This window comes from Telmatobacter bradus, assembly GCF_048629425.1.
In the GTDB taxonomy this organism is placed as follows: Bacteria; Acidobacteriota; Terriglobia; order Terriglobales; family Acidobacteriaceae; genus Telmatobacter; species Telmatobacter bradus.
On record NZ_CP184532.1, the window covers coordinates 4604673 to 4662343 of the forward strand.

The following is a 57671-nucleotide window of genomic DNA, read 5'->3' on the forward strand; positions in this document are numbered from 1 at the left end:
AATCCGCTCACCCCTCCGGCTAATGCATCGATCCCGGTGGCCTTTCTTATCTCCGAGGGCGCAGTGGTCATTGATTTTTGCGGTCCGTGGGAAGTCTTTCAACGGGTCAGCATTCCCGGTCGTAAATTTGATGCCTTCAGCCTCTATACCGTGGCGGAATCCGCCGCTCCCATTCACACGAGCGGCGGAATGGAGATCACGCCCAAATATACGATTGCCAATGCTCCCCCGCCGAAGGTCATCGTCATCCCCGCACAGAGTCCGGCCAGCGAGGCAACAAAGGCCTGGATTCGCAACGCCACCACAAGCACCGATGTCACGATGTCTGTCTGCACCGGCGCCTTTGTTCTGGCGAGCACCGGCCTGCTGAACGGCAAGCCTGCCACTACGCATCACGGCGCCTACGTCGACTTTGCGATGCAGTATCCGGAGGTTCATGTTGAGCGTGGAGCGCGCTTTGTTGAAGTGGGTAATTTGGCTACAGCGGGCGGCCTCACTTCGGGAATGGATCTCGCCTTCAGGGTCGTCGAGCGCTATTTCGGCCGGGATATCGCAAACCAAACTGCCTCAATGCTCGAATATCAGGGCCAGGGCTGGCTCAACCCGTCTTCCAACGCCGCGTTTGCCAGACCCATCAAGCAAAGTCCGAATCATCCTGTCTGCGCCATCTGCGGCATGGAGATTGATCGCTCTCTCTCGTCAACCTACAAGGGGAAGACCTACTACTTCTGCGTGCGCGAACATAAGCAGATCTTCGATGCTTCACCGGAAAAGTTCGCCTCTGAATGAAGTTCAGCGGTTCTCACAAGTACGTAATGTCGAACGTCACGCAATTCATTGCCGCCCGCGCTCAACTCTGAAGGAGTTTCGCCTTGTTTTCCCGACGCCACGTCGCTTGCGCTGCAGTCTTATCTTGTGTCGCTCTTTCTGTTCAAATTGGTTGCCGCAAATCCGCCGATAGCGAGCCGGGCGTGGCGCTTCATCCTGCGAACACAGCGGTCGATCGATATCACCTTCGCGGCCTAGTCCTGGCAACGAGCCCGGCAACCGGTCAAATTACGGTTCAGCATGGCGATATACCCGGCTTCATGCCAGCAATGACCATGGCATACAAGCTGAAAGACCCGAAAGGAATCCAAAACTTAAAGCCGGGCGACGAAATAACCGCGGACGTTCTCGTGCACTCGGACAGAGACGACTACCTGCTGGATTCGATAACGATCACAAGCGAGGCGCGACGTGGATTGCTGCCGGCTATGCTACCACCGCATCAATTGATGGTTGGCGAAACGGTCCCGGATCTTCCACTGGTAAACGAGGATGGCAAGACGATCCATCTGAACGACTATCGCGGCAAAGCGTTGCTCGTCACGTTTATCTACACGCGATGCCCGATGCCTACCGCGTGCCCGCTGATCTCAAGCAAATTCGCCAGAGTGAACAACGCTCTTGAAACTGATCCCAAGGCGTATGCTGCGAGTCATCTCATCAGCATCAGTCTCGATCCCGCGTATGACACGCCTCCAGTATTGCGTCAATACGGGCTTGCTTACCTTGACGACAATCCATCGGAATTCACTCATTGGGAATTCGCGGATACGACGCCCGATGATCTCAAGAAGCTGGCTCAAGCATTCGGTCTCGAATACAGCGAAGAAAACAATCAGATCACTCACACTATGGCGACAACCCTGATAAGCCCAGACAGCAAAGTAGAGCAAACATGGGCAGGCAGCGACTGGAAGCCCGACGACGTCGCAGACGCGGTCAAAGCTGCGGCATTGAGAACGAGAAGGTAGCCGCGGGATGAGGGCTGCTTCACAATTCGAGCTGTCTTGCCTGACGATTGTATTGAGCATGCTTCTCCTTGGGTCACTCTCAACCCTGCCAGGCTGCTCCAAGGCGCTGAATGCGTCCGAGCAGAGGGGAAAGGCTCTCTATTCTTTCAACTGCTACGAGTGTCACGAAGAGAATCAGCTCGGTTTACTCAAGACGCCTCCCAAGCTGCACAGACTTTTTTCCCATCACTACCTGCCCGATGGGACCACACTGGCAACCGATGAATCTGTGCGTCAAATCATCATCTATGGCAGGCGCACGATGCCTGCATTCAATGGGCGTTTAAGCAACGACCAAGTTGACGACATCATCGCGTACTTGCATCGCAAATAGATTCTCAGGTGCGAGAACAGCTGCGGTTTTGAAAGGACCGACCACATGGCTCACCTCATCGCAACACTACTCCTCGCCAGCATACTCACTCCGACTGCGGATCAGGCGAGGACAATTGTGAAATTGGAAGATAAGCTGATGGCGCCTTGCTGCTATTCGCAGACAATTCGCGTTCACATGAGCATGGAAGCCGAGCAAATGCGAGAGGAGGTCACGGACATGGTGCTCGCCGGCAAGAGCGCGCAGGACATCATCAAGTACTACAAAGCAAAGTACGGGGAGACAATCCTCGTTGTACCCGATGGAAAAGCGGGCCAGATTGCCTATGGTGTTCCAATCGTCGTCGCACTGTCAGCTTTCGGTCTGCTCACATTCGGCATTGGTCGAGCATTGGACAGACGGCCGCTCCGGGCATCAACGTCACAGGCAAATCTTGCGGGGTCGGCCTCGCCCGAAGTTCTTGAGAGAATCCGCCAGGATATAAACGAGGGGTTCCAGTGATCAACGGTTCCCTCTGATTCCTTTTGCTCTCCCCTCGCAGTGCTTGGGGAAAAATTTGCCGGTAGGCAACAATTGAAATCTCGACGCCTCGAAACGGTGCCGCCGGTTTTCGAAGATCAGCCATATCATTGAGTGCTTGCAGGAGCGACAACGTAAACGTACTGTAGTGGCACCTCACCAGTGTTCTTAACATTGTGGCGCGTCGCCGGTGGAATATAGACCACAGCTGGGGCGCTGAATTGCCGGCTTGCCTCTCCCTCAATGATCGCTTCACCCTTCCCTTTAAGGATAAGCAGGGACTCTTCATTCTTTCCTGTTGTGTGCCATCCGACGGTCGTGCCTGCTAACAGGCGTACGAAGCCGCTTCGCATTCCCGCAGTCACAGGAACGCCCGTCAGCAAAGGGCAATCCCCAACTGCACAGTGGAGCGGAATGACGAGTGATCGTGGCCTTGCTTTTTGCGGCGTGGCCGGTAAGACCATCAGCATTGCGCCGACGACAGCACCGAATTGATATAAACAATGTCCAGGTTTTATTCCGAATCCTTGAAACAACTCTCACTCTCCACGTGGCTGGCGGTAGTTGCTCAGCGCGGCCCGATTGCTTCAGCGGCCGAAGCTGTAACGCAAAGTGAATCGCGCCTGAACCGGCTCGACGGGGTGCATCACCCGGGTGAATGCCGCGTTCGCATTTATAGCCGCCCCAACGGCTTCCTGTCCTGCCAATGATGTAGGTGGAGTGGCCGGCAGCCCAAGCGTGGAAGCCGGCGCGATCTGCGAGACATAGGCGTAGTCCACGTCGTGGTCGCGGCGATTGAACACATTCAGCACTTCACCCACCAGGCTCCAGTTCCTGTTGAACTTGTACGTGGCTCCCACGTTGACCAGCGCAGTCGAGGGCGAGGTATAGAGGGCATCGGAGGTCAACGGGCGAGGTCCGAAGTAGCGCAGGCGCAGGCTCGCGGAAAAGCCCTTGTAATCCTGGGCCGTGGCGCCTGCGGCAACCACCCACCGAACGGCTTCCGGGACCTCCTTGCCATACTGATTTTGCTGATATGGGTTTGGCCCTAGCCCCACCCCATAGCAGTTCGAGTTCTTCTGACAAAGCTGGTATGAGCTCGTCGTTGAGTTGTAGGAGTAAAACGTCGAATCGTCTGGGTCTTGTTCGGTAAAAAGGGCGCGGGAGTCCGCAAAGTCCGCATCGAAAACCCAATGTTCCGACGGCGTGTAGAAGTTGCCCACCTCAATGCCATAGCGGTTGCTCGGCTGCTGCGATGGACTTGTGCCCCCGGTATCGCCGTCTTGCAGAAGTTCGGAATTCGAGTGCAGATACCAGACCTCAACGGTGCTTTGCAGATGCGGGACGGCTGCAGTGCGTACGCCCACTTCCGCGCCCTTGGTCGGCACCAGGAAGGGTATCTTGTTAGACGTCAGCGAATCGTAAACAGGCGTGTTGTAGTAGGGACTATCGGGCGATACCGGCTCATACAGTTGTGTTGCGCCGCGCACGTCGTTGGTGTGGTAGCTGAATCCGCCCTGCACGTAGATCTCAGTATTCGCCCATGGACCGAAGATCAAACTTGCTTTGGGACTCGGCAGAAACTTGGCCGTAGACTGGCCCGAATTGGGGTTGACATCGGCAGGATAGGGATCGCTGGGAAAATTGGGATTCGTGGGGTTCGAAAAGCTGGTCAGAATTCCCTTGCCGTAGTCGCCGCGCACAGCCAGCACGGAGCGGAGTTTTTTCGCCCACTGGATCTTGCTGGAGACCCAAGGGCTTCCAATCGTTTCTGTGAATTTGTTCAGGTCCGTCGCCGCAGGCAGAACCGCAATCTGATCGAGGCTAGACCAGCCGTTGTCCGAGTAGTTGACCGTATAGTATGTCTTGTCCGTGCGCACGCGATCCGAGCTCCGAAAGAGGCCGTTGTGAATCCAGTCGTTGCGGAGTTGCAGGCCAAACGTTGTTTCCACCTTGCGGCCGTACCACTCGCCGAAGATCGTGTGCCGTATGTCGAAGCCGGCCACCCAGCGGCGGTCCTGCTGCTCGAACTGGTCGCCCTTATAAGGATCGACCAGGTAGTAGGTGAAGTCGGAGAACAGATTCAGGTCGTAATAGAACCCGTAGGCCATGATTCTCGTCTCGGAATTTGCGGTCCTGTGGTGCCACTCACCCTGCAGGCTATAACGATGCGAATGGCCACCGTCGGTCGAGTCCAGGGTGCCGAAGAAGCCGGTATAGTTACCCATTTGGCCGGCCGGTGCGGTGGTAGCGAGAGCCGTATACGGCAGTTGATCGCTTGAATTCCAGCGCGTTCCAGCGTAGCCGCGGGCTGTGATGCTGAAACCGCTCGTGTCGTCGCCTTGGCTGTAGGTCGCAAGGCCGTTGAACTTGTAGAAATTGTCGGGATGCACCCATGGGCCGCCATCGTGATAGGCTTCTCCACCATAGAGCAGATTCCCCGCGCCCAGTTTGCGCGAGACGCCGAAAACGAAGCGCGCAAATTGATACATGCCGCCGTCAACCTGAACAAAGTTCTGAGGCAGCGTCTTGTACATCACCACCTGCGCATTGCCAGCCGAGCCGAAATCGCCAACTTCGGCGTAATAGGGGCCCTTCTGGGCATCCACCCGCTCGACGAACTCAGGAATGACGGTGTTCATGTCCGAGTAGCCCTCGCCGTGCGCGTGCGATGGCAGATTTAGAGGCATCCCGTCGATGAAGATTGCGAAATCCGTGCCGTGGTCCAGATTGAAGCCGCGCATAAAATATTGGTTCGCTTTACCGCCGCCGGCGTGCTGCGTGATGATGAGCCCCGGAAGCGTCTCTAAAATTTCTCCCGAGCGAAGCAGAGGACGGTTCTTGAGTTCCTCTGCGCCCACCGTTACCTGGCCAGCGGAAGAGGCGATTCCAATCAGATCGTCGGCACGGCCTTGGACATTGACGGTAGTGCTCACCTGGGCTACGGCCAGAGTGATGCGCAGTGGGGCCTGCGTCTCGGTGGTCCCGATGGTGATGGGGACTTCTTTCGTTTCAAACCCCGGATTCATAACGACGATCCGGTAATCGCCTGCCGCGAGTCCAGAAAAAACGAAAGAGCCGTCCATGCCTGAATGCACAGTTCTTTGCACAGTGCCGTCTCCGCCCAGAACGTGCACGTCTGCCCCGGCAATCACCGCGCCGGAGGCGTCCACAACACTCCCTGACAGTTGAGGCGAAGTTTGCGCGGAAACGGCTGTCGCTACGAACAAGATTGTCACCAGGAAAAGACGTGTTACACTTTTGATTTTCGTGTTACCTGTACACATGTTTGGTCTCCGTAGAATTTTGTCTGTCCAGTCTCTGTTTCAGTTGTCTGGGCGAGGGATTACCAGCGTTTCAGAGCAGACGACAACAGGTTCGGAATCTGAAGCTGCGCTTCGTCAACCGATCTATGCGTGAACGCGTGTCAATTTCAGGAAGGGCTCCTCGAATGGAGGAGAGACATTGCTTTGCATGATTGCTCGGTGCCGGATTTGCAGCTGCACAGCAGACCCGGAGTCGAAACACAGAACGGTTCCTGTTCGGTGTTTTCCGGATTTCTCTGCAATCACCCACGCGGACTCCTGACCGAGCAATCGGTTCTCACGGGGAAGGACCATGGTAACATGATTCTCAAAACCATGCTACCGCCATGTGAATGATGAAGTTGCTAGAGCGATCGGCTGCAAAGCGGAAAGACTCAAGACTCGCTGTTCAAGGGTGCGTCCTTCAACTCGAAGAGCGCAAGTGTCGAGCCATCTTGGAATGCGAAGCTCAGAGCGGACTCGAACCGAAAGCGAAACGGGAACACGGCATCGGCCCGCATCGACTGTTCGTCCCCGAACTTGCGCGCCACAGCCATGGACAACTCGAATGACAGAGCGGTCCCATTCTTCTCAGTTTCCGAGGTGATTGCCCACAGTCGATCGTCAACTCGGGATCGCAAGTACCCCAAGATTGCCGAGCTGATACCTTCCGGCGAGAAGGCGATCGCTTGCACCTTGAGATGCTCGCTCCGCAGGCGACTGAGCAGGTCCACTGCCTCTTGCTCTGAAATCGATTGACCTAATCCATCCAACGCGTTCGCTTCCTTGAAGTATTCGCGTCCTGCGCGGGGCGTTTTTGCTGATTCGGTCTGGTTCCTCGGCACGTGAAGCACGGAAGTTTCTCCCTTCTAACCATCACGCTTATCAGTCATTCGTATTACGTTTCCTGGAAAAGTAATATGATAGAAATCACAGCGTTGCTCCTTCGAACTGTTGCCTAAGCCTTCATCGAGCATCGCGCGCCAGAGGCGTCTCCGGAGCATTTCATGCGCAGCCTGTTTAACGATGCCGCAATCAACGTCAAAAGGAAGATCGCCGGCATCTACGGTCTGCTGCTGGTGTTCAATGTGGGCGCCTGGTCCTGGGCCATTCTGGCGTTTCGGCACTATCCTCTGCTACTCGGAACCGCCTTCCTCTCCTACAGTTTTGGTTTGCGCCATGCCGTGGACGCCGATCACATTGCGGCAATCGACAACGTGACCCGCAAATTGATGCAGGAAGGCAAACGGCCTGTCGCCGTTGGATTTCTCTTTTCGCTAGGCCATTCGACGATTGTTGTGATTGGCTCTGCGGTAATTGCCACAACGGCGTTCTTCCTCCAGCATCGGCTTGAAACTTTCCGCAACATCGGCGGAATCGTTGGCACACTCGTTTCCACTGCGTTCCTGTTTGGCATCGCCATCGCCAACCTGATTGTGCTTCGGTCGATCTACCAGACATTCATGCGCGTGCGTCAAGGGGCTGCTTACGTTGAGGAGGACCTGAATCTTCTTCTGGCGGGCCGGGGATTTCTTGCCCGGCTTTTCCGTCCCATGTTCGCGATGATCCGGCGCAGCTGGCACATGTACCCGCTCGGCGTCCTATTTGGCCTGGGATTCGATACTGCTACGGAAATCGGCCTGCTCGGCATCTCGGCGGCCGAAGCGTCGAAGGGGCTCCCGATCTGGTCGATCATGGTCTTTCCGGCTCTCTTCGCCGCAGGTATGTGCCTGATCGACACCACAGACAACATCCTCATGCTGGGCGCCTATGGCTGGGCGTTCGTCAAACCGGTTCGCAAGCTCTACTACAACATGACGATCACATTTGTGTCGGTCGTGGTTGCGTTTGTCGTCGGTGGAATCGAGGCGCTGGGCCTACTGGCCGACCAGTTCAATCTGGGCGGCGCATTTTGGTCCACGATGCACAGGCTCAACGAGAACTTCGGCACAGTCGGCTTTTTCATCATCGGACTGTTCGTGCTGAGCTGGATCGTCTCAATCGCGATCTATAAATGGCAACGGTTCGACGAGATGGAATTTGGCGACTGAATCCGGATTCGCCGTCCAGGATATGTCCGCTTAACAAGCGACCGCGAAAGCTGGTATATATTGACCAGTTTTAAGCGTCTGCCGAAATTCGCAGGCAGATTTGCGAATCAGGCAGTTCCCATGCTTGTCTTCCGTTTGAAGCGGCAAAGGAGGTTCGAATGACCACCCACTGTCATACACATACGCATGGTTCTGTCACACACGTCCACGAGCATTCCCATGCCGACGGGCATCATAACGGCCATACCCACGAGGTGCTGCCTCCTCCAGGCACAACGCACTCCCACGAACATACGCATGGCGAAGTCACGCACTCGCACACGCATGATCACGATCATGAACATTGATCTGCCCGAAGAATGATGCCTTGAGCGCCTGTCAGTGTTTGTGAGTGTGCAGAGCCGCGCCTGAATTGGTCAAGACCAGCTTTCCTAACTCCACGCCCCGGATCGCAAGCATCTTGTCCGCCATCTCCCGGATTTCCTTGCTGGGGCCCTTCATGATGACAACCTCCAGGCAATAGTGGTGGTCAAGGTGCACGTGCGTGGCAGCCAACACCAAAGTTCCGCCATGGTGTTGCATCTCCGTCAGTTTCTGAGAGAGGTTCGGTACATGGTGGTCATACACCAGTGTTAACGTGCCGACCACAGGCTTGTTTGAATCGATAACGTCGGAGAGGAGCGCGTCGCGAATCATGTCCCGCAGTGCTTCCGAGCGGTTCTGGTAGCCCCGCTTTGCGATGAGCTTGTCAAAGCCCGCCAACAGATCCTGTTCTAGAGAAATCCCTGTTCTGCTCAGTTCTGCCATCGATGTACTCCTCGATACAGATTCTAAAGGGGGCGGTGCGGATGGGATTTTCACTTGACAGGAAATCGCCGGGTATCAAATCAACACCCGGTTCAGGAGACGAGTGGCAGGTGAGTGTATGCGCGCCGGTGCAAAACTAGGCCACAGTGCGCCGCGTGAGCGGTGCTCTGCGGCGGAGTAAAAGCAAGCCACCGCCGGATCTTGTTTTCGTGAGCTATTGCGTTGCTGGCGTGGTTCATGGAACACCGGAGGGATGTTCCAGGTGGAGATATATGGGCGTGTGCGGCGTGCGGTTCGAGTCGAGGGCCGGAGTCAGCGGGCGGTAGCCAGGGAGTTTGGGCTTTCGCGGGAGACGGTACGGAAGATGCTGCAGTACGCGGTGCCGCCGGGCTACCAGCGACAGCAGCCGATCAAGCGGCCCAAGTTGGGGCCGTGGCTGGGTGTGATCGACGCCATTCGGGACGACGACAAGCAGAGACCGGCGAAGCAGCGGCACACCGCCAAGCGGATCTTCGAGCGACTGAAGGAAGAGCACGGTTTCACGGGCGGCTACACGATCGTGAAGGACTACGTGCGGTCGGCGGAGTTGCACAGCCGGGAGATGTTCATTCCGCTGATTCACGCGCCGGGCGAGGCACAGGCGGACTTCGGCGAAGCGCTGGTGGTGGTTGCCGGCGTGGAGCAGAAGGCGCACTACCTGGCGATGGACCTGCCGCACTCCGACGATTGCTTCGTAGCAGCGTTTCCGGCCGAGACCACCGAGGCGTTTCTCGAAGGCCATGTGCGAGCCTTTGCGTACTTCGGCGCTGTTCCGACACGGATACTCTACGACAACTCGAAGATCGCTGTGGCCCGGATACTCGGCGGTGAGGAGCGGCAGAAGACACGGGCGTTCTCCGAGTTACAGAGCTATTATCTGTTCGCCGACAAGTTCGGCCGTCCAGCCAAGGGCAACGACAAGGGCAAGGTCGAGGGTCTTGTGGGCTATGCCAGGCGGAACTTCATGGTTCCTATTCCACGCGTGTCGAGCTGGGAAGAGCTGAACAAGCGTCTGGAAGCAGAGTGCCGGAAGCGGCGGCTTCGACGGTTGCGCGGGCATACGGAGACCATCGGCGAACGCTTCGAGCGCGATCATGCCGCCATGCTGCCGCTGCCGGCGACGCCTTACGAAGCCTGCGAGAAGATCGCCGGCCGCGTCAGTTCACTGTCGCTGGTTCGCTATCGGTCGAACGATTACTCCGTGCCCACCCAGTACGGGCATCGCCAGGTATGGGTGAAGGGCTACGTGCATCAGTTGGTGATCGCCTGTGGCAGCGAGGTGATCGCCCGGCACGAACGCAGCTATGAACGCGAGACGGTAGTCTTTGATCCGATGCACTATCTGGCTCTGCTGGAACAGAAGACCAGAGCGCTGGACCAGGCCGCGCCACTGGCCGGCTGGCAGTTGCCGGATTGCTTTGCGCAGTTGCGGCGGTTGCTCGAAGCCAGGCTCAGGAAGCACGGCAGCCGGGAGTATGTGCAGGTGCTTCGTCTGATGGAGAGCTTCGACCTCAACGAAGTGACCCATGCCATCGAAGACGCCTTGAAGCTGGGTACGATCAGCTTCGACGCGGTGCGTCATCTGCTGCTGTGCCGCATCGAACGACGACCCCCGCGATTGGACATGGAGAACTATCCCCACCTGCCCATGGCGCAGGTGAGGACTACGCAGGCCGCCGACTACATGACACTGCTCGCCGAGGTGTGCGCATGAGCGGCACCGATGCTTCAGCAACCAACACCTCGGCTCATACGGCCGACACGCCGCAGTTGCTGCTCGACCATCATCTGAAGGAACTCCGCCTGCCCACCATCCTGCGCGAGTATGACAAGGTGGCAAGGCAGTGCGCGGTTGAGCAGGTGGACTATCAACACTACCTGTTGCGCATCACAGAACTTGAGCTGCTGGATCGCGAGCGCCGAGCAACGGAACGCCGCATCCGGCAAGCGAAGTTCCCGGTAGTCAAGACCATGGACACCTTCGACTTCCTGGCCATCCCGTCGGTGAACAAGACTCTGGTGCTGGAACTGGCCCGATGCGAGTTCCTCGCGCGCTGCGAGAACGTGCTGCTGCTGGGCAACAGCGGCACGGGAAAGACGCACATCGCCCTGGCTCTGGGCCTGGCCGCCTGCCAGCGCGGCCACCGCGTGCGCTTCACTACCACCGCTGCTCTGGTCAGCGAGCTGATCGAGGCTCGCGACGACAAGAAGCTGCTTCGCTTCCAGAAGCAGATCGCCAGCTATGAACTGCTCATCGTCGATGAACTGGGCTTCGTGCCTCTGTCCAAGACCGGGGCCGAGCTGCTGTTCGAGATGCTCAGCCAGCGCTACGAACGCGGGTCAACGATGGTGACCAGCAATCTGCCCTTCCAGGAATGGACAGAAGTTCTCGGCTCGGAGCGGCTCACCGGCGCCTTGCTCGACCGGCTCACCCACCATGTACACATCCTGGAGATGAACGCCGACAGCTACCGCCTCAAGCACAGCCGCCGGAAGCGGACCCCATCCGAACGCGCCGCGGGGTAGAGGGGCCTCTTCCGCTACGCTCCAGAGGCCCCTCTACCCCGCAATCCCACAACAACCGAACAGCTATCTACTGGCCTACTTTTACTCCGCCCCAGTGGCCTGGCTTTACTCCGCCCTTGACACAGGCAAAGTTGGCGTTGCCGGCTGGCGGCAGGCCATAGGTCCAGCGCTTGTCCTCCTTCAGCAGTTCGCCGCGCCAGTCGCTGTCGTTGAACGGAGGATTGGCGAGGACGTAGTCGGCCTTGAGGTCGGGATGCCGGTCGGCGTGGAAAGTGTCGCCATGGCCGATCTGCGCGTCGATGCCCCGGATGGCGAGGTTCATCTTAGCCAGACGCCAAGTGGTGTAGTTGGACTCCTGTCCGTAGATGGAGATGTCGCCGATCCGGCCGCTATGCGCCTCAATGAACTTTTCGCTCTGCACGAACATGCCGCCTGAGCCGCAGCAGGGATCGTAGACGCGGCCCTTATAGGGCGCGAGCATCGTGACCAGAACACGCACCACCCAGGAGGGTGTGTAGAATTGCCCGCCTTTTTTGCCTTCCGCGCTGGCGAATTGCGAGAGGAAATACTCGTAGACGCGGCCCAGGATGTCTTTGGCGCGGTCGGCGGGGCTGCCCAGGCCAAGGTCGCTGATCATGTTGATAAGCTGGCCGAGCCGCTGCTTGTCCAGGCCGGGGCGGGCGTAATCCTTGGGCAAAACGCCTTTGAGCGATGGGTTATCGCGCTCAATTGCGGCCATGGCATCGTCCACGATGGTGCCGATCTTGGGCTGGGGTGCGCTGGCCCGCAAATGGGCCCACCGGGCCTCTTTCGGCACCCAGAAGATGCTGACCGCCCGGTATTCGTCTGGATCCTCCGGGTCAGCACCCTCGGTCCGCTGACTCTCCAGTTCGGCGTGCTTGGCCTCGAAGGCGTCGGAGATGTATTTGAGGAAGATCAGCCCCAGCACGACGTGCTTGTATTCGGCCGCGTCCATATTGTTGCGCAGCGCGTCGGCGGCGGCCCATAGCTTGGGTTCAAAACCAATGGCAGTCGAAGTTCCCACGGATCAGACTTCTTTCCAAATGGCAATTGGCAGTCGCCTCCGATGGTAAATCAATCAGGAATGGCAGGCGCGAAAATGATGTCAGAGATTCGGGCGTGTTCTTGTCTTCTGCATCGACAAGTACCTCGTCTTGATGTACCTCCGTCAATGCTTTGGCAGGCGCTGCGGCTTTACGACCGAAACTCGGAAGAAGCTCCCAAAGGAGTTCATCTTCAATAACTCATCCACGGTGCGCGAGTTGGCAAGCCGTGGCAACGGCCCCATCGACAAATGGGATCGCGAGGGGTTCGAACTCAACCTCGAAATCGGCAAGGGTGGCATCTGGCTGCGCCTTACGGATGAGCAGTACGCCGCACTCGGAGGTGTGCTCTAACCGGGATCTTCCGAGAAAATCCGGCTGCCTATGCCGGGCTTTCTATCGCACTTACCTCGCCACGCGCAGGGATAGTTTCACGCTCGTGGTTACTACCGCAAATAGTGTTGGCGGAGGCTGGAGTATGAGTTGAGGCTGATCTAGTCTACCGTTACCGGGGTAATGCCAAGCCCGGCCGGAAGTAGACAGCCATGGAAAGCGGCGTTCAAGGAGGACCTCCAACCGACGGATTCGAGCCGCTGCTCGATTCCCGAGAGGCCAGCCGCTATCTCCGAATTCATTATAAAACGCTTGAGGCGAAGGCTCGACTCGGCCTGGTGCCGGCAATGAAGGAAGGCAAGTGCTGGCTGTTTCGCCTCTCGCTCCTCAACAAAGTTGTAGATCATAAATTAAAATCCAACCTAACCAACCATGCCGCGCTAACTCCCAACCGAAAGGATCAGGAGTCATGACAGAAGCGCGACAGCGTCCTATAAAGGGCAGCTTGCGGAAGGTTCCGCGAGCTGGCGGCAACTTCGACTGGGAATTCCGGTTTACGGACCCCGCAACTGGCAGCAATCGGTCGGAATATTTCTCAGGCCGGAAATATCCAACCAGCGAACAAATGGAACAGCGCCTCAAGATTCTCCGGGGCCAGCTCAACGACGGAAACTGCAAGTCGATCATCGCCCACCCTACGGTCGGCGATTTACTCGATCAGTACATCGCTGAAGAGAGACTGGAGAATATCAAGGCGCGGAAACCCGGCGAGCGGGCCACGAAGGAGGAGGAATTGTCCTACTCGACCGCATTGAGTTATCTGAGCTTGGCTAAGCAGACTCGCGAGGAATGGGGTGCGGTCAGGCTCGACGATTTCGAACCGCTGAAGTTCCAGAATTGGCTGAAGGCACTCGAATGCAAGCCGAAGACCAAGGGACACATCAAGGCTTTCGTAAACCGCCTCTTCAATAAGGCCAAGCTCTATGGGATGATCTCTTTCGTCGAGAATCCAATTCAGCTGGTCGAGGTACGAGGCATTTCAAAGCGCAAGAGGAAGCAGGCGGATCCGACCGTCGAGCAATGCTTCCTGATTCTCGGCTTGCTGCCGGAGCCATACAAGACCATGGCTCTGACAGCGCTATGCACGGGGATGCGCATCGAGGAAATCCTCGCTCTGAACTGGGCGAAGATTGATTTTGTGCGATTGTGCATGACAGTTGACGAAGCTTCGGTGCACGGCCGCCTCGGGCCGGTGAAGACGGAGTACTCGGAGGACGAGTTGCCCCTCGATCCGGATTTCGCCACGGCCCTGCTCCAATGGAAACTGATAAGCAAGGCAGGGGAGTCGGGCCTCGTGTTTCCGAGCCACATCACCGGGCAGTGCTACCACGCGTCGCCGCTCCAGCAGGACTGGATTCGTCGAGCGGGGTGGTGCTTGGTCGAGTGTCCGGAGTGCGGTGCAGCGCCCGGGGTTCGCTGTTCCGGGTTCCCAGAGCACAGAAAGAAGCGCCCTCTCATCGGGGTGCATTCACCGCGTCGCGAGGCTGCAACTGCGATTGGCTGCAGCGGGATCGGATGGCACACGTTCCGGCACAAGTACGAAACGCTCTTGCGGGGGGCCAAGACTCCGCTCGACGTGCAGCAGAAGCTGATGCGGCACGCCGACATTCGCACCACGACGCAGTACGGCGAGGTGCCGATGGAGAACCAGCGGGCGGCCAATAGCCAAGCTGTGCGGCCGTTTCTAGTGCGGAAGTCGTTGCACGAAGGCCCAGAAACCAGAATGGACGCCTAATAGGGCGCCCGTCGTTGGGTTGGAATCTGGGTTGGTCGATGACCTAAATGGTTGCGGGGGCTGGATTTGAACCAGCGACCTTTGGGTTATGAGCCCAACGAGCTACCGGGCTGCTCCACCCCGCAATCTGATTGTAGCAAGGGGTTGCCTTTGGAGTCAATGGAGGCAGGAGAGGATGAATTTACCGTAAAAAACCGTCTTCATCTTCATGGGAACCTTCTGCCCGGCTCCGTTAAACTAGCGTAAACATTGGCTATTGCATCCCTCGCGTGGTTCCTGCTTTTAGCGGTTACCCCTGAACTCTTCTCTTTGCCTCACGCGAGGCGCGAAAGAAAAACAAATCTTTTTTCGATGCAGTCGGCTGGTGAGGAGCGTGCATGTCCTCTTTGTATGTTGTAGTTCTCGCGGTGATTGTCCTTGCCTTGCTGGGCGTCGCCATCGATCGTACCCGCCGGGTGAAAACCAAGGCCGACTATCTGGTTGCCGGCCGTTCCCTGCCGGCCATGGTGTTGGTCATGACCCTGCTCACCAGCTGGATCGGTGCCGGGTCGCTCTTTGCCGGGGCTGAAAACGCTTATAAAAACGGCTTTGCCGCCCTCTGGCAGCCGGCTGGCGGCTGGCTGGGTCTGCTGCTCATCTACTTTATTGCCCCCCGCGCCCGCCGTTTTGCGCGCTTTACCCTGCCCGACCTGCTGGAAGCCCGCTACAACCAGGTAGCCCGCGTGCTGGGCACCATCGCCATCCTGTTTGCCTACGTGGGCATTGCCAGCTACCAGTTCCGGGGCGGCGGCGATGTACTGCACCTGATCTTTCCCGAGGCCATCACCCCCGAGCTGGGCACCTACATCATTGCTTTCTTCGTGATTCTGACCACGGCACTGGCGGGAATGTCGAGCGTGGCCTATATGGATGCGGGCATAGGCTCGCTGGTCACGGTCATCTGTGTGATCGCCGCGCCCATGCTCTTCTTCAAAAGCGGTGGATGGGCCGGGCTGCACGCCGCCCTGCCTGCCTCGCACTTTGAGCCGCTGGGCAACCTGTCGCTGGTGCATGCGCTGGAGTTTCTGGTACCCACCATGCTGCTGATGCTGGGCAATCAGGTGATGTACCAGAAGTTCTTCTCGGCACGCTCGGAACGCGACGCCAAGATCTCGGTGATTGGCTGGATCGTGGGCACCATCGTGCTGGAGACGCTGATCGTCTCCATCGCCGTCTTCGGCTCAGCCATGTTCCCGACCGGCGAAGCTGCGCTGCACCCACGCGAGATCATTCCCTACACGGCCCGCCACGGCCTGCCGGCGCTGATGGGTGCTCTGCTGCTGGGCGCGGTCTTTGCCAAGGTGATTTCCACCGCCTCCAATTACCTCTTCTCGCCCGCCACCAACCTGATCAACGACGTTTTCGTGCGCTACATCTCCCCGGACGCCTCGCAGAAGCGTGTGCTGATCGTCTCGCGGCTGGCCGTGGTGCTGCTGGGCTGCTGGGCGCTCTATCAGGCGGTCTACGCCGAAAGTATTCTGCAGAAGATGCTGTGGGCCTACACCATCTACTCCGCTGCCCTCACGCCCGTGGTTCTGGCCGCGTTTTACTCCAAGCGCGTAACGGCCTGGGGTGCGGTTTCGGCAATTGCCGCCGGCACCGTAGTCACGCTGGCCTGGGACGTGCCAACCGTCCGCGCCTTCTTCCCGCCGATCCTGGCCGAACGCGACGCCATCTTCCCGGCCTTGTTTGCCTCCCTGGCCGCCATGGTGCTGGTCAGCCTCTTCACCCCAAAACCGAGCGAAGAACAGTTGGCAAAGTTCGCGGAGTAGAGGTTCAAGGCCGTATCTACGTTGAGTGAAAATCCAGAAGTATGCTGTGGATTTTTCCTGGCGATATTGCTCCACCTCTCGCGCCATCCGGAAGAAGTTTTTCTCTGCCTCTTCCGCCATACAGAAATGTACACACAGGCACAAGGAACTCCCTCGTTCAGGCAGGCTAACTGGCTCTGGACGGGGGAGTTCAATGCTTTATGAATGTTCTGTAAATAGTTAGTACGGGAAGTTATCTAGATTCTTAACCAACCCTCTGCATTGACCTTCATGAAGGCGTGCGCACTTCTGTAAATAGGCTGTGAATGATGGACTTCCTGCGATCATAAAACCAAAAATCAATTTTATGCAACAGTGTTTTACAAGATAGCTGTAATTCACGAAGTATTCATTGACTCACGACAAGATGGAGGGAATGGAGGATACATGCGTTTGATGAACCATTCCAAAAAAATGCGCACGGTAAAAAGCCGCTGCTTGCAACAGCTGCTTTTTTGGAGCGCGCTAATACTACTAATTTCACCTCTCCGAGCTCATGCACAGTACGACACGGGCAGTGTGCTGGGCGAGATTCACGATGCTACGGGCGCGGTTCTTTCTGGAGCCTCGATAACGGCCGTGAATCGCGATACGGGCGTAAGCTTCAGCACAACCTCAGGCGATGCCGGGCAGTATGAGATTCCCTCCCTGCGTACAGGCATATACAAGATTACAGCGGCCCATGACGGCTTCAGTTCCGCAGTGGCCGATAACATTACCGTTTCGGTGGGCGTGCGTCAGCGCATCAACCTTACATTGCAGGTGGGCAAGGCCAGCGCCATCACGGTTGAAGTGAGCGACGTTGCACTGCAGCTTGAGACGGAATCGAGCGAACGCGGTGAAACGGTCACTGGCTATCAGACCGAGGCATTCCCGTTGGTGGGCCGCAACTACGCTGACCTTCTGGGCCTGGTGGTTGGTGCACGTCAGGCTCCCACGGCAGCAACCACCAGCGCGGTTAGCAGCCTGGTGCGTCAGGGCGCATATAACGTCAACGGCCAACGCTCCATGTTCAACAACTTTCTGCTCGACGGCATGGATAACAATGCCTACGGCGAAAGCAATCAGGGTTTCGACAATCAGATCGTCAACATTCCGCCGGATTCAGTAGCACAGTGGAATGTCGTTACCAATAACGAGAGCGCGGAGTTTGGTCGCTCATCGGGCGCAACGGTCAACGTGGCTTCCGCCAGCGGTACAAACCAGTTTCACACCACGCTGTATGAGTTCGTGCGCAATACCGATCTGAATGCTGCAGGCTTCTTCAAGCCCACGCTGATTGGCTCAGCGGGCGCAGCGGTTCCGTTCGTAAAGCCGGTGCTGCACCGCAACCAGTATGGCTTGAATTTTGGCGGACCGATCCTCAAGGACCGGCTGTTTTACTTTGTGGATTACGAGGGCCTGCGCGCCACGCTCAGCCCGCTTTATACGATCACGCTGCCTACGCAGAATGAGTTGAACGGCATTCTGGTAGCTCCGGTCGTGAATCCGCAGACGGGCACGATGTACGCTGCGGGTTCGAAGATTCCAACCACTGCGATGAACTCGCTGTCAGCATCGGTCCTCACTTATTTTAAGAACTTTTCCAGCCAGCTGCCCAGCGCGGGTCTGGCTACCACGGGTCTTGCCAGCAACGATTACGCCAAGGAAGTTCCCTTCACCGACAAGTTCGACAAGGGCGATCTTCGTCTGGACTATCACCAGAACGCGACCAACTCCTGGTTTGCGCGCATCAGCGACCGCAAGGAAACCGGTGTAAACAATCCGACGATTCCGCTACCGCTTGATGGCCAGACCAACGGCACCATCCGCGTGCTTGATCAGCAGGTGGCTCTTGGTTACACACACCTGATCGGCGAAAACAAGGTCATCGATGCGCGTCTGGGACTTTCGCGCACCAAAGCTGGCAAGTGGTCGCTCTCGATTGGCGATAATGCCTTCAATATTCCCGGTCTGCCCACCACGGCGGGCATTGCGGGCGGTCTGCCTGCAATGAACTTTGCCAGCGGTTCCTTTACCGGGTTTGGTCGCCAAACCACCAACCCGCAGTGGCAGAATCCTGCCTTGATCGATCCCAAGGTGAACTTTACCTGGCTGCGTGGCAAGCACTCGCTCAAGTTCGGTTATGAATATGAGCATGTGTGGATGGCGGTGAACGACAACAACCCGCTCTACGGCGGTTACAGCTTCAGCGGCGGCTACAGCCTTTGCACGCCGGCCATGTCGTCCAGCTATTGCGCCACGCTGAGCAATGGCACAGCAGCACCGAAGACGGCCGTAGCCGACACTTACTGGGCGGACTTCCTCTTCGGTCTTTCCAACAGCTACCAGTTGGCCAACTACTTTGTGGCCCATCTGCGCCAGAGCCTGGACAGCGCCTACGCCCAGGACGACTGGAAGGTTACTCCGAATCTGACTCTGAACCTGGGTCTGCGTTGGGAGTACGGCTCGCCGTACAGCGAACAGCACAACAACATTTCCAACTTTGATCCGGTCAGCCAGACCGTGTTGACCATTGCTCCGGGAGCAACCACGGGCAGTGGCATTACGGCGGTTTCGCCCAGCGGCACTTATGGCAAGACGCTGGTGAATCCCGACTACGGCGACTGGTCGCCGCGTATCGGCTTTGCTTATGCCGTCTCGCAGAAGACCGTCGTGCGCGGCGGCTTTGGCACGGGCTACGTACACTACACCCGCGCTGGCTCGGGCGACATTCTGGCCATCAACGCCCCGCAGGCGCAGTTTGCCGCAGTTACGCAGATCACGCCCACCACGTCGAATGGCTGCAGCACACCGCTGCCTTCGCAGATCATTGCCACCGGCAGCACGACGCCGAAATGCTTTGCCACCATCAGCCAGGGCTTTCCGTCGGGCCTAACCACCAGCTTCAACTCCGCCACCGACAACATTACCTGGATCAACAAGAACAAGCGCGACAGCTACGTGGAGAACGCCTTCCTGAGCGTACAGCAGCAGCTAGCCAAGAACACGATTCTGGATGTGGCTTACATCTTCAATCACGGCGTCAAGCTGGAAGGTTTTGTCAACGGCAACCAGAAGAATCCTTCGAACAGCTTCGCGCGGCCTTACGGTAACTGGCCGAGCGATATTACCGAAGCTCTCAACGAGTTCTACTCCAACTTCAACGCTCTGCAGGTCAAGTATGAGCAGCGCTTTGTAGGTGGTCTCACGCTGTTGAACTCCTTCACCTGGGAGCACTCGCTCGATAACGCTTCGGCCTCGCTTGAAGGCAACACGCCTTCGCCGCAGGACGGCAACAACATCCGCGCTGACTACGGCCAGTCAGACTACAACCTGCCGGTGGCCAACGTCACCAGCCTGGTGTATGAACTGCCGATAGGCCACGGTCACCGCTACCTGTCCGGCTCCAGCAAGCTGGTCAACACGCTTGTGGGTGGGTGGCAGGTGAGCGCCATCAATACCATTCAGGCCGGTACGCCGTTCAACATCACCTACTCGCCCAACTCCGCACAGGCAGTCAGTCCGCAGATCTCTGCCACTTATCGCGGAGCCAACGAGTACCGTCCGTATGCAGTGCCAGGCAAGAAGGTGACGCAGGGCCGTGGTTCGCGCGCAGCCAACACCGGCTACGTGAACTACATCAACTACAACGCCTTCGTGCTGCAGCCCATCAAGGATGCGGCAAGCAACGTGCTCAGCCCCTTCGGCACCGCCCCGCGCAATCCGGGCCGCACGCCGGGCTACTACAACCTGGACTTCGACATGGTGAAGAAGTTCAACACGCCCATCGAGCGCGCCAAGATTGAGTTCCGCGCCGAGGCCTACAACCTAACCAACCACACCAATCTGTACCTGCCCAGCACCATCGGCGGCACACAGGGCACCACCACTTCGACGCTGGGCGCTGGCGCTTCTGCCACGCTGGGCGAGATCACCGGCGGCACGCCCACCAGTGGTGGACAGATCACCAGCACCTTCCAGCCGCGTGTTCTACAGTTCGGTCTGAAGGTCATCTACTAAACACAAAAACAGTCTGCAAACAAAATGCCCGTTCGCCTCATCTTCCGGCGAACGGGCATTTTATTTTTATTTACGAAGTGGAAGCAAAAGCTCTACCGGCTGGTGGTAGCTTCTGCCGAAGTTATTCTGCCTTGGATGGGACGAGAGATTCCTCTTCCAACTCCACGGAAGGATTGACCAGCGCCCGGCGCAACCAGAGCGGAGGATCAAACATGAGCATCTCCTGAATGCGGAGAATCATGTCGGCAATGAATTGCGGATGGTCCAGCTTGATGGAAAAAACCTTGACATGGTTGAGGGCCAGAGCGGAGTAGGCATTCAAGGTACTTTGCACCAACAGCACACGCGCACCCTCCAGAGAGGCAATGCGTTCATCCACTGCGGCTTCATTCAGAATTGGATCCTTTTTTCCGCCGCCACAACCGCCCTGTTTTTCCTTGCAGCCCTGTCCGCCACCGGGGCCACGTTTGGTGGGCGGCTGTACAAGAGCACTGGAGGCAAAGCGCAGAACTGCAATCTCGCGTGCTTCGGAACTGCTGACCTCGCAGAGAACGATCTCACTGGCCTGCTCAAAACCGGCATCAATCTTTTCTCCGCCGTTAGTGGCAAAGGCTATGCGGACACGCCGTTCTTCCATACCTTCCTCATTTCTGCCGCTGCAACAAAAGACCGGCGGCGGTTGGCCTAGAGCATCTCTCCTGAAGGTATAGAGCGAGTCGATGCAGCATCGTTGACGCGACCCACAGGGAGCGGCAACCAGGCAAGATTTTGCCACTTCACAGCATCAGGAGAGATGCTCTAATCAATTTTCTTAAAACGAAAATCCTTCAATCAAGTTTGCAGAGACGGTTTCGACCCTGTGCTCCATCCAGAGCGGTGTGTCCATGCGCAGCATTTCCTGCAAGCGTGCAAGGACGGCCCCGATGAACTCCTGCTTGTCTACGCAAACAGGAAAGATTCCGACCTTTTTGAGTTCCAGCGCCGTAAGGCCATGCAGCGAAGATTGCACCACCAGAACCCTGACCGAGGCTTGCTGCAACGCCTGCACTCGGGCCTGAATCTCACGATCCTCCGGGGCCGAGTCCACAAGTTTTTTGCCGCCACAACGCGTATATCCCGGCGCAATCCGCTGCCTGTCGGCACACTTCTTTTTCTGCGCAGTCGTAGAATCAAAGCAGAGGACACCGCCTGAAACTACGTCCTCCGCATCGACGACATAAAGTGCAAGGCGCTCGGCATCTTCCAGCCCGCCGCTGATGCGTTCACGATTTTTTGTGGCAAAAGCCACATGCAGCGTACGTTTATTCATGCGACCCTCCCGCATTTGTCAGGATTGAAACTGCTCCCACCGAATGGCTTTGGAACGGAAGGCTGCCTCCCAGTCGTTGGCCATCACTTCAAGCAGATTGAGCATGCCGTCGTAGCCCATGTAAGCCCCATCGCGATAGCAGGTGCGATTGGTGGGCTGAACCACATCGAATGCACAGTGAATGCCGAGTTCCTCGGCAATATATTTTTCCCAGGACGAGCCAATCACGGAATCAATTTCAAGGGTAGCCAGTGACTGCTTGACCTTGAAACCATCCACGCCGAAAGCAATCTGTGGCGAAATTTGCAGCCGCTCAAGTTCCTGCTCCAGCAGCGCGCGCGCCTGTTTTGAGCTGGAGCGGATCAGCAGCAGTTCGGGAATCATCTCCAGATCTTCAAAGAGCATGCGCGTCAGTCCGATGGCCAGGGAAGCATCGGCCGAAATGGCCACATGCGCATTGCGATAGCGCGGCACAATCATCAGCCCGCGACGACGCAACGTGTCGGTAACCTTGGTCTCACCCTCTTCAATGATCTTCTCTACAACATCAGAAGCCTGAAAGTATTCGCCCAGCGCCCGCAGCCAGTTGAAGGTGTTCTTGAGTCCATAGGGCAGCGGAAGCCCCTCAAGGATGATGGGAACGCCGTGGCGCTCTTTCATCTTCTTGAGGAAGTCAAAGCCAACGTCCTGCGTGAGGGCAATGTTGGCCGTTGCGGCAGAGGCCAGCGCTATTTCCTCAATGCTGGTGGAGTAAGGAAAGGCGCAATGCGTTTCAACGCCCATGGCCGTGAGCACTTCGCGCACCCAGTTCAGATCAGCCCACCAGGTTGGATTCAATCCGGCCTGCGGCAGCACCAGATTTACCGAGCGGGGCAAACGTTCGCCCTGCCACGGCTCAATTAACTCCGCCAGCACGCCCATGCCAATGTCCATGCCCGCATACAGGTCACCGCGAAATCCGCCAGAGTGTATGGGAATGAGCCGCGCCTTGACCTTGGGCTGCAGCAGACGGCAGAGGCCATCGATGTCTTCACCAATGATGTCCGCCGAACAGGTGCCCACCACGAACATGACCTTGGTGTTGAAGGTGGCATCGGCCTTCAGAATCAGGTCGCGCAATTTATCGGTTGCGCCCATGATGATGTCGGTTTCAAACAGACGCGTGCAGGCCACTTTGCGCTGCGTAAAATCGCACTCGTGATTGTCGTAGCCAAGTGCAACAGTAGCGGCGCAGCCCTGCGGAGAATGCAAAACGATGCTGATGTCGCGCACGCCTGCAATGATATTGGCAACGCCCTCCAGAGCGCAGCCAATCATGGGATCGTGCGAGTGAGAACAATCGTTGAAAGCTAATTCATTGAGCATGCGCCCTTCCTCCTTTGTCCGGCATACATGGTGCAATCCGGGACTTCCTGCGCCAGCTTGCCCGTGAGCGACTGCACGGAAACAAGGCCCGACGATTTGGGAAAGACGATGCGCTTAGCCATGGCGCTGCGCGGACGGAAGGCATAATCGAGCGCGGACTTGATGCAACGCGCTACCTTAAGCGCTCCGCGATAGCCAAAGCGCGGCCGGTTGAGAATTGCATTCAGGTCCACCAGGGGAATGCTTGGGAAACTCAAGGACGGCCCGAAGTACACGGTCTCTTTGGGATCGAGCCCGCCGAGAAATTCGAGCAACTCTGCTTCGGTCTGCTCCATCGATTCGTACTTGCCCAGCTTGAGCGTTCCCTTGGTGATCAGAATCTCGGGGTCGAGTCCGGTGGCCAGCAGGTAATCGATGCTGGTTTCGCGGGCTTCCGCGCTCCAGGGATGGAAGTTGAAGATGATGGCGCGCATCCCGAAGTCGCGTTCAAGCATGTGAGCAATGGAGAGCGCCTTGATGGCATCGTGGCCTTCAACGATGGCGGTCTTGCCCTCCAGTTGTGGCTTGATGACTTCCCACTGCTCGCGAATGGCCTCGTATTCGCGGTCGATCAGCTGCTGCGCCTCGGCTTCTTTGCCAAGGTGCTTGGCGGCTCCGCGAATCCAGTGCTCGGTGGCGGCAATGCCGTAGGGAAGGATGGTGAAATTCAGCGGTGTGCCAAAGGCCTCCTGCATGGCTGAGCCAATGGCATAGCCAAGATCCAGACAGAGGGCACAATTAACCGCTGCGCTGGGCGCTTTGCGCAACTCTTCCAGTGAGCAGTTACCAGCAATCACGGAATGAATGCGCGCGCCCATGCCTTCGATCAGGCGCACCAGTTCCTTCACATCGGTGTCGATCTCGGTGCGTTCCGGGCCCATCTTTGCGCCTACGATGTTGACGGCATCGGCCAGCTCGGCCTTGCTCTCGGGCGTGGGCGCGTCCATCAGCTTGGTGATTTCACGAAAGACAAGATCAAAGCCGCTGCGATATTCTCCGGCAAATCCTTCGCAGTGGATGGGGAGGATGCGCGCGGAAACTTTGGACTGCAGCTGTTTTGCAACCGCGTCTACGTTGTCGCCAATAATACCGGTAGCGCAACTGGTGGCCACAAAAATCACGTCGGGTTTGTACTTGGCGTCGACTTCGAGAATCGCGCCTTTCAGTTGATGTTCGCCTCCATAGATAATCTGGCTCTGCTTGAGGTTGGTGCTGAGAACCGGCTCATAGGGCGAGGCGCTGTTGCGGCTATTGGTAAGCTTGTAGGCCTGCTTGACGCCAAAGGCGCAACCGCTCGGTCCATGCGTAAGCAGGATGGTGTTGCGAATGCCAGAAAGAATTTTGGAGGCAGTCCAGAATTTACAGGGGCGCGTGTGGCTGCCCTGCAGCGCAGTGGGAATTTTGCCTGCGCGGGCCAGTTGATAGAGTTCACTGAGGGGACCGTGAAAAACAACGTGATCAGCGACAGAGGGTGTGGATTCAGAATTCGGCATGGCTATCCTCCTGGGGTGGACCGGGTGGACTGGAACGTACAAGATGAGATCGGCTTTTGCGCTTTGTTGCGATGCACTGTTTTTGAGTAAAAATCCGGGCAGCAAGCTGCCGATAGCTCACTGCCCAGGGAATCAAATTGCCATGCGTTCACTTACCATGTGTTAAGCAGCCACTCGCGATCCTTCTTGAACTCCATTTGCGCAAACAGCGTGTTGGCGATCGTCTCGCCGAGCAGCATTGCGCCCTTGTAGCCAATCACCGGATGGCGGTAGAGGCCGGCACGATCAAAGGTGGGGAAGCCCACCCTCACCATGGGGATTCCGGCATCGATTGCCACATATCTGCCTTTGGAATGTCCCATGATGAGGTCCGGCTTCAGCGCACCTGATTTGATGCGCTTTTCCAGTTCCCACAGATCGGCGTTGCAGACAATTTCCATGTCATAATCAACGGATTCCTGCAAAGCAAGAATGCGCGGATCCTTGACGTAGTTGCTATTGTCGTCGCCAAGCAGCAGGAGAGTTGGTTTCAGTTCCACCTCGCGGCAGAACTCGGCAAGACCGATGACCAGATCAGGATTGCCGTAAAGGGCCACGGTCTTATCGGCAAAGAACATGTGCGCCAGATCAGCCAGCGCGTCAATGGCCAGACCGCGCTCCTTCACCAGCGAGTCAGGAATCTTCTTGCCGGTGATTTTTTCAATCTGTTGCAGCATGATGTCCGTGTTGCGAATGCCGATGGGCGTGGGCGTAATGGTTCCCGGCACACTGAACTTCTTGTCGAGATATTGCGCCGCCGACCAGCCTTCGTAACGGCTAAGGGCGATGGAGGCCGCCGCATCGGCGGTGCCTTCCAGATCCTCCACAGTGGTTGAACCGTGGGTAAAGGAGTCCTTGTCCGGCATGGTGGGTGAGTCAAACGACTCAATATCCATCAGTACCGTGGCATCCACACCCATCTCGCTCAGGTAGTACTTCAACGCCGTTACGTCGCCCGGATTCACCCAGCCGGTAAAGACGTTCAGCTTGCCATTGGGCTCGTTCTTCTTGGCCAGCGTCTTGATGATTGCTTCAATCGCAACGTTGTAGCCGCTAACATGGCTGCCCGTGTAGCTGGGCGTGTGCACTGGAACCAGATGCACCGTGCGGTCCGGAAATTCATCCTTCAGCTTCTTGTTCAGCTTGCGGATGGCACCTTCGATATCGTCGCCAATGGTTTCTGTGGAACAAGTAGTGATGATGGGGATGACACGCAACTCCGGGTAGCGGCGAACCATCACCTGCACAGCTTCGTCCAGGCGCTTGATGCCGCCGAAGACCGCCGCCTCTTCATGCAGCGAGGAGGAGGCGATGTCAAAGTTTTCGGCTCTTGACGAGAATGTGTAAAGGCCATCGTTTTACGCGGCTTTCTGAAAGGCGACGAGTTGGGTTCTTGTGGCGGCCAGCCGTTGCGCTTTCAGCAGCAGGTAGTTGAGATTGCGGTAGCCGCGTCCGCGTCGCAACAGCGCTTTGATGTTGCCGTTGACTGCTTCGACCACCCCCAGGGGAACCTTTGTTCTGCAGTAGTTCAGGATTCCCTCCAGATGGCGAAGCAGCATGTCGGCCAACTTCTCCATGGGCTTGAGCCGCTGCCAGCGCAACTGATCGATCCAGTTCTTCAGGTAGCGCAACATCGCGCCCTCATATCTGTAGCTCCACAGCCGATCCAGACTTTCCTTGAGCAGGTACGCCTTCATCACGCGCCGGTTCAGCGCAAACAGTTCGTTGAGTTGCTGTTTTTGGCGCGCGGTCAGATGCACCCAGCGCGTCAGCAGCAGCCAGCGCTTGCCCTTGACCAGTTCCCGCGCCGGCCCGCCCTTGCGGAAGAACTCCTGGCGGCGCACCTCATCCACAGCCGCTCCGGCGTGCTTCATGATGTGAAATTTGTCATAGATGATGCGGCAGTTGGGCAGCCACTCGGCGATGCTCTGCTTGAACGGTTCCCACATATCGACGCAGGCAGCCTGCACCGCGCCACGTTGAAAGGGGCTCAGTTGCTTGGCGAAGAACTCGTCGAGCGTTTCCTTCTTCCGCTCCGCGCCGAACCACAGAGGCTCGGCGGTCCCGAGGTTGCTCACCACGGTGATGAACTTTTGCTTTTTGCCCACAAAGATCTCGTCCACACCCATCTGCCGCAAGGCCGGCTTGCGCCGCGACTTTGCCCAACGCGCCAGATACCGCTGATCGATGGCCCGCACCGTGCTCGCCGCCAGACCAAACTGCCGCGCTACTCGGCTGGCTGCGGAGCTTTCGCAGGCTTGGCCTACCGCATCCTCGAAACGCTTGCTGAAGGGCGCTTTGCCAGGAAGCAGCGGCACCTTCTCCGCCTTGACGCCGCAGTCCAGGCAACGAACCCGGTACAGCTCGATCACCACCGTGGTCAGATACTCGAAGCACGGCAGATCGCGCACTTCCCGCTCATAGCTGGCTACCATTTCGCCTGTTGGCCTGCCGCAGCCGGAACAGACCAGCAACTTGTTGGCCCGCTTGCGCCGAACCCAAAGCTTCAGCCTTTTGCCAGGCTCGTCAATCTCATGCGGTAGACCTTGTAGCCCGGCCATCCCAATACCCGCGTCCAATCGTTGTCGCGCATCGGGAGGAGAATAGCCGATTCCACACCTCAAGCAAAACCCGCGAAAATCACGCTGCCTTACAGATTCCTGCGCAGAGCCAAGTTTTCCTTGAAGTGCTGCGCAAACAAGAGGCGCACAAACATACTGCATCCCTGACCACCATGGACCAGTGGAATGCAATCCTTGATGCCGATGCCGGCGTACTGCGCGCCGCAGGGCTGGCAGTTAAAGATGGGATTGATGATGCCGGATCGATCTTTTTGTACTACAGAGCACGACATAGGCTCCTCCTCGTAGATCTTGACAGCGGGGCCACGGGCCAACGCGGGTTATAGCTCATTCAGAATGGGTGTAGATGTTGATGGATCCAGGTGCCGTTTTTCTAAAAAACCGGCACCTGGAACACTCATTCAGACTGCACGCTCATTCTTGATTTGCTCTAGTAGGCCTGCTGGTAAAGTTCGCCGTTCTTGGATTTGCTGATGACGATTTCGCGCAGCCGGTCCATGACGCCTGCTATCAGCTTGTGCTGGCTCTCCGACGACATTTCCTGCAGCCACGGGAAGGCCTGACGCACCTCGCGGGCCAGATGATTGGCGTTGGCAAAGTGACAGCGGTCCATGGGAGTAACAAGGTTGGGATTTTCCCCCACCAGCAGTCCCCCCACCTGTTCAAGGATGCCGCTGATGTTTTCTTCGCGATCTTGAGCGCGACTGAAAAACTGCCACAGGCAGCGCTCCTGAATGTAGTTAACAAGTTCGGTAGTCTGCGAGGTCACAGTGCATCCTCCTTTTGAATGTTCTTGCCGGCCAGGCCCCAGAGCGGCGAATTCTTGGCGTTGTACATATCGCGGGCCAGGTTCACGAAGCCTTCAAATCCCATATAGGGGCCGTTGTGATACGCGTGGCCGTTGACGTAGGGAATGTGCAGCTTCTTGACCAGTTCACCCACGCGCGGACCTGTGAAGATCACATCCGGCTTGACCATTTCGATGACTTCGAAGAACTCCAGTTCGTTGCCGTCGTCGATGTAAACCGTTCCTTCGCGTCCTCGGGCAATAACCTTTTCAAAATCTTCCTGATGGCCGAACTTGGAGGACATAGCCACCACGTTCACGCCCAGATCGTCTTCCACGGCGCGGGTCCAGTGCCACAGACGCGGTCCGCCGGTCCAGATGGCCATCTTGGTTCCCTGCAGACGCTCCTTGTACCAGTCGAGCTTGGGCTTCCACTTGGAGTATTCTTCGTCGATCAGAGCTTCGACGCGATCCTGAATGCCAAAGAAGTCACCCACCTTGCGCAGACCTTCAGCCATGTAGCTGAAGCCCCACGAGTCGATGTCAAGACGCGGAATACCGTAAAGCTTCTTGAGCTCGTTGGCGATGTAGCCGGCCGAACGTGCGCAGTTGACCACGCTCAGTTGCGCCTTATGCATGGAGCGGCATTCATCGTAGGTGGAGTTTCCGGTAAAGTGAGCAATTACCTGAATCCCGAGCTTCTCCCAGTACTTCTGCAGCACTTCGGTGTCGCCCTGAATGTTGTAATCACCGATGAAGTTGATGGTGTAATCACTGGTGATCTTCGGCTCAACCTGTCCGACCTTCTCGTGGATCCAGCCCATGTTCAGCACATGGTGGCCCTTGGACTGGCTGACTCCGGCAAAGCCGGGGCACTCAACAACAAAGATGTCTACCTCAGGTCGTTCGGCCATCACCTGCTTGGCCACAGCCTTGGGATCGTCGCCGATCAGAGCTGTAGAGCATGTGGTGTAGACGTACATGCGCTTGATCTCGGGCATGGCATCGAAGGCTTCGAGGATCGACTGCTTCAGCAGCTTTTCCGCGCCGAAGACAATGTTCTTTTCCCGTACGTTCGTTGACCAAACATACTTCAACTGGAAGTTGTCATTGTCACTCGGGTAGCGCTTGGTATGCCAGGTGTCATAGGCGCAACCAAAGGGGCCGTGAATCATCTGAATCGTATCTTTTAGTACGCCGCCAATCACCAGTTTTGCGCCGCAGAAAGCACAGCCACGCTCGGAGAGTGATCCCGGGATGGTGGCGGCGTTGGAAATGGGCAGATACTGAGTCGTATCTTCACCAGCGTCCTTGACGTAGACGTGGTGTTCGCGTTCCGGAATTACCGAATCGCATTCGAGCAGTTTCATGGGCATAGTCGTATCTCCGTGCTCGTAGCAACTCGCTACGAATCAATCGACAACTCCAGAGGTTTGAACCGCCCACGCGGGCAGGCTGTACGAAGGCGGCTCACACGGTTTGCGGCTCAGTTTTTAACTAGTCGGGGATTCCGTACTTGACGACCATCGATTCCAGTTCATCCATGGAAAGCGGCGTCGGAATCACGAAGTCCGTGTTCTCGATAATCTTTTTTGCAAGCATCCCGTATTCGAGAGCCTGATTGCACTGATCGTCGTATTCAACCACGGTCTTTTTGTTGAACTCAGCCTTCTGCACAATATTGTCACGAGGAACGAAATGAACCATCTTGGTGCCAAGCCTGGTGGTGAATTCATCCATCAGTTCCAGTTCGCTATCAACCTTGCGGCTGTTGCAAATGATTCCGCCCAACCGAATACCGCTCTGGTCGGCATACTTCAGCAGGCCGCGGGCAATATTGTTGGCCGCATACATGGCCATCATTTCGCCTGAAGCCACAATGTAAACTTCCTGCGCTTTCCCCTCGCGCATGGGCATGGCAAAACCACCGCAGACAACGTCACCAAGCACGTCGAAGAAGGTGAAGTCAAGATCCGGCGTATAGGCGCCCAGCTCTTCCATCATGTTGATGGCCGTAATCACGCCACGTCCAGCACAACCAACACCCGGCTCAGGACCACCGGACTCAACGCAGCGAATATCTTCATATCCGGTCTTGACCACCTTCTCGACGGTGACATTTTCTTCACCTTCTTCGCGCAGCATATCCATCAGCGTATCCTGCGGCTTGCCACCCAGAATCAGGCGCGTGGAATCAGCCTTCGGATCGCAGCCGTGGATGAATATCTGCTGGTCATAAAAGTGCGCCATGGCAGCCGCGGTGTTCTGCTGTGTTGTGGATTTTCCGATGCCACCCTTGCCTTAGAACGCGATTTTACGTGTCATGCTGTCTCCTTCTTTGTGTTTGAGAGATGCCGGGACAGAGGCCGTGTGGCGACTACTCAGAGGCATCCTGTGAAAGGTCGGGCCATGGTCTGATGCTGCAAACTTCTTTGTGAGCAGAGACCGCAATAAAGTCAGACGCCCATGTAATTGCAGGTGGCATGACAAAGTGACAGCTTTGAGCGGAAGATTCCATGAAAGGTGAAAATATTTCGAGGGCGCACTTGAAAGGTGCATAGAATAAGGGGTTTAAGCAACACTGCATGCATACTGAAGATCGCTTTTTCATCTTCCATGCGGACAGAGGACGCCAGGATGCATCAGCCAAAGCGGATCATTCCTGCACATTCTGTTCCGGGCTGTACGAGATTGTTCGCTGGAGTGCAGATACGTTCAAACAGGGACGACGAATAGGAACAGATTAGTTGCCTTGCGTGAGGGCGTCAGACGAGCCGCACAAAGAAGCCTGTGCCGGAAGATTTGCTTCCCGCAAAAAGACAGGGCTGGTCTTGGATAGACAAGCCCTGTACATATAGATAGAACAGCCCTATTCCTTGGATTTATCGATGATCCGGTAATCCTTGTAATTCATGCCATATTCCTTCATGCGCAGTCCCAGAACACGGCGGGGAAGGCCGAGTTCCCGCGCCGCCTCGGTCATGTTGCCATCCTGTGTCTTCAGCGCATCCACAATCATCTCGTACCCATAGGCTGCCATGCGCGCATCAAAGGCTCCTTTTTGCGCGGTTCCAGACAGTACGGGCGTCTGCAGCGACGGCGGAAGGTCATAGCCGTGAATCACGCCGCCTTCCGAAAGGATGGTGGCACGCTCAATCACGTTCTCCAGTTCACGAACGTTTCCGGGCCAGTGATAGCTCATCAACATGTTCAGTGCCGGCGTAGAGATACGCTTTACGTCTTTCCCATTCTGCTTGGCATAGCGCGCAACAAAGTAGTCGGCAAGGGCGATGATGTCGGCTCCGCGCTCACGCAGCGGCGGGATCGTCATGGGAAATACATTCAGACGATAGTAAAGATCTTCACGGAACTCGCGGTTGGCAACCATCTCCTCAAGGTTTCGGTTGGTGGCGGCAACAATGCGAATATCCACCTTGATGGGCTTGTTGGTGCCAACGCGCTCCAGGGTTTTTTCCTGCAACACACGCAGCAGTTTGGCCTGCGCGGCCAGCGGAAGTTCACCCACCTCGTCCAGGAAAATGGTTCCACCGTCGGCCTCTTCAAAGCGGCCCTTGCGGAAGTTGGTGGCGCCGGTGAAGGAGCCTTTCTCGTGGCCGAAAAGTTCACTCTCAATCAGATTCTCTGGCAGCGCGGCGCAGTTGAACTGTACGAAGGGCCCATTCGGATTGAACCCGGAATAATGGATAGCGCTGGCCACCAGTTCTTTTCCAACGCCACTTTCGCCAAGAATCAAAATCGTGGTCTTGGTCTTGGCCACCTTTTCGATCAGGTTGTAAACCTCGCGCATCGACTTGCAATTGCCAATGATATTGGAAGGCCGGTAACGCTCCTTCAGCGCATCCTGCAGCCTTTGGTTCTCGCTAAGCAACGAGGCCTTGTCGACATTTTCCACCAGATAGAGCTCGACCGCCTGGGCCATCATGGTGGCCACAATGCCAATCAGTTCCACATCGAGGTTGAGCAGCACATCGTTGTCGTAGATGCGCTCCACGCTGATCGTACCCAGCACTTTGTTGCCACGTTTGATGGGAACGCAGATGAAGGAAAGGTCATCGTCCTGATCAGTGCGGGTGCGGGTGAGATTGAGAAAGTCCTTGTCGTCCCCGATGCGCTGAAGAATCATGGTCTCGCCGGATTCAACCACCTTGCCGGTAATACCTTCTCCAAAGCGATAGATGCCGCGTGCTTCCTGTTCTTCCGTCAGCCCAAAGCTCTCATGAATATAGATGGTGCCCGCATTACGATCACAAAGACTGACCGTGCCACGCACAACGCACATGTACTTTTCCATGATATGGAGCAAGATCTGTACGATCTCCGCCAGGTCTGCCCTCTGGCTGATCACCTGACTCATCTCGTGCAAGGAGGGCCATGCCTGAATGCGGCATTCCCCTGCCAGACACTTCCAATCATGACTTGTTACCAATGCTGTGCTCAATGGGATGCTCCTTCAGTATGCAAGCGGAGTCTGTTGTGGATGCACAAATGCCAATACGCTCAGGGCGCTTACAGGGAATCATCTTGATTCATTCAGGGTGGAAAATAGCGTCTACCGGTTTTTCGCCGGATGCAGTCAGACAAACCGCAAGAACGGGCAAGAGGATGAATCCACTCTGAGTGTGCAGGGAATAGATTCTGTCGGTAACGAATCCACGCCAAAAGCGCGATCGCGTGACAGCCCATGCTGCAGTACCCGCTTGCAGTGAAGATAACTTAAATGAGAAATAAAGATCAATAAAGATTGCGAAGATATATAAGTTTGTCTTCTGTATATCTCACGGGATCATGAACAATGACCATATGGTGAAACATTCAGACACAAGAAACCCTATCTGGCACAGACTGGTCCTGAATGGCAGAAGTTCAACTGGTCAAAATAAGCGCAACTGCCATGGAAGCGCTGTGCTGCCTTACAGTCGGCGCTGCACATCTGATCGAGCAGACCGGCGCGATAAGCGGAGAAGCTTTCTTTCCAGATCTTTTCCATGGAGTGATGGCGCAGGTTCCATGCGTCTTTGCCTTCCGTTGCGAACGAGCACGGTTTGACGTTCAACTTTTCGTCGATGTAGATCGAGAAGAAGGCACACTCGCAAGCATCCACATACTGCGCTTCCGTGTCAGTATCATGCAGCAGGAGCGGCACAAAGCAAGCGTCGAAGCCGATGTGAACGCCAGCATTGTTATTACTGACCGACGCGAGAAATGCGCGCAGTTCCGGGCCGTCTTCCAGGCAGAGGCTGGCGTCGGCCCGGCCGCGTGGCTTGTAAGTAAGAAAGATGACGGCATTTACATCCGCAAGAAGTTCGCGGTAAGCGCCATGCAGAATGTCGATGGCCTGAAAAATGCTGTTGCGATCAAGGATGTAGTGCAGATTGGTGCGAATGCCGGCGCTCACAAGGTAGTCAATCTTGTTGCGATCCAGATGGTCGAGGTTGCTGGTTGAGATGGCCACCGCGCCCACGAGTCCAGCAATACTCTGCGCAACCTCGCGCGTCACATGCTGACCGTTCGTGGTGAAGTTGGCAATGATTCCGCGCCGGGTTGTGGCTTCCAGAATCTTCAAAAAATCTGGATGCTCCAGCGGTTCTCCTCCACCGAGCGCCACCTGAAAGACGCTGCCCCAGCGTGGACTCGTCAGAGCGTCAAGCACCCGCTCGTAATCTTCCAGCGCCATGAAAGAGTTGTCGGCCCGACTGTCGCGATAGCAGAAGGTGCAGCCAGCCGAGCAATGATTGCTGATGAAAATGTCCGCCAGCTCAGGCCATGGCGCAAAAACAGGATCTTCCTCCGGCGTTCGTCCCCAGCGCATGGTGATGCCGGTTTCCGTGTCGCCTACAAAGTTGTACTCGCTACTATGCCTGCGCTTCAGCATGGTGCTTCCTTTCACCGGGCGCACATTTTCCGCACAGATCGCAGTCGGTCAGCGTTCCTGCCGCGAGTCCCTCCTGCCTGAAGCGCTCGACCTTTTCCGCGAATTTGGCCTGATCGCGCGGCACCTGAATTGCGGCAAAGCCCTTCAACTCCGCGGCCAAGCGCGCATGAACGAAATACTCCCCGTAGATGTATCCCCAGAGTTGCTCGTCACTCAACACCGAGAGGTCAATCTGCCCGGACTCATTGGCAAGGCTACTCTCATAAACGCAGTCGGCCTTCTTCTCGAAGTCATAGCGCGCCGTCAGCAGATCTACGCCATTCTGGTCGACAGAGACGCCGCGCTTCTTTACGTCCGCGGCCAGTGTGGAATAGATGCGGCGCCGGTTCGGGTTTTCACTCCAGTTGGAACTTTTAATGCGGACAAACTCCGCCATGTCGCGATTCATGGTGACGATGTAGCTGACGGAACTGCTATTGATAACAAAATCGGCACGAATTTTCATTGAAGATCCTTTGTCGAATTGCTTCTGACTGCTTAGGACGCCAGCTCAAGAATGGGAGCAGGAGAAACGCCGGAAGAAGGCTGGCAAGGTTCGGATTCCTCCGTGTAAAAGCGCCACAGATCATGCTGCGAAAGCGCGTTTTTGCTTGCGATAAAGTGCTGGCGGACGCGAGCCAGAATGCGCCGGGCCTGTTCTGCACCAAGTGAGATGCCGAGGTCGGAAAAGGCCCACTGCACGGTGGCCGTGCCGGAATGTTTGCCGAGCACAAACTGATGGCGGCGGCCAAAATCTTCCGGGGCGATGAACTCGTAGTTCTTGCGGTCGCGCAAAAGTCCGCTCACGTGAATGCCGGATTCGTGCGTAAAAATAGCCGAGCCCACGATGGCCTTGTTCACTGCGAGCGGCCGACCGGAAGCATCTGCCACCAGAGCCGAGAGCGCGCCCAGAACCCGCAGATCAATGCCCGCTTCCCGCTTTTCTATATGGCGCAACGCCACGGCCACTTCTTCCAGTGGAGCATTGCCAGCGCGTTCGCCCAGTCCGTTCACCGTAGTGCTGACGTGGGTTGCGCCACCACGCACGGCGGCCAGCGAGTTGGCCGTGGCCATACCCAGGTCATTGTGCGCATGAATCTCCAGTTCAAGACTGGTGTTCCGGCGCAGTTGCTGGAAGATTTCCAGTGTCGCGAATGGATCGAGCACGCCCAGCGTATCCGCGAAACGAAAACGCGTGGCACCAGCACGTTCCGCTACTTCGATCAGCGTGCAAAGGAAGTCAATATCGGCGCGTGAACTATCTTCGCCACCAAGGGACACAGTCAATCCCTGATCCACAGCCTGACGGATCAAGCGAGCGCTTTCGGAGAGCACCCAGGCGCGGTCCCGGCGCAGCTTGCGCGCAATCTGCTGGTCAGAGACGGAGATCGACAGATTCACCGCCGAGACATTGCACTCGATGGCGGCCTGCAGATCGTTATTGTGCATGCGGCACCAGGCGATCAGGCGGGAAGGCAGATTCAAAGAGACGAGAGCACGTATGGCATCTTTCTCTTCCTCGCCCATGACTGGAATGCCAGCTTCAATTTCCTGAACGCCCGCGGCGGCCAGCGCATGTGCAATGGCGATGCGCTCATCGAGGGTAAAGCAGACACCGGCCGTCTGCTCCCCATCGCGCAGGGTTGTATCGTTAAGGACAATCTGGTTCGTGAAGGTACGCATGGCTTCCTCCTCATCTATGTGCGGCGTGTGAGGCTGGTGGCGTGGTACTTAGTCTTTCCAGGCAGGAAAGACGCGAACGGGGCGGCCGAGCGTTTCGGTCAGATGGCGACGAATGCCGCCCAGCGTTTGGCCCGCCATATGGCAACCAGCACAAGCTCCGCCCATCTGTACCTTGGCAATATCATTCTCAAAGCTGAGCAACTCAATATCGCCGCCATCGTTCTGCACGGCAGCGCGGATCTGCTGAATTGCATCCTGGATCACAACAAGTTCCGTCTCTTTGCTTGCCATGGAAAACCTCCCTTCAATTTTGTGAGGAACAGCCATCCTGATCGCCTGAGCAGGATCCGGGACTGCAGTGGAATCCAGGCTTGGCCATGAACGTCAGATCGCCGCCGCGCGCCGTTGTTTCCAGCGCTTCGTCGATCAGACCTTCCACAATGCCCACCGTGACGCCGTGATGAGCGAATATCTTGCGCGGCATGGCTCCTGCTCCGCTGACCAGCACGGCCGAGCAGTCGGGAATCATGTTAAGCATGTCGATCCAGCGGGAAGCGCCCGTGCCTTCTTCCGGCAGATGACGCACATCAATAAGGCGCGAACGCCGTTCGGCAGGCTTGTAGATGCGCAACACCGTTGCCTCGCCCAGATGCTGATTGACGAACATGCCTTCCTTACTGGCAACGGCAATGTAGGGCCTTTCTTCGCTGGGTTCGATGCGCAGCCTGGCAGACATCGTCATGGGCAACCCCGTGGCGGAATCGAAGGCTGGCCGCGCCGGAGCGGAAGATTGTTCCGGCTTCATGGCAATCTGCAGCAGTTCCTGTTTCTGTTGCATGTTGTCTTCTCCAATCAGTCCTGCGGCATCGGCACGGCAGCGGGCGCAGTGAGCCATCTGGGGCAGGTACTTTCCGGCCACGGCTCGCAGCGCGCTCAGCGACGTTCTGTCCGGCTCCTGGAAGGTGGAAAATGCCGTGTTGGCAGTGGGCAGCAGCGGCATGATGTTCAGGATGGAAGCACCCAGAACAGAGACCGTTTTGGCAACTTCCTCGATGTGGCCGTCATTGATGCCGGGAGTGCAAATGGTGTTTACCTTGACGATGACGCCCGCCGCCGAAAGTTCACGGATGGCGGTCTGCTGGCGCTGCCATAGCAACTCGGCAGCCTCACGTCCGGCAACGCGCTTGCCATCGACAGTAATCCATTCGTAGAAGCGCTCGCCTATGGTGGGATCGACAGCATTCACCGTTACCGTCACATGCGAAAGGCCAAGCGCGGCAAGATCGCTGACATACGGGGGGAGGTTCAAGCCATTCGAAGCGAGGCAGAGCAGAAGATGCGGAAACTCCGCCTTGACCAGACGCAAGGTTTCCAGCGTTTCACTGGCGTTGGCCATCGGATCGCCAGGGCCTGCGATGCCAACCACGCTGAGGTGCTTGACGCGTTCCGTGTAGGCCCGCAGATACGTCAAAGCCTGCCCCGGCTTCAGAATGGCAGAGGTGACACCCGGACGGCTTTCGTTCACGCAACTGTATTTGCGGTTGCAGTAATTGCACTGCATATTGCAGCGGGCCGCCACCGGCAGGTGGATGCGCGCATAAGTGTGCCGCGCCTCCTGATTGAAGCAGGGATGTTGCTTGAGCCGATCAGCCGCCAGCAGGTTTGAAGTCTCTTCCGGTGTCTTCATGCGACCTCCCGCAATCTGGTTGGGGTAAGTAAAAAAGCGCTGCAGATACTGAACGGAAATGCAATCCGCATTCCATTCCGAAGACTGACTGAAGCCAGATGCGCAAAAGTGGACCTTCTGTGTGGCATTCTGTGCGCTTGCCAGGCGGAACAGGAAAAGTAACTCCTCCAAAATGTTGTTCTTGTCGCGGAATTTCTGATTTTGATCGCCGTAGAAAAATAAGTTTGCGTCGTGCATTGCAGAATGAATTGCAGCACGCAGGCTGGCCAGCGCCGCCTTTGTGTTCGCTTCAATTGCACGAAAAACGTTGTCTATGAGCGGGCTTGTACAGAAATGTACACAGGGATTTCGTGGTTTGCGCCACGCGAAGAACCCTTGGCGTTTGGAAGATGCGGAAGGTTCTTAGGGAATTTCAGCCCCTCGGTCCATGGGGAATAAATCGCTGCGGCAAGGCAAAAAATGTTCGCTGGCAAAGCAAGATGCGCTTCACCAGCGAACAGACCGGAGGTTGTGTTGCGTTATTTTTGGTGGGTAATCAGAGCACTGCCTTCTCGCCCTGCTCACCGGTGCGAACACGCAAGGCGTCTTCAATTGGGCAGACAAAAACCTTGCCGTCGCCGATCTGGCCCGTCTGGTTTACCTTGATGATTGCGTTGATAACCGCCTTCACGTCGCCGCTCGGAACGATGACCGACAGCATGCGCTTGGGAATGTACTTCATCCCACTCTTCGGCTGCTCGCCTTTCTCTTTTGCGCCGTCGATAAAATTCACTTCGCCGGCGATGCCCCGCTGACGGCCACGCCCCAGGACGGCAGTGGCCGTCATGCCAGGAAAACCAAGTTCAACGAGAGCGTTGCGCGTAGGACCGACCTTTTTAGGACGGACAATTGCAATGACTTCTTTCATCGCTGCCTCCTATAGACCACGCGCGCCGGTGCGAACCGTGTAAGCATCTTCCACCGGAGAAACAAAGATCTTGCCGTCGCCAAAGTTTCCAGTGAAGGCCTTTTCCTTGATGATGGTGACGACCTTTTCCACCTTGTCGTCAGCCACAACCATCATGATCAGCGTCTTGGGCAGCTCGTCATAGTGCACCGAACCCACCGTGATGCCTTTCTGCTTGCCGCGGCCAAAGACGTGTGCCTGGGTCATGGAGACAAACCCGGCCTCCGCCAAACCCTCGGCCACATCCTCTGTTGCTTCGGGCCGTAAAACCGCTCTGATCATCTTCATATTGAAGTCCCCTTTCGTTGGTAAATCCAGAGTTCCAGGTTTGGTGTTGATGCTTGAACACTTCAGAACAGTGCCGAGGGCATGCCATCGCGGTTCCGCGTCCAACAAGCATTCATACCCTACAAAACACACGAGGAATCGTCTGGCAGATTTCGCGGTCAGTAATGGCAATCTGTTTGCCTCCATAGTTGCAAGCAGATTGCCAAAGGTTCCTCCTGCCGCGATAAATTTGCGATCTTCGCGAAAGAGGGCGATTCCGCGTACGAAAGTAGCGCAAAATCACTATGTATCCCCTGCTGCAACTGAAAAAACACAAGACAGAACAGGCAGTAACTTCGTGGCGGGATTGCAATTGAAAGTCCTACCGCTGTTTTGTACAGAAAGGTAGGTTCGACGCTGTACTTTGGTTCCCCGTTCGTCCAGAAATGTACATTTTAGAAAATGATTTTGGTCGCCAACTGCATCAGGCGCGGAGATGCCGCGCTGACGATCTGTCCAAAATCCGCTGTGCTGGTTACGTCACCGTTGACCGATTGCGGCCCGAAGAACTGCGCATGATTGAAGACGTTGAAGGCTTCAAGACGAATCATCAGCCCCAGCGAATGGGAAACGCTTACGGTCTTCTGCAGATTCATGTCGTAGTTCGCCATGCCCGGACCAGCGAAAAATCGACGGCGCGCATTGCCCGGATCGCCATCTGCCGGAATGCTGAAGAGCGCGGTATTGAAGTAAGTAGATCCATTACGTGGATTGTGGTTCAGGTGCAGTGGACCGACGGAGTAACTGGGCTCATCGGCTGGCATATTGTTTACGCCATTCGACTGCGTTCCCCAAAGCGAAGTATCGCTGTAGTTGGAAAGTGTAACCGGAAATCCGCTGCAGAAGCGGCTGATGCCACCAAACTCCCAGCCATCGCGCAGATGCGCGGGCAGACGCAGTGTACGGGGCAGGGATCCGCGCAGCACATAGCTGAGGACGAAGTTCTGTTGCAGGTTGAAGGAAGAAAGTGCGCGACTGAGCGCGGGGTTGTTGGGATTGACCTGATCGCCGAAGTTCGACGCCTGATCGAAGGATTTGCTCCAGGTGTAGGCAGCTAGAATCTCGCCATACTTCGCATTGGTGCGTAGGGTGGCCTGCAAGGAGTTATAGGCGGAGTTTCCAATCGTCGTCTGCGAACTCACACTGCCAAAGTCCGGACCGAGTGGCGTTCGCGTTCCGTTCACGGTCGCGCCTGCGGCAGTGGTGTACACGGTGCTTTCGCCAAAGAGCCCACAGGTGGAGCTGCCGGAAGCCACTTCGCTGGTCTGACTCAGACTCAGGCAAAGCGCGGGATCACCGGGGTTGGCCGCGCGCAGCACCAATAATCTGTGCGCCTGATTGCCAGCATAAGTAAGGTTGGCCACGGTTGTTTTGCCGAACTGATGCTCAATGGAAAAGGTGTACTGCTCGGCGTAGGTGGTCTTGTTCTTTGGATCGTAGCCGGGCACGGCGCTGATCGGCTCAAAACGCGACCAGTCCACGTCGCTATCCGGATTTGTGCGACTCACATTGAGCGGAGCCAGTTCTGCCGGGAAGCGCTGCACCTCTGAATTGCCTGTTCCTGCATCGCGAAAGGGTTCCGCGAAGAGCGGGGGCGCAGGACTTGTGTACGTGAAACCATACGGCGCATTGTCGCTGATCAGGCCAAGGGTTTCGCCCGGGATTGCAGAGTAGTAAATTCCAAACCCAAGGCACACCACGGTGCTTCCAGCTTGGCCTAAGATCCGGTCAAAGCGCGAATCGCCCGAGGTGTGAGGCGTCCAGGCAACTCCGACGCGCGGCGCAAAATCCAGATTAGCGACCGACGCAAGAGTGCGGGGAATGCCCGGATCACCGGGATAAACAATGCCCTCCGGCGCGGTGGGAAACACCTGCGATTGCTCACCCGCCACCAGCGTCATGGCATTGTTGTATTTCTCCCACCAGGGCGAGATGCGATCCCAGCGCAGGCCATAATTCAAAGTTAGATTCGAGCGAAATCTCCAACTGTCCTGCGCATAGGCTCCCACGTAATTTTCCCGCTCATAGAACGGTCGCAGCGCATTCTGGTTGTACTGGCTGGGAACGCCCAGAAGAAAGTCGGCAAAATCGCTGCCAGTTTCGCTGCCGTAAAACTGGAAGCTGCCGTTCAATTGCGCGGAAGGTGACGCGTTGATCTCGTCGTGATCCAAATGAACGCCGAACTTGAAGGCGTGACGGTTCCAGATTAACGAAAGATCTTCACTGACCTCGTAAACGTTGTTCACCTGCTTATATTCGTTGGGGTCAACGCCGATGGTGTAGTTATTGAAGGCAACGTTCTCAACGCCTTCGCTGGCCGGTTCTCCCACCACGATTCCCAGCGTGTTTGCGCCGGTTTCAAAGCCCTGCGACGCAAGAGAAACGCCCACGCCTCCCTGCGGCTTGCCCATGTCGTTCACCACCCGCGTATAGCTGAGGTGAACCTGATTGTAGGTTCTGCTGCCAAGCGCGCGGTCATGTTCAAAAACAAAGAGCTGCGAGCTTCCTTCAGAGATTGCATTGAAGCCCGGAACACTCGCCCCTCCTTCCGCTGTTGGATAGGGATCATTCAGCGTATAGCGGTCAATGGCGGCATAGCCGGAAAATCGTCCCCAGCGCGACTTTCCATCCAGACGCAACGCTTCCTTCGTGTCATCGAGAATCGAATTGTAGGCCGAAGTAGAAAATTCATCTTCGGAGGCGTTGGGACTGGGAATATATTGAAGCAGCGCCGCGCCGGGAGCAGACCACACGCTCTGCGGAATCACACTGGAGGTAAATACAGGAGTGCGCCCCGTAATGCAACCGCTCGATTGCGGCGAGTAAGGATCGTCTGCCGCAATGGTTGTTCCAAGTTTCTGCGAGAGCAGCGAGGCCAAATAGCTACCACTCACACAGCCGGTCAGGGATCCATCGCTGAAGTCGCCAGTACGTTGGTCGGCCGTTGGCACCGGGATCAGGCCCGTGTCTGCGCCCTGCACCTGACGGGTTTGCTGAAAATCAGCAAAGTAGAAAACGTGGTCTTTGCGAATAGGTCCGCCCAGCACGCCGCCAAACTGATTCTGCTGATATTTTCCGCGATCCGTGGAAAAGTAATTGCGCGCATCCAGATCGGTGTTGCGCAGAAACTCAAAAACGTCGCCGTGAATTGCATTGCCGCCGGAGCGTGTGACGACGTTGATCTGACCACCGCTGAAGCGGCCATACTCGGCATCGAAGCTACCCACTAGAATGCGGAATTCATCAATGGAGTCCAGGTTCGGAATGACTGCTGCGGCCATGCTGCCTGTTTCTTCGGCATTGGCCCCGTTCACAATGTAGCCATTGGCGGATTCCCGCTGTCCATTGATGGAAAGCACACCGGCGTTCAATCCGCCGGAGGGCGAAAAGACGCTTTGGCCAAGCCCTTGCACGGTTGCGGAGGAGAGCGATGTAAGCGGCGCAACGCCTGCCTGCAGGGCCAAAAGATCCGTGAAGCTTCTTCCGTTCAGCGGCAGTTCTGATGTCTCCTGCTGATCGAGCACCTGGCCGTTCTGCGCACCACTCGTATCCAGTGAAACGGCATTGGAAGCCACCAGCACGGTCTGCTGATCCTGGCCAACCTGCAGTACCGCATCGGCGCGGACGGCGGCGTTTACGTCGATCTTCACCTCGGGACGCTGCCAGTTCTGGAAGCCCGGCGCAGAGATCGTCAAACGATACGCGCCCACCGGAATTCCGGGCAGATAGTACCATCCGGAATCATTGGTTGTGGCCCGCCACTGCACACCACTTTTAGTGCTCACCAGAACAACCGCGGCACGAGAAAGAACGGCTCCGCCCTTGTCGTGTACTTCGCCTTCCACGTGGCCACCTGCATCATCGGCACGTGCTGAAAATGAAGACAGAGAGACGAGAGTCAAGATGAGGACAGCACAGAAGGAACGGGAATGCAGAATGCGCACAGGGACACCTCTCCTTCCCGCGCCACGGAGGCTTCGTATCGGCAGGCGCAGGTTGATTGCGAATCAAGAAAATATAGGAATGAGAAGGCAAGCACCTTCTCACGGCTCTTTGGACAAGAGCACGAATTGTGGAGCGAAGAAAGAGACGATTACTGGAACAAAGCTTTCCATTGTTCCGGAAGAAGGGAATGCTTCTTCCGGAACAACAGATGTTGGACAAGGGATCGATTTCAGCGAACGCTGAACGTGCCTGATGCTATGCGATCAGGCAGGAGACGCCACCGATCAATCCACCGGCAGCGTAGGGCGCAAGCTTGCTCAGGAAGCTTCCAACTTCGGTTTCGGATTTGCGTGCAAAGATGGCCGTTGCCACGGCAACCAGAATGACGCCAGACATGAGCGCCATCACGGGCTGCTGGATGCTTGCCGGCAGATGCACCATGACGCCGACAGGAATGGCAAGCGCAACACAGGCAGACCATGCCATTCTCTTGCTGTCCTTTTCGCCGGACATCAGCGAGTACGTTGCCAGACCTTCCGGGAGCTTGTGCAGCAGGACTCCGGCGGCAAACAGGAAGGAGAGTGGTCCGGTCAGTGTGGCCAGCACCACGCCTTCGGCAAAGTTGTGCAGCGCCATGCCTCCCACCGCGATGCCGCGGACGGAACGCTCCGGCGTACCCAGATTCATGCGACGTGCCACGAACCATGCACCCAGCACGGCAAGCGCACCAACTCCGGCATACGCGTAGCCAACGGTGTAATGCTCGGTGGCATCGGGCAGAATGTCAAAGAAGATGATCGATGCTGCAAAGCCGAGCCCAAAAGCGCTCAGCACCTTGCGCCAGGCACCGTCCTTGGTAAAGAAATACATGCCTGCGCCAACCAGTTCCGCCGCGGCCATAATCAACGAAGCAAAAAGAGACAGATTGCTCATGATAAAAATTCTCCTTCCGTCCAGCCATGGCTACTGCGCCAACTCCGGCCAGTTGGTTTGATGAAGTGCATGTGGCTTGCCAAAGCAGGCTGATCCGAATGGAGGGCGGCAAGATTCCTGGGGAATAGGGCTCTTTGGCTTGAATACTCAAGCACTTGAAGGGTGAAGATTTGTGACGGGCAGAGGAAGGAAGATGGTTGCTCAATGTACGTTCGCGAGAATTTGTGCGTAGAACGTACTATCCTGTACCTTTTTTCGGGAAAAGATTCGGCTGTAGCGGCGATAAAAGTTAGCGATTTGAGGTGGATTTGACTCCAATTTATGGGGTAAAAATTACGCTTTGAGCACGAAAAATGCGCTTTTTGCCCCGGCAGGGGAAGAACAAAACAGCCTTGCAACCTTACGGGAGGCAAAATCCAGCTTTCGCAGTCCCTCCCGGGTTTCTCCCTCCACTTGCACACTGAATGGGGCATCCGGCAGCCGTACCCCCTTCTTTTTGCCGGAAAAGAACTTTTGGGTGCTCATTTGCCCTTCCGGGGCGCGCATCGTGGCAAAACATCCGGTACGATACTGAAGGTACCTCTTCCCAAATGAGCCTAAAAGCAAAGCTTGAAGCCGTAATTTATGCCGCCGAGGAACCAGTCACACTGGCCCAGCTGGCGGTGTTGTTTGCCGAAGACGCCCTTGAGTTCAAGGCCGAACAGGAGGCAAATGCTGCCGCTCTGGCCGAAAGCCAGCAGGCGGACGATGCCCCCTTGCTCGAAGGTGTTGAGCTGACTCCTGCGGAGGGCAACGCTGAAGACAGCAATGCCGCTGCAGAGTCCAACGCTCCTGCGGAGGGCAACGCTGAAGAAGGCAATGCCGCTGCAGAGTCCAACGCTCCTGCGGAGGGCAACGCTGAAGAAGGCAACGCCGCTGCAGAATCTGCAGTTCATGCGGAAGTTGTTGCAGGTGAGTCTGTTACCGCTGAAGCCGAGGGTGAAAGCCCTGCGACGGCAACGGAAGCAGACCAGGAAGAAGGTACGGAAGAGCCCGCGGAGAGCGAGGAGGCCATTGCCAAACGGCTGGCCAAGCAGCGTGACCGCGAGGCAAAGGCCGTTCTGCGCCAGTTGCTGGATGAACTGGTAGCCGAATCCGCCTCCGACAGCCGGGGTGTGGAGATCCGCGAGATTGCCGGCGGATACCGCATGGCCACCAAGCCGGAGTGTCACGACGCCGTACGCGGCTTTGTGAAAAGCCTCAAGCCGGTGCTCAAGCTTTCATTGCCTGCGCTAGAAACGCTGGCGGTGATTGCCTACAAGCAGCCCGTAACCGCGCCGGAAGTGAACGAGATCCGCGGTGTGGAGTCTTCGGGCGTTTTTGGTTCGCTGCTCACGCGTAAGCTGATTGCTACAGCGGGCCGCAAGCAGGTGATCGGACGGCCGATCCTGTACAAAACCACCAAGGAATTCCTCCTGCGGTTCGGACTGAAGGATCTGAACGAACTGCCCTCGATGGAGGAATTTGAAAAGATGGCGGCGCTCGAACTGGAAGAGCCTGAAACCGCCCAAGAAACCGCATCCGAGACGGCCGTGATGGCCGCATCGGGCGAACATAGCGCAGAAAGCCAGCCGGCGGCAGAGCCGGTCGAGACGGCTCCTGCGCCCCAAGCTGCTGATGAAGCAGTGACTGATCAAGCCACTCCCGAGGATGCGTCTGCCGAGCGTCCTGCGATTGAGTAGGCAGAAAAAACAGAGGCATTCCCCATGACAGAAGAGACCCAATCCGCATCGGCCCAGCCGGTGGACGAAACTGCGCCCAAAACCAAGCGCACCCGCAAGGCCAAGGAACCCGTTGTAGAAGTTGCCGCCGAAGCGGTTGAAAACATTGCTGAAACTCCCGCCGTTGAGGCAGAAGCCAAGCCCAAGAAGCCGCGCGCCAAAAAGGCCGCCAAGGGGACAGAGTCGGCAGAAGAAGTACAGCCCGAGGAAGCCGTAACGCCCATGCTCATTATTGAGGCGAAGGAACCGGCCAAGAAGACTCCCGCGAAGAAGACTTTCGTCAAGGTGGAAGAGCCTAAAGTTTCCGAAGAAGCCAAAGCCGAGTTGGCGATGGACCTTGAAGACGATGACGATGAAGAAGAAGTCTTCCCGGTCGACGAAGAAGTCTTCACTGTAGACGAAGAAGAAGACAACGACGACGAAGACGAAGACGAAGAAGTCGAAGAAGAAGAAGACGCGACCGAAGCGGAAGCAACCGACGGTGAGCATGCGGAGAAGCCCGAGGGCAAGCTTGAGCGTCTGCAGAAGATTCTTTCGAAGGCCGGCATCTCCAGCCGCCGCCACGCGGAAGAGCTGATCGAAGCTGGTCGGGTGCAGGTGAACGGCGAAGTCGTCACCATGCTGGGCATCAAGGCCGACGCCATCCGCGATCACATCCGTGTGGACGGCAAGCTGTTGCAGGGTGCCGAGCGTCATCGCTACTTTATGCTGAACAAGCCCAAGGGCTTCGTGACCACGGTTAGCGATCCCGAGGGCCGTCCGACCGTCATGCAGTTCTTTGATAAGATCGGCCTGCGTCTGTACCCGGTGGGCCGCCTCGATTACCTGAGCGAGGGCCTGCTGTTTGTGACCAATGATGGCGAACTGGCCAACCAGCTTTCGCGCGCCGGTTCGGGCGTGGAAAAGACCTATCTGGTTAAGGTCAGCGGTCAGCCTACCGACGAAGAGCTCGAACAACTGCGCGAAGGTGTTTCCATTGAGCGTGCTGGCGAGGGTTCTGGTCGCGTGCGTACGGCTCCGGCCCGCATCCGCCAGGTGCGTGAGGGCGACAACCCATGGTTTGAAGTGATTCTGATCGAGGGTCGTAACCGCGAACTGCGCAAGATGTTCTCCTCCATCGGCCACTTTGTGGAGAAGATCCGTCGCGTGGGCTACGGTCCGCTGATTCTGGATCTGGAACCGGGCAAGACCCGCGAACTGGACACGGACGAAGTGGAGGCTCTGCGCCTGACCGCACAGGGCAAGCTGAAGCCGCGCCGCATGAAGACCACCCGCTTGCTGCCGAAGGAAGCCGGTCGCACCTTTGACCCGACGGGCGAAGGCGATGGCCGCCGCAAGAGCTACGGCTCCAAGCCTTTCCGCCCGTCCGGCGATCGTAAGAGCTTTGGTTCCAAGCCCCGCTTCGGTGGGTCGTCGAGCCGCCCTGCCTTCCGTCGCCCGGAAGGGGAGAATCGTCCGCCGCAGTCTGACCGCGTGAATGGGGAACTGCGTGATTACACGCCGCGTCCCCGTCCCGAGTACGGTGATCGCCCACAGCGTAGCTATGGTGACCGCCCGCAGCGGCCTGCCTTTGGTGGTGGTGAGCGTCGTGAGTTTACGCCGCGCCCCCGTCCCGAGGGTGGTGATCGGCCCCAACGCAGCTATGGTGACCGTCCGCAGCGGCCTGCCTTTGGTGGTGGTGAGCGTCGTGAATTTACGCCGCGCCCCCGTCCCGAGGGTGGTGAGCGCCCACAGCGCAGCTATGGTGACCGTCCGCAGCGGCCTGCCTTTGGTGGTGGTGAGCGTCGTGAATTTACGCCGCGTCCCCGTCCCGAGGGTGGTGATCGCCCACAGCGCAGCTATGGCGACCGTCCGCAACGGCCTGCCTTTGGTGGTGGTGAGCGTCGTGAATTTACGCCGCGTCCCCGTCCCGAGGGTGGTGATCGGCCCCAGCGCAGCTATGGCGACCGTCCGCAACGGCCTGCCTTTGGTGGTGGTGAGCGTCGTGAATTTACGCCGCGTCCCCGTTCCGAGGGTGGTGATCGCCCACAGCGCAGCTATGGTGACCGTCCGCAACGGCCTGCCTTTGGTGGTGGTGAGCGTCGTGAATTTACGCCGCGTCCCCGTCCCGAGGGTGGTGATCGTCCCCAGCGCAGCTATAGCGATCGTCCGCAGCGTCCCTCCGGTGGTGGAGAACGTCGTGAATTCACGCCGCGTCCCCGCCCTGAAGGCGACCGTGGACCTTCGACGGGCCGGCCTGCTTACGGCGGAAAGCCCAGCTTTGGTTCCAAGCCTGGTTTCGGCAGCAAGCCGCGTCCGGGTGGCAGCGGCCGTCCTTCCTCCGGCGGAAAGAAGCCGGGCGGCTTCAAGTCCGGTGGCTTCAAGGGTAAGCCCGGCGGTGGTAGCCGTGGCTTTGGTGGCAAGAAGCGGTATTGACACCGCTTTAAAGCATTTTCGGAATACATGTAGCCCTTTTTAGAGCTTGCAAGGTGCCTTTTTCTTGAGGGAAAAAGGCACTCAGCATCCACTTTCGATCTATAGTCATTCCGAAAACGCTATAATTCCGGTACAGAATCGAACCGCTGCGGTGCTGAAAAGCCACCGCAGCGGTTTTGTTCTATGGAGACTGGTCAATGAGCATTGAAAAAGCAACGTTCGCGGCAGGATGCTTCTGGGGTGTGGAAGTCGCGTTCGCAGCGATTCCTGGCGTAGTATCCACGGCAGTGGGCTATGAAGGCGGCAGCCTCGACAATCCCACCTACAAGGATGTGTGTACCGACACGACCGGCCACGCCGAGGCGCTGGAGCTGGAATTCGACAACGAAAAGATCAGCTACGGGCAACTGCTGGACGCCTTCTTTTCGATGCATGATCCCACCTCGCTCAATCGTCAGGGGCCGGACTGGGGCACACAGTACCGCTCGGTCATCTTCCATCACTCGCCCGAACAAAAGGCGGCAGCCAAGGCCAAGATTGAAGAGCTGACCGAAGCTGGCCACTATGCGCCCAAGCGCATTGTTACCCGGCTGGAAGAAGCGCAAACCTTTTGGCGGGCTGAGGACTATCACCAGCGCTATCTGGAAAAGCGCGGCCAGACTCACTGCGGCATTTAGAGCCCGGTCTCTAAGGTTCGCATGCCAGGGCCCTGAGTCTGAAGATCTGCGGTTGTTCTTCAAGAATCTTCCGCAGAAGTTGTGTGTCTTTGGAACCAGAGTTCATGGACGCAGAAGCAAAAAGCAACCGCAGGTCCTTCGACTCCCTGCGGTCGCTCAGGATGACAGGCTTAAATTTGACAAGGACTTCAGACTCAGGACACCAGTGTCTGTAGCAGGCCAAACAAAAAAGCGGTTTCTCCATGGGGAGGCCGCTTTTTGTTGTATGGATTGTTTTCTGAAGGCTTCAGAGCGGAAACAGGGAGCCGGAAGAGAGCGGCATAGTTGTTACCCGCGCCTTTTTTCTGGCCGGTTTGGCAACTGAGGTGGCCAACTGATCGGCAATCTCGCGCAGTTCAGCACGGGCATGGCCGACGGTGGCAGCTACGGCTTCCTGCCGGGCAGCTGGTGAAGAGGGGCGCAGGGGATGAACACTTTCTGGTGCGCGGCGGCGGCCCGTGGATTCCAGAGCCTGCCGTGCTCCGGCCAGCGTATAGCCTTCGTCATGCACCAGCCGCTTGATCTCCAGCGCCAGCTCCACTTCATGGCGGCGATAGAGACGCTGGCCGGTGCCGCTCTTATTGGGCTTCAGTTGCGGGAACTGCGTCTCCCAGAAGCGCAGCACATAGGTCTCCACGGCACAGATCCGCGCCACATCGCCGATTTTGAAGTACAGGCGATCTGGAATGGTGGTGGTTTCTACGTCTTGTTTTCGCTTGAGTTGTGTGGCCATGGTTACGCGTTGTCCGGGGCAAGCCTGCCCCGGACTCCCAAAGGCAGTATAGGGCAGGATTTGCACACGCCGCGAGGCAAATAATTTTTCTGGCTCCGAAAAAGGCAACAGAGCTTCCCGCTTCCGGGCTTACTGCTTCTTCAGCACCACGGTGGACGCTTCGCCCACGCTAGCGGGAGTGGGCGTTTTGGCGGCCTGCACGGCCCAGTCGGGGGCCGGAAGCTTCTTCTCCTTGGCCTGCGCTAGCGGCAGAGCAAGGAAAAGCACTGAAAAGGAGAGAAAAACAGGAATACAGTTGATTGCTCTCTGCATCAGTTCCCCTTGGCCGCACTCTGCGCCGTCAATACGATCTGTTGTTGGTCGGCTGTGGCAACCTTCTGGTAGAAGCCGCGCAGCTCCTGATACTCTTCCGGCTTGGCTTGATCAAAGGCCTGCATCAAAACCCGGGCCACGGTGATGTTGCCTGCCTGCCGGGCTGTTTTCACCATATAAACCGCGTGGTTTTCCCACTTGATGTTGTCGTCTGCCGGAGCACCCTCCACGGTGTAGTCCGCCGGGAATTTATAGGTAACCTGATCGGTGGTTTTTCTGGCGTAGTGCATGTCCACGGGCGTCTGGCGTTTTTCCTGACTGACAAACGGACGATGGCCACGGACATCGAAGAACTGTCCGGGCAAAACGAGGCGCTTGGAAGTGGCTGCACCTATCCTGCCGGAAACCTTGATGTAGGCAACCAGACTCACGTCGGGATTTTCCATTCCCTGAAAGTTGTCCAGGTGCGCTTCTACCCCTTCCGGAAGCTGATCTTCCAGTGCGTGGTCAAAAAGTTTCTTCATCTCTTCGGGGTCATTCTCGAGCGCCTTTTGCCGCCACTCCAGAGCCACTTGCCCGGTGTAAGAAAACTGTACGACGCCACTCTGAATGCCGCCCTGCTCGTCCAGCGTCAACACCGCTGTACGACTTGCCGAGTTATCGCGATAACTCAGGTGTGGTAACTCGGCCAGACCCGCTTTCTTGTCGTCCTGACCAAGGCCGCGCACTCCGGCATGTCTCCAGTTCACGATGCCAAAGGGGCACATCTTCTCGCCCGGATCGAGCGTATATAACTTGCCCCCCAGATCAACCTGTACCAGCATGTCATTCAACTGATCCATGTACATGTAACTCGGGTCGAACTCACCTTTGTCACGATTGACCACTTTTACGCCATAGGCTTTGATCTCGGCGGCGCGCAACATGGCCAGGTAAAGCTTGGCAATCTGTTGGCTGTCGCCACTCTTTTGCTTCCACACGTCCTCGGCGTGCTGAATATCCTTCAGCTTCAACTTCTGGCGCTCGGTATCGCTTTTGCTTCGCGAGTAGTCGGTATTGTCCAGTGATTGCACCGCCGCATACAACTTTTTTTGCTTTGTCCAAATCGCTGTCGGAGGGGGCAATCAGTTTGGCCACTTCGTCCTTGATGAAACCACTGGCTTCGGCAAAGTGATCGACGGATTTCGACCACTCCTTTGTAGAGTCCTTCCAGAAGTCGTTGACGGTTCCTTCAGGCTTGTAATAAAAGCGCACCTTGTAGGCGAGGTTTTGCGTCGGCGGCATGAAATCTTCCTCCGGGAGGGGAGGTAGATTTTCCAGATTCACTTCGTAAGCTATGCCGCGTTTGCCCTCAAGCTTCACTCCCGGAGGAAGATTTTCCACCCATACGAGTGCATTAATGGCACGCTCTTTTCCGTCGGCCAAATATTGGCAGGATGGAAGATTTTCGCCGGGCTTAAAGTTGCCAAAGGGAATAAAGGAGTAATGCGCCTTGCGTACGGAGTATGGCTTTTAGATCCTCCATTCCGGGGTTGAAAAGAAGCGGTCGTAGTATAGGTCGTAGCGGTACTCGAGGATGCTGCCCACTTCTACAGAGGGCAGGCTAAAGACCTTGCGGCTGACCGTGAAGTCTCCTGTTTTGGTCAGGAGAAGTTCTTCCGGTTTGCCTGCAAGCGGAATAATCGTACCATCGGCGTGAATGGTGCGGGCCTGAATGTCGGTGACTCCCCATCCCTCGTTTACATACGGAATATTGACTGTGGAGAGTTCCTTGCCTTTTTCCGTAAGAATCTTGATGCGCTCGTAGATAGTGCGCACGTGGCGGGGATCATTATCCAGCTCTTCCTGGTTGAGGATGATGGCCGCCGCGCCCGGATTCTTTGGGTCAGCGGTCATCTTCAATTCTTCTTCGGTTGGCTTCTGAAACTGTGCGTGCAGCATGGTGGAGACAGAAAACAGAGACAAGAAGAGTACAGCCCGATTCAGACAACGCCCTGCCCACATGGTGTTGATCCTTGATGAAGCTGAGAAATTTTAATTTAGAACAGTGTCTGCCTGCCGAAGGGAAGAGGCAAAACAAACGTACAACGGGCAGGAAGGCGATGCCCCCCGCAGAGAGGCGGCAAAATGAATGCGGCTCAGCCCCGGAAGTTTATCGGAGCTTCGCATCCAAAGCAGGGGCTAGAGCGGTTCTCCAATAGGTGTAGCCCTTTGTAGATCCTGCAAGGTGGTTTTTTCATGAGGAAAAAACCACTCAGCGGCAGTGGATTCGGTGTACAGCAATTGGAGAACCGCTATAAACAGGCTGCGGAAAAACTCGCCTCCGAGTGGATTTCTCTTTGCGGAGGGAGCAAGGGCCTTCAGGCCCTTGAAGCATGAATGGTGCGAATATCGCCTTTAGGCGCGGGCATTTTCTTACTTTGGCGGCGAACGTCCGAAAGACTTCCGGGGCTGAAGCCCGCGCTCATTTTACCGCTTTTTGCAGGGGTTAAAACCCCTGCCTCGCTCCGCTATGAGTTTTTCCATAGCCTGTAAGGTCGTGCCCTTTCAAAGCTCCTGCCGCAGATACAAACTCCAGGGTTCGTGCTTTCCCAAGTCCCAGAAACGGGACCTGGGGCACCCGGCATCCGTCGCAAAGAGCAACCGCAGATCTTTCGACTCCGTTTGGCCAAAAACCGGCCAAACTGCGCTCAAGATGACAATGTAATTGTGAGGACAATTCAAGGCTGGCGCGGCGGCAATCAGCCCTTGGCCAGTGCCGCATCGATCATGGAAGTCACACGCGCCAGGGGCAGGCCTACTACGTTGAAGTAGCAGCCCTCGATGCGGGGAATGAAGCGGGCGGCGCGGCCCTGAATGCCGTAGGCTCCGGCCTTGTCCATGGGCTCGCCGGTGGCGACGTAGGCGGCAATCTCTGCTTCGCTCATGGCGGAAAAATACACGGTGGTCTGCTCGGCGGAGGCGGTAACACCCTGGGCCGTGGCCAGGGCCACGCCGGTAGCCACCACATGAGCGCGGCCAGCCAGCAGACGCAACATGCAAGCCGCATCGGCAGCGTCCGCAGGTTTGCCCAGAATCTGGCCATCGACGATGACGGTTGTATCGGCCCCCAGCACCATGCGCTTGCTGCTGTGGCCTTCCCGCTGCAGGCGATCATGGACGGTCTGGGCCTTTTCCGCGGCCAGACGGGTTACGTAGGCGACGGGATCTTCGCCCTCATGCACCGACTCATCCAGGTCGGCAGGCAGAACGTCAAAGCTGTAACCGCACTGGGCAAGCAGAGCGCGGCGGCGGGGCGAGGCAGAGGCTAAAACCAGCATATTTGCATTATGTCAGCTGAATCGGGCCCGCCAACGTCCATATACTAAAAGGAGAAAGACGGCGCGACCCTACCCGTGCCGGCTCAACAGGTTTACATGCATTTAGACTTTGGTTTCCATTTCGTCCAGGTTCTCTGGGCTCTGAGTTTTGCCGCATTACTTGTGCTTGAAGTGATTCTTCTGGGCAAGGACCGCGCCCGTCGCTTTCCTCTGTTTGCCATCAGCATTGCTCTGGTGACATTGCGCCTGCTTACCAGCCGTTTGCTTTACGGCAGGCTTGATCCGCTGAAGATGAACTTCATCTTTTTGGGGCTGGCGGTAGCCATCAGCACGGCCAATCTGGCGGTACTGGTGGAACTGGCCCGCCGCAGCTTTACCGGAGCGAGCCGCAAGGCATGGCTGATCTGCTCGGCGGCGTTTCTGGTGATCAGCGGTGCAGTTGTGGCTGTGTGGGGTCTGTGGCCCTCGTGGCAGACGCTGGCAGGCCATGGCACGCTCTCGGTGCTGCGTTTTATGCAGCTTTATGCCCAGCGCGCGGACATGCTGGCCTGCATGCTGGCCATTCTGCTCTGCCTGCTGGTGGTCTTTACTGGCCGCCGCTTTGGCGCTGGCTGGCGCTCGCACGGCCTGCGCCTGATTCTAGGTGTGGCTGTTTATGCCGCTGCCCAGCTTGCCGCGCGTGGCGTGTGGCAGTACATTGCCACGCATGTTGTTCCGCACTCCCGCGAGGAGTACGAGAACATCGTGGGTCTGCAGGAGAAGATCTACAACGGCAGCAGCGTGGTCTATATCGTGGTGCTGCTCTGGTGGATCTTTGCGCTCTGGCAGCAGGATCCGAACCATCCCGATCCGGTGGTAGCCTCTGCCGCCCCGTTGGACGCTGCTCTGCCTGCGGTGGAAGCACCGGTTGTGGAAGCGCAGCCCGTGCTTGAGGCAGAAGTTCCGCCTGCTACGGAAGAGGACGCAGAAAAACTCTAGAGGCAAAAGCCGGGCAGGTTTTGCCGGCTTCATGCCAGCGTCCTTGATCCAGCAAAGAAGTGTTTCCCAAATCCCCTCCCAGACCGCGTTTTGTTGTTGCGGCCTGGGCGGGGATTTAGCGTATGGGAGCAAAAGCGGGAGAGATGCTCTAGAGTCCAAGGTTCTGCGGTTGTTCTTCAAGAATCTTTCGCAGAAGTTGTGTGTCTTTGGAGCCATGGTTCATGGAGGCAGAGGCAAAAAGCAACCGCAGGTCCTTCGACTCCCTGCGGTCACTCAGGATGACAGGCTGAAGTTTAGAAGCGCAGCAGGTACGAAACCTTCATAAAGATTTGTTTGCTGTCGTCAAGCAGGGTGTTGTTGCGCGGCACTTCCGATTGGCTCGCGTCACATGCTCCACCCGCCAGACGATAGCACAGAGTGCGGTCAAGATTTTGCAGATCGTTGCTGTAGCCCAGATAAACAGCGGTTCCCGGATGTGGCAGCCAGGTGAGCAACGCCTGTGAGGAGAGTTGCCTGGTTTTCTGCAGCGTGGTCAGAGCAGGATTTGCATGGGTCGAATCGTACTCCACGATCACACGCGCCGAGAACGCTCGGGTGAACTGGTAGTTCACCTTGCTGCGCATCGTTTGTGTCTCATAAACAAAAGCGCCACCCTTTGAAGCGTGATCGCGATCCAGCAGATAGTAATTCGTCATGGTGAGCGCCGCCATCGGATGCGCAATAAGGGTCAGATTCACCGTCTGCTGCTTGAGCAAAGAGGGCGTCTGATTGGCAACCGGACTGTAATTGACATTGTCACTCTCCAACGCCTGCAAAGTAAAGCTGAACTGCGACCAGGGAGCGCCGCGAAAGACCACTCCGCCATAATTTTCCGTAATGTTTTTATTGCCGCTCAGCGCGGAGTAGCTGGCCGGAATGACCGTGTCCGAGTTCTGCCCCACAAGGGGAGCAATCACAAAGTTGCGCGGCAGCGTCCAATACGGATCAAAGCTCGAATAATGATAGACGCGGTTGTTGTTGTGGTCGAAGGCGAAGCTATCGCTGCTCTCGAGCCCGAAGCCCTGCACGATACTGTGGCGCGGATACCATTCATAGCTCAGGTAGTTGGAATCACTGCGGATATTGGAAGTCTGAATGTAACCGGTCTGCGTCGCGAATCCTGAGCTGATGTCGGTATAGCCGTTATTGAAATTGAAGGCATGTCCACTGCGCGAGAGATAGAAATATTCGGCCGGTCCGGCGGAATAGCCGGGATTATCCTGATCGCCCATGGTGGAGCTGAGCAGCATCTGTCCCTGTGAACTCCAGTGGTCGTTGAAGCGCAGCGTATAGTCAGCTCCGCCAACGCGGTTCCAGCCGCTTCCGAATTCCTTATCGGTATAGACCAGCCCCACCTTCGAACCTTTGCCCAGATCCTCGGAGATTCTGCCCACGGCAATCAGAGCGTGCTTTTGATAGAGCGGATCGCTGGCGGAAACTTGCAGCCCGGGCATTCGATCATCCGTCAGAAAGACTCCCTGATTGGTCTTCCCCAGTTTCCCCGTAGTGCGGAGGCCAAATTCCGGACGCTGAATGGTGCGCGTGTAGACCAGCGTAAAAGGCGTACTGAAGTAGTTGGCATTCTCCAGAAAAAACGGTCGCAGTTCCGCGTAGGAAACCGGGTAGCGCTGATCGACCGTAAACTGCGGCGCATCCGATTCCACATCGCTGAAATCCGGATTCAGCGTTCCATCCACCACCACGCGATTCTTCAGAACCCACTTGACCTCGCCGCCAGCGGTGCCTTCCAGTTTGCGCGCGCTGAAATACGGATCGCCCATGTAAGTGTCGACCAGTTTGCGCTCGTTCTGCGCCAGCAAATAGGGATTGATCTGAATATTGTGCGACTCGGTCACACCGCGCAAACCTTGCAGCGTTCCCTCCTGAGTCAGGATTCCGCTCACGTTGGCGGAGACGCGCGGCCAGTAATCGGTCTCGCTGTTGCGGGGAATATTTCTCCGCAGGACCACACCCCACTCTGCCTGGCCGGAGTGAAAGCGCAGACTGCGAAACGGAATGGCCACCAGCGCCATCCAGCCATCCTTGGTGATGCGCCCCTCGGAATCCCACACCGTGTCATAGCTGTAGTCGGTGCCATCCGACTCGCTGTAAGCAGCGTCGGACTGCACTCCGACGGGATTCACCAGAAACTTCACGCCGGTGCGACGATCGCGGAAGGGGTCCAGCAAAACAGTCACATAGTCGTCGTTTAAAACATCCTCGCGGCGGGCCATATGGCTACGGATCAGCTCCGGATGGCGATCATGGCAGAGAAAGACAAAGTACATCGTCTTCCGTGTGTGCGCCATCCACACTTCGGTCTCTTCACTGGCCGCGTCACCGTTGCTGGGTGAGGTCTGGATAAATCCGGAGACATGTCCGAGCTTTGCACGTAATTCCACGCGTGGCTGCATTCCGGTAAAATCCGCCAGCGTCAGAGGCGCATCAATCAGTGGAAGCCTGTTCTCACTGATCTGCGTGGCAGCTTCCGATTTTTGCTGCATATTCGGTTTTGCAGTCGCCGACGCCAGGACACAACTTAAAATTAGAAAGGCAAAAGGAATACAGCACTTCATGGAATAGATATACGTACTCGACCCTGCCTCCGGTTCCCGGATAGTACTTTCGCGGAAAAACTGCAAAGATCCGGGCCTGAAGGCCTCGCCTTACTTGTTCGCGCTCTGCGCCACCAGAATCGATTCCATCAACTGGTCAGAGACTTCCTTGACGGCGTTGGGCGAGTGGGCCAGGAAGAGCGTGCTGGTCTTGTCGTTTTCGCCAATCGACTTGAGCGTGTCAAAGTACTGCGTGACCAGCACCAGCTGCATCACTTCCTTCGACGTTGCGCCTTCGACGGCTTTCTGGAAGCCTTCGACCGAGGTCTGCAGACCCTCGATGATGGCCTTGCGCTGGTTGGCAATACCCTGCCCCTGCAGCGCCTTGCTCTCGGCTTCAGCTTCGGCCTTCTTCACCACCAGAATCTTTTCCGCCTCGCCACGGGCGGCCGCGGCCACCTGCTCCCGCTGGGCAGCGTTGATGTCGTTCATCGCCGATTTTACCTTCTGGTCAGGAACGATGTCGGTCACCAGCACGTTGACGATCTCGTAACCGAAGGCGGCCATATCGGCGTCCAGTTCCTGCTTGACGGCTGCGGCAATCGACGACTGGCTGGCAAAAACCTCATCGAGCGTCATGCCGGGCACATGGCCCAGAATCACCTGCTCCACGTAGCTCTTGATCTGCGCCACCGGATCGCTCAGCTTGTAAAAAGCGTCGTAGACCTTCTCCGGCCGGACACGATTCTGCACCGAGATGGGGATGGTCACGAAGACGTTGTCCTTGGTCTTGGTCTCCATGGTGAGGGTGATCTGGTTGACGCGCAGGCTAACCAAACCGGCCACCGTGTCAAAGTACGGCATCTTCCAGTTCAGGCCCGGCTCGGCCACCCGCAGAAACTTGCCAAAGCGCGTGATCACAGCCACTTGTGCCGTGTTTACGGTAAAGAAGCTGCCAAAAACCACGCTCACCAGAAAGATGACAACCACTCCGAGAAAGACTGCAAATACCACGTCCATAGGACTCCTCCACCGCTGTTTTTTTAAAGCAAGCAGCGATTGTAGCAGGCGGCAAAGAATCGCAGATGAGAGTTCCCCGCAGGGTCTTTTCCTCTGCCCTTCAGGCGATTGTTCAGATGCCTTTAATGGCTCCGCAAACTGACCAAGGGAAGCTTGTCTGGAAATAATCTTGCAGAAAAGACGGGAATCCGGCTTACACTGGCCGTGAAATTCTTCTCTTCCATGGCCGTTGCTCTGCTGACGCTTGAAATTCGCATCGAACACGCCCAGTCGCTCAAAGACCGGCGGCAGGT

Annotated in this window: 51 protein-coding genes, 1 tRNA gene and 1 pseudogene (2 of these 53 cut by a window edge); 19 read left to right on the plus strand and 34 right to left on the minus strand. The window is 56.8% G+C overall.

Annotated features, from left to right (window positions below):
- The 4 genes from ACOBR2_RS19140 to ACOBR2_RS19155 form a co-directional block, all read left to right on the plus strand.
- Positions 1–789: the 3' portion of a DJ-1/PfpI family protein gene (locus tag ACOBR2_RS19140; protein WP_420237685.1), read on the plus strand. Its footprint begins 126 nt before the window's first position; 789 of the gene's 915 nt are visible here — the last part of the coding sequence; its start codon lies off the left edge, out of view; its stop codon occupies positions 787–789.
- An 83-nt stretch (positions 790–872) separates the two neighbouring features.
- A complete protein-coding gene (locus ACOBR2_RS19145) occupies positions 873–1799 on the plus strand; it encodes an SCO family protein (RefSeq protein WP_420237686.1) in 927 nt (308 codons plus the stop codon).
- Positions 1800–1806: 7 nt separating this feature from the next.
- Positions 1807–2172 (plus strand): c-type cytochrome, encoded by a 366-nt coding sequence (locus ACOBR2_RS19150; protein WP_420237687.1) that lies wholly within the window; start codon positions 1807–1809, stop codon positions 2170–2172.
- 45 nt (positions 2173–2217) lie between these two features.
- The gene (locus ACOBR2_RS19155; RefSeq protein ID WP_420237688.1) at positions 2218–2673 is read left to right on the plus strand and encodes a cytochrome c-type biogenesis protein; all 456 of its coding nucleotides are present in this window, start codon (positions 2218–2220) and stop codon (positions 2671–2673) included.
- A gap of 125 nt (positions 2674–2798) precedes the next feature.
- On the opposite strand, the gene ACOBR2_RS19160 is transcribed toward ACOBR2_RS19155, so the two are convergent.
- From ACOBR2_RS19160 to ACOBR2_RS19170, 3 genes are all read right to left on the minus strand, one after another.
- The gene (locus ACOBR2_RS19160) at positions 2799–3161 is read right to left on the minus strand and encodes a cupin domain-containing protein (protein ID WP_420240042.1); all 363 of its coding nucleotides are present in this window, start codon (positions 3159–3161) and stop codon (positions 2799–2801) included.
- A 117-nt stretch (positions 3162–3278) separates the two neighbouring features.
- Entirely contained in the window at positions 3279–5921 is a 2643-nt protein-coding gene (locus ACOBR2_RS19165; protein WP_420237689.1) for a TonB-dependent receptor, read from the minus strand.
- Between the two features lie 470 nt (positions 5922–6391).
- Positions 6392–6850: a hypothetical protein gene (locus tag ACOBR2_RS19170; protein ID WP_420237690.1), complete on the minus strand. Its 459-nt coding sequence runs from the start codon at positions 6848–6850 to the stop codon at positions 6392–6394.
- A gap of 153 nt (positions 6851–7003) precedes the next feature.
- On the opposite strand from ACOBR2_RS19170, the gene ACOBR2_RS19175 reads away from it, so the two are divergent.
- Entirely contained in the window at positions 7004–8047 is a 1044-nt protein-coding gene (locus tag ACOBR2_RS19175) for a HoxN/HupN/NixA family nickel/cobalt transporter (RefSeq protein WP_420237691.1), read from the plus strand.
- A 158-nt stretch (positions 8048–8205) separates the two neighbouring features.
- Positions 8206–8394 carry a hypothetical protein gene (locus tag ACOBR2_RS19180; protein ID WP_420237692.1) on the plus strand — a complete coding sequence of 63 codons (189 nt, stop codon included), beginning with the start codon at positions 8206–8208 and terminating at the stop codon, positions 8392–8394.
- 31 nt (positions 8395–8425) lie between these two features.
- Here ACOBR2_RS19180 and nikR read toward each other — a convergent pair whose 3' ends face one another.
- A complete protein-coding gene (gene nikR, locus ACOBR2_RS19185; RefSeq protein WP_420237693.1) occupies positions 8426–8854 on the minus strand; it encodes a nickel-responsive transcriptional regulator NikR in 429 nt (142 codons plus the stop codon).
- Positions 8855–9107: 253 nt separating this feature from the next.
- On the opposite strand from nikR, the gene istA reads away from it, so the two are divergent.
- Together istA and istB are read left to right on the plus strand one after the other, a co-directional pair.
- Complete coding sequence (gene istA, locus ACOBR2_RS19190) at positions 9108–10607, plus strand: IS21 family transposase (protein ID WP_420237694.1); 1500 nt, start codon at positions 9108–9110, stop codon at positions 10605–10607.
- Complete coding sequence (gene istB, locus ACOBR2_RS19195) at positions 10604–11419, plus strand: IS21-like element helper ATPase IstB (RefSeq protein WP_420237695.1); 816 nt, start codon at positions 10604–10606, stop codon at positions 11417–11419. Before istA ends, istB begins: the two co-directional genes overlap by 4 nt.
- Positions 11420–11486: 67 nt before the next feature.
- On the opposite strand, the gene ACOBR2_RS19200 is transcribed toward istB, so the two are convergent.
- The gene (locus ACOBR2_RS19200) at positions 11487–12464 is read right to left on the minus strand and encodes a type I restriction-modification system subunit M (protein ID WP_420237696.1); all 978 of its coding nucleotides are present in this window, start codon (positions 12462–12464) and stop codon (positions 11487–11489) included.
- 133 nt (positions 12465–12597) lie between these two features.
- Here ACOBR2_RS19200 and ACOBR2_RS19205 point away from each other — a divergent pair, with 133 nt between their 5' ends.
- From ACOBR2_RS19205 to ACOBR2_RS19215, 3 genes are all read left to right on the plus strand, one after another.
- Positions 12598–12837 carry a hypothetical protein gene (locus tag ACOBR2_RS19205; RefSeq protein ID WP_420237697.1) on the plus strand — a complete coding sequence of 80 codons (240 nt, stop codon included), beginning with the start codon at positions 12598–12600 and terminating at the stop codon, positions 12835–12837.
- Positions 12838–13028: 191 nt separating this feature from the next.
- A complete protein-coding gene (locus ACOBR2_RS19210) occupies positions 13029–13289 on the plus strand; it encodes a helix-turn-helix domain-containing protein (RefSeq protein ID WP_420237698.1) in 261 nt (86 codons plus the stop codon).
- Positions 13286–14611, plus strand: coding sequence for a tyrosine-type recombinase/integrase (locus ACOBR2_RS19215; protein WP_420237699.1), 1326 nt, complete (start codon positions 13286–13288; stop codon positions 14609–14611). Before ACOBR2_RS19210 ends, ACOBR2_RS19215 begins: the two co-directional genes overlap by 4 nt.
- A gap of 48 nt (positions 14612–14659) precedes the next feature.
- On the opposite strand, the gene ACOBR2_RS19220 is transcribed toward ACOBR2_RS19215, so the two are convergent.
- A tRNA-Met gene (locus tag ACOBR2_RS19220) sits at positions 14660–14736 on the minus strand.
- Positions 14737–14988: 252 nt separating this feature from the next.
- On the opposite strand from ACOBR2_RS19220, the gene ACOBR2_RS19225 reads away from it, so the two are divergent.
- Both ACOBR2_RS19225 and ACOBR2_RS19230 read left to right on the plus strand, forming a co-directional pair.
- Complete coding sequence (locus ACOBR2_RS19225; protein WP_420237700.1) at positions 14989–16422, plus strand: sodium:solute symporter family protein; 1434 nt, start codon at positions 14989–14991, stop codon at positions 16420–16422.
- Between the two features lie 558 nt (positions 16423–16980).
- Complete coding sequence (locus tag ACOBR2_RS19230) at positions 16981–20463, plus strand: TonB-dependent receptor domain-containing protein (protein WP_420237701.1); 3483 nt, start codon at positions 16981–16983, stop codon at positions 20461–20463.
- A gap of 121 nt (positions 20464–20584) precedes the next feature.
- Here ACOBR2_RS19230 and ACOBR2_RS19235 read toward each other — a convergent pair whose 3' ends face one another.
- From ACOBR2_RS19235 to ACOBR2_RS19325, 19 genes and pseudogenes are all read right to left on the minus strand, one after another.
- Positions 20585–21100, minus strand: a complete 516-nt coding sequence (locus ACOBR2_RS19235; protein ID WP_420237702.1) for a hypothetical protein — start codon at positions 21098–21100, stop codon at positions 20585–20587.
- 174 nt (positions 21101–21274) lie between these two features.
- Positions 21275–21772, minus strand: coding sequence for a hypothetical protein (locus ACOBR2_RS19240; protein ID WP_420237703.1), 498 nt, complete (start codon positions 21770–21772; stop codon positions 21275–21277).
- A gap of 18 nt (positions 21773–21790) precedes the next feature.
- Positions 21791–23137 carry a nitrogenase component 1 gene (locus ACOBR2_RS19245; protein ID WP_420237704.1) on the minus strand — a complete coding sequence of 449 codons (1347 nt, stop codon included), beginning with the start codon at positions 23135–23137 and terminating at the stop codon, positions 21791–21793.
- Positions 23122–24669, minus strand: a complete 1548-nt coding sequence (locus ACOBR2_RS19250) for a nitrogenase component 1 (protein ID WP_420237705.1) — start codon at positions 24667–24669, stop codon at positions 23122–23124. The genes ACOBR2_RS19245 and ACOBR2_RS19250 overlap by 16 nt, the downstream gene beginning before the upstream one ends.
- A 152-nt stretch (positions 24670–24821) precedes the next feature.
- Positions 24822–26030 (minus strand): annotated as a pseudogene (locus ACOBR2_RS19255) (nitrogenase component 1); the annotation flags it as partial.
- Positions 26031–26066: 36 nt separating this feature from the next.
- On the minus strand, positions 26067–27269 hold the full coding sequence (locus ACOBR2_RS19260; protein WP_420236936.1) for an ISL3 family transposase: 1203 nt from the start codon (positions 27267–27269) through the stop codon (positions 26067–26069).
- A gap of 89 nt (positions 27270–27358) precedes the next feature.
- Positions 27359–27562 (minus strand): nitrogenase component 1, encoded by a 204-nt coding sequence (locus tag ACOBR2_RS19265; RefSeq protein WP_420237706.1) that lies wholly within the window; start codon positions 27560–27562, stop codon positions 27359–27361.
- 158 nt (positions 27563–27720) lie between these two features.
- Positions 27721–28059: a Fe-only/vanadium nitrogenase subunit delta gene (locus ACOBR2_RS19270; RefSeq protein ID WP_420237707.1), complete on the minus strand. Its 339-nt coding sequence runs from the start codon at positions 28057–28059 to the stop codon at positions 27721–27723.
- Positions 28056–29453, minus strand: coding sequence for a nitrogenase vanadium-iron protein, alpha chain (vnfD, locus tag ACOBR2_RS19275; protein ID WP_420237708.1), 1398 nt, complete (start codon positions 29451–29453; stop codon positions 28056–28058). The genes ACOBR2_RS19270 and vnfD overlap by 4 nt, the downstream gene beginning before the upstream one ends.
- 121 nt (positions 29454–29574) lie before the next feature.
- Positions 29575–30366 (minus strand): nitrogenase iron protein, encoded by a 792-nt coding sequence (gene nifH, locus ACOBR2_RS19280; protein WP_420240043.1) that lies wholly within the window; start codon positions 30364–30366, stop codon positions 29575–29577.
- A 580-nt stretch (positions 30367–30946) separates the two neighbouring features.
- Positions 30947–32536, minus strand: a complete 1590-nt coding sequence (locus ACOBR2_RS19285; protein WP_420237709.1) for a sigma-54 interaction domain-containing protein — start codon at positions 32534–32536, stop codon at positions 30947–30949.
- 390 nt (positions 32537–32926) lie between these two features.
- Positions 32927–33970: a radical SAM protein gene (locus ACOBR2_RS19290; RefSeq protein ID WP_420237710.1), complete on the minus strand. Its 1044-nt coding sequence runs from the start codon at positions 33968–33970 to the stop codon at positions 32927–32929.
- Positions 33951–34475, minus strand: coding sequence for a hypothetical protein (locus tag ACOBR2_RS19295; RefSeq protein ID WP_420237711.1), 525 nt, complete (start codon positions 34473–34475; stop codon positions 33951–33953). Before ACOBR2_RS19295 ends, ACOBR2_RS19290 begins: the two co-directional genes overlap by 20 nt.
- 32 nt (positions 34476–34507) lie before the next feature.
- Complete coding sequence (gene nifV, locus ACOBR2_RS19300; protein WP_420237712.1) at positions 34508–35692, minus strand: homocitrate synthase; 1185 nt, start codon at positions 35690–35692, stop codon at positions 34508–34510.
- A gap of 48 nt (positions 35693–35740) precedes the next feature.
- Complete coding sequence (locus ACOBR2_RS19305) at positions 35741–35983, minus strand: NifU family protein (RefSeq protein WP_420237713.1); 243 nt, start codon at positions 35981–35983, stop codon at positions 35741–35743.
- A 13-nt stretch (positions 35984–35996) separates the two neighbouring features.
- Complete coding sequence (nifB, locus tag ACOBR2_RS19310) at positions 35997–37379, minus strand: nitrogenase cofactor biosynthesis protein NifB (protein ID WP_420237714.1); 1383 nt, start codon at positions 37377–37379, stop codon at positions 35997–35999.
- A gap of 535 nt (positions 37380–37914) precedes the next feature.
- On the minus strand, positions 37915–38286 hold the full coding sequence (locus ACOBR2_RS19315; protein ID WP_420237715.1) for a P-II family nitrogen regulator: 372 nt from the start codon (positions 38284–38286) through the stop codon (positions 37915–37917).
- A 9-nt stretch (positions 38287–38295) separates the two neighbouring features.
- A complete protein-coding gene (locus ACOBR2_RS19320; protein WP_420237716.1) occupies positions 38296–38613 on the minus strand; it encodes a P-II family nitrogen regulator in 318 nt (105 codons plus the stop codon).
- Between the two features lie 434 nt (positions 38614–39047).
- Positions 39048–42497, minus strand: a complete 3450-nt coding sequence (locus ACOBR2_RS19325) for a carboxypeptidase regulatory-like domain-containing protein (RefSeq protein ID WP_420237717.1) — start codon at positions 42495–42497, stop codon at positions 39048–39050.
- A 151-nt stretch (positions 42498–42648) separates the two neighbouring features.
- Here ACOBR2_RS19325 and ACOBR2_RS19330 point away from each other — a divergent pair, with 151 nt between their 5' ends.
- Complete coding sequence (locus ACOBR2_RS19330) at positions 42649–42840, plus strand: hypothetical protein (protein ID WP_420237718.1); 192 nt, start codon at positions 42649–42651, stop codon at positions 42838–42840.
- A 12-nt stretch (positions 42841–42852) separates the two neighbouring features.
- Here ACOBR2_RS19330 and ACOBR2_RS19335 read toward each other — a convergent pair whose 3' ends face one another.
- Together ACOBR2_RS19335 and ACOBR2_RS19340 are read right to left on the minus strand one after the other, a co-directional pair.
- Positions 42853–43530, minus strand: a complete 678-nt coding sequence (locus ACOBR2_RS19335) for a hypothetical protein (protein WP_420237719.1) — start codon at positions 43528–43530, stop codon at positions 42853–42855.
- A 333-nt stretch (positions 43531–43863) separates the two neighbouring features.
- Positions 43864–44055, minus strand: a complete 192-nt coding sequence (locus tag ACOBR2_RS19340; protein ID WP_420237720.1) for a hypothetical protein — start codon at positions 44053–44055, stop codon at positions 43864–43866.
- A 65-nt stretch (positions 44056–44120) separates the two neighbouring features.
- Here ACOBR2_RS19340 and scpB point away from each other — a divergent pair, with 65 nt between their 5' ends.
- The 3 genes from scpB (at position 44121) to msrA (ending at position 48382) form a co-directional block, all read left to right on the plus strand.
- Positions 44121–45251, plus strand: a complete 1131-nt coding sequence (gene scpB, locus ACOBR2_RS19345) for an SMC-Scp complex subunit ScpB (RefSeq protein WP_420237721.1) — start codon at positions 44121–44123, stop codon at positions 45249–45251.
- A gap of 24 nt (positions 45252–45275) precedes the next feature.
- A complete protein-coding gene (locus ACOBR2_RS19350) occupies positions 45276–47705 on the plus strand; it encodes a pseudouridine synthase (RefSeq protein WP_420237722.1) in 2430 nt (809 codons plus the stop codon).
- 197 nt (positions 47706–47902) lie between these two features.
- Entirely contained in the window at positions 47903–48382 is a 480-nt protein-coding gene (gene msrA, locus ACOBR2_RS19355; protein ID WP_420237723.1) for a peptide-methionine (S)-S-oxide reductase MsrA, read from the plus strand.
- 286 nt (positions 48383–48668) lie between these two features.
- On the opposite strand, the gene ACOBR2_RS19360 is transcribed toward msrA, so the two are convergent.
- The 5 genes from ACOBR2_RS19360 to ACOBR2_RS19380 form a co-directional block, all read right to left on the minus strand.
- Positions 48669–49154 carry a MerR family transcriptional regulator gene (locus ACOBR2_RS19360; RefSeq protein WP_420237724.1) on the minus strand — a complete coding sequence of 162 codons (486 nt, stop codon included), beginning with the start codon at positions 49152–49154 and terminating at the stop codon, positions 48669–48671.
- Between the two features lie 129 nt (positions 49155–49283).
- Positions 49284–49466 carry a hypothetical protein gene (locus ACOBR2_RS19365; protein ID WP_420237725.1) on the minus strand — a complete coding sequence of 61 codons (183 nt, stop codon included), beginning with the start codon at positions 49464–49466 and terminating at the stop codon, positions 49284–49286.
- Positions 49466–50539, minus strand: a complete 1074-nt coding sequence (locus ACOBR2_RS19370; RefSeq protein ID WP_420237726.1) for a hypothetical protein — start codon at positions 50537–50539, stop codon at positions 49466–49468. The genes ACOBR2_RS19365 and ACOBR2_RS19370 overlap by 1 nt, the downstream gene beginning before the upstream one ends.
- 439 nt (positions 50540–50978) lie before the next feature.
- On the minus strand, positions 50979–51431 hold the full coding sequence (locus tag ACOBR2_RS19375; protein ID WP_420237727.1) for a DUF3857 domain-containing protein: 453 nt from the start codon (positions 51429–51431) through the stop codon (positions 50979–50981).
- A 776-nt stretch (positions 51432–52207) separates the two neighbouring features.
- Positions 52208–52786 (minus strand): Maf family protein, encoded by a 579-nt coding sequence (locus ACOBR2_RS19380; protein ID WP_420237728.1) that lies wholly within the window; start codon positions 52784–52786, stop codon positions 52208–52210.
- A 96-nt stretch (positions 52787–52882) separates the two neighbouring features.
- Between ACOBR2_RS19380 and ACOBR2_RS19385 the strand changes: the two genes are divergently transcribed.
- A complete protein-coding gene (locus ACOBR2_RS19385) occupies positions 52883–53764 on the plus strand; it encodes a hypothetical protein (RefSeq protein WP_420237729.1) in 882 nt (293 codons plus the stop codon).
- Between the two features lie 293 nt (positions 53765–54057).
- On the opposite strand, the gene ACOBR2_RS19390 is transcribed toward ACOBR2_RS19385, so the two are convergent.
- A complete protein-coding gene (locus tag ACOBR2_RS19390) occupies positions 54058–56307 on the minus strand; it encodes a carbohydrate binding family 9 domain-containing protein (RefSeq protein WP_420237730.1) in 2250 nt (749 codons plus the stop codon).
- A 162-nt stretch (positions 56308–56469) separates the two neighbouring features.
- Positions 56470–57378, minus strand: coding sequence for an SPFH domain-containing protein (locus ACOBR2_RS19395; RefSeq protein ID WP_420237731.1), 909 nt, complete (start codon positions 57376–57378; stop codon positions 56470–56472).
- Positions 57379–57582: 204 nt separating this feature from the next.
- Here ACOBR2_RS19395 and ACOBR2_RS19400 point away from each other — a divergent pair, with 204 nt between their 5' ends.
- Positions 57583–57671: the beginning of a DUF503 domain-containing protein gene (locus ACOBR2_RS19400; RefSeq protein ID WP_420237732.1), read on the plus strand. The gene runs 235 nt beyond the window's last position; the window shows 89 of its 324 coding nt (coding positions 1–89); it begins with the start codon at positions 57583–57585; the stop codon falls past the right edge of the window.

Bases quoted from the DNA above. Each gene is read 5' to 3' on its own strand.
- ACOBR2_RS19150 (WP_420237687.1), top strand. From the start codon at position 1,807: ATGAGGGCTGCTTCACAATTCGAGCTGTCTTGCCTGACGATTGTATTG.
- ACOBR2_RS19265 (WP_420237706.1), bottom strand. From the start codon at position 27,562: ATGTCGTGCTCTGTAGTACAAAAAGATCGATCCGGCATCATCAATCCC.
- ACOBR2_RS19380 (WP_420237728.1), bottom strand. From the start codon at position 52,786: ATGCTGGTTTTAGCCTCTGCCTCGCCCCGCCGCCGCGCTCTGCTTGCC.
- ACOBR2_RS19245 (WP_420237704.1), bottom strand. From the start codon at position 23,137: ATGCTCAATGAATTAGCTTTCAACGATTGTTCTCACTCGCACGATCCC.
- msrA (WP_420237723.1), top strand. From the start codon at position 47,903: ATGAGCATTGAAAAAGCAACGTTCGCGGCAGGATGCTTCTGGGGTGTG.
- nifB (WP_420237714.1), bottom strand. From the start codon at position 37,379: ATGAAGACACCGGAAGAGACTTCAAACCTGCTGGCGGCTGATCGGCTC.
- ACOBR2_RS19250 (WP_420237705.1), bottom strand. From the start codon at position 24,669: ATGCCGAATTCTGAATCCACACCCTCTGTCGCTGATCACGTTGTTTTT.
- ACOBR2_RS19155 (WP_420237688.1), top strand. From the start codon at position 2,218: ATGGCTCACCTCATCGCAACACTACTCCTCGCCAGCATACTCACTCCG.
- ACOBR2_RS19335 (WP_420237719.1), bottom strand. From the start codon at position 43,530: ATGAGCAATCTGTCTCTTTTTGCTTCGTTGATTATGGCCGCGGCGGAA.
- ACOBR2_RS19365 (WP_420237725.1), bottom strand. From the start codon at position 49,466: ATGCAGAGAGCAATCAACTGTATTCCTGTTTTTCTCTCCTTTTCAGTG.
- scpB (WP_420237721.1), top strand. From the start codon at position 44,121: ATGAGCCTAAAAGCAAAGCTTGAAGCCGTAATTTATGCCGCCGAGGAA.
- ACOBR2_RS19205 (WP_420237697.1), top strand. From the start codon at position 12,598: ATGTACCTCCGTCAATGCTTTGGCAGGCGCTGCGGCTTTACGACCGAA.
- ACOBR2_RS19350 (WP_420237722.1), top strand. From the start codon at position 45,276: ATGACAGAAGAGACCCAATCCGCATCGGCCCAGCCGGTGGACGAAACT.
- ACOBR2_RS19305 (WP_420237713.1), bottom strand. From the start codon at position 35,983: ATGGCAAGCAAAGAGACGGAACTTGTTGTGATCCAGGATGCAATTCAG.
- ACOBR2_RS19260 (WP_420236936.1), bottom strand. From the start codon at position 27,269: ATGGCCGGGCTACAAGGTCTACCGCATGAGATTGACGAGCCTGGCAAA.
- ACOBR2_RS19340 (WP_420237720.1), bottom strand. From the start codon at position 44,055: ATGAGCACCCAAAAGTTCTTTTCCGGCAAAAAGAAGGGGGTACGGCTG.
- ACOBR2_RS19240 (WP_420237703.1), bottom strand. From the start codon at position 21,772: ATGAATAAACGTACGCTGCATGTGGCTTTTGCCACAAAAAATCGTGAA.
- ACOBR2_RS19360 (WP_420237724.1), bottom strand. From the start codon at position 49,154: ATGGCCACACAACTCAAGCGAAAACAAGACGTAGAAACCACCACCATT.
- ACOBR2_RS19235 (WP_420237702.1), bottom strand. From the start codon at position 21,100: ATGGAAGAACGGCGTGTCCGCATAGCCTTTGCCACTAACGGCGGAGAA.
- istB (WP_420237695.1), top strand. From the start codon at position 10,604: ATGAGCGGCACCGATGCTTCAGCAACCAACACCTCGGCTCATACGGCC.
- ACOBR2_RS19315 (WP_420237715.1), bottom strand. From the start codon at position 38,286: ATGAAAGAAGTCATTGCAATTGTCCGTCCTAAAAAGGTCGGTCCTACG.
- ACOBR2_RS19215 (WP_420237699.1), top strand. From the start codon at position 13,286: ATGACAGAAGCGCGACAGCGTCCTATAAAGGGCAGCTTGCGGAAGGTT.
- ACOBR2_RS19385 (WP_420237729.1), top strand. From the start codon at position 52,883: ATGCATTTAGACTTTGGTTTCCATTTCGTCCAGGTTCTCTGGGCTCTG.
- istA (WP_420237694.1), top strand. From the start codon at position 9,108: ATGTTCCAGGTGGAGATATATGGGCGTGTGCGGCGTGCGGTTCGAGTC.
- vnfD (WP_420237708.1), bottom strand. From the start codon at position 29,453: ATGCCCATGAAACTGCTCGAATGCGATTCGGTAATTCCGGAACGCGAA.
- ACOBR2_RS19320 (WP_420237716.1), bottom strand. From the start codon at position 38,613: ATGAAGATGATCAGAGCGGTTTTACGGCCCGAAGCAACAGAGGATGTG.
- ACOBR2_RS19210 (WP_420237698.1), top strand. From the start codon at position 13,029: ATGGAAAGCGGCGTTCAAGGAGGACCTCCAACCGACGGATTCGAGCCG.
- ACOBR2_RS19390 (WP_420237730.1), bottom strand. From the start codon at position 56,307: ATGCAGCAAAAATCGGAAGCTGCCACGCAGATCAGTGAGAACAGGCTT.
- ACOBR2_RS19290 (WP_420237710.1), bottom strand. From the start codon at position 33,970: ATGCTGAAGCGCAGGCATAGTAGCGAGTACAACTTTGTAGGCGACACG.
- ACOBR2_RS19180 (WP_420237692.1), top strand. From the start codon at position 8,206: ATGACCACCCACTGTCATACACATACGCATGGTTCTGTCACACACGTC.
- ACOBR2_RS19175 (WP_420237691.1), top strand. From the start codon at position 7,004: ATGCGCAGCCTGTTTAACGATGCCGCAATCAACGTCAAAAGGAAGATC.
- ACOBR2_RS19225 (WP_420237700.1), top strand. From the start codon at position 14,989: ATGTCCTCTTTGTATGTTGTAGTTCTCGCGGTGATTGTCCTTGCCTTG.
- nikR (WP_420237693.1), bottom strand. From the start codon at position 8,854: ATGGCAGAACTGAGCAGAACAGGGATTTCTCTAGAACAGGATCTGTTG.
- nifV (WP_420237712.1), bottom strand. From the start codon at position 35,692: ATGCGTACCTTCACGAACCAGATTGTCCTTAACGATACAACCCTGCGC.
- ACOBR2_RS19395 (WP_420237731.1), bottom strand. From the start codon at position 57,378: ATGGACGTGGTATTTGCAGTCTTTCTCGGAGTGGTTGTCATCTTTCTG.
- ACOBR2_RS19295 (WP_420237711.1), bottom strand. From the start codon at position 34,475: ATGAAAATTCGTGCCGATTTTGTTATCAATAGCAGTTCCGTCAGCTAC.
- ACOBR2_RS19160 (WP_420240042.1), bottom strand. From the start codon at position 3,161: ATGCTGATGGTCTTACCGGCCACGCCGCAAAAAGCAAGGCCACGATCA.